Annotated in this window: 44 protein-coding genes (2 of these 44 only partly in view); 28 read left to right on the forward strand and 16 right to left on the reverse strand. The window is 65.9% G+C overall.

What is annotated here, in order from left to right:
• From J2X67_RS17460 to J2X67_RS17480, 5 genes are all read left to right on the forward strand, one after another.
• Nucleotides 1-34, forward strand: the final stretch of a protein-coding gene (locus J2X67_RS17460) for an alkaline phosphatase D family protein (RefSeq protein ID WP_309954728.1). 1766 nt of this gene lie to the left of the window's left edge; 34 of the gene's 1800 nt are visible here — the last part of the coding sequence; its start codon lies off the left edge, out of view; its stop codon occupies nucleotides 32-34.
• 70 nt (nucleotides 35-104) lie between these two features.
• A complete protein-coding gene (locus J2X67_RS17465) occupies nucleotides 105-779 on the forward strand; it encodes a response regulator transcription factor (protein ID WP_309954730.1) in 675 nt (224 codons plus the stop codon).
• Complete coding sequence (locus J2X67_RS17470; RefSeq protein WP_309954732.1) at nucleotides 766-2163, forward strand: sensor histidine kinase N-terminal domain-containing protein; 1398 nt, start codon at nucleotides 766-768, stop codon at nucleotides 2161-2163. The genes J2X67_RS17465 and J2X67_RS17470 overlap by 14 nt, the downstream gene beginning before the upstream one ends.
• A gap of 136 nt (nucleotides 2164-2299) precedes the next feature.
• Nucleotides 2300-2986 carry a TerC family protein gene (locus J2X67_RS17475; RefSeq protein WP_309954734.1) on the forward strand — a complete coding sequence of 229 codons (687 nt, stop codon included), beginning with the start codon at nucleotides 2300-2302 and terminating at the stop codon, nucleotides 2984-2986.
• 10 nt (nucleotides 2987-2996) lie between these two features.
• A complete protein-coding gene (locus J2X67_RS17480) occupies nucleotides 2997-3434 on the forward strand; it encodes a universal stress protein (RefSeq protein WP_281150996.1) in 438 nt (145 codons plus the stop codon).
• A gap of 76 nt (nucleotides 3435-3510) precedes the next feature.
• Here J2X67_RS17480 and sctR read toward each other — a convergent pair whose 3' ends face one another.
• Nucleotides 3511-4170, reverse strand: a complete 660-nt coding sequence (sctR, locus tag J2X67_RS17485) for a type III secretion system export apparatus subunit SctR (RefSeq protein WP_281150995.1) — start codon at nucleotides 4168-4170, stop codon at nucleotides 3511-3513.
• 15 nt (nucleotides 4171-4185) lie between these two features.
• Nucleotides 4186-5136: a type III secretion system cytoplasmic ring protein SctQ gene (sctQ, locus tag J2X67_RS17490; protein ID WP_309954738.1), complete on the reverse strand. Its 951-nt coding sequence runs from the start codon at nucleotides 5134-5136 to the stop codon at nucleotides 4186-4188.
• A gap of 404 nt (nucleotides 5137-5540) precedes the next feature.
• On the opposite strand from sctQ, the gene sctV reads away from it, so the two are divergent.
• The 15 genes from sctV to J2X67_RS17565 all read left to right on the forward strand — a co-directional run bounded on the left by sctV (nucleotide 5541) and on the right by J2X67_RS17565 (nucleotide 32459).
• Nucleotides 5541-7613 (forward strand): type III secretion system export apparatus subunit SctV, encoded by a 2073-nt coding sequence (gene sctV, locus J2X67_RS17495; RefSeq protein WP_309954740.1) that lies wholly within the window; start codon nucleotides 5541-5543, stop codon nucleotides 7611-7613.
• Nucleotides 7614-7658: 45 nt separating this feature from the next.
• Nucleotides 7659-7925, forward strand: coding sequence for a type III secretion system export apparatus subunit SctS (gene sctS / locus J2X67_RS17500; protein ID WP_007834706.1), 267 nt, complete (start codon nucleotides 7659-7661; stop codon nucleotides 7923-7925).
• Nucleotides 7922-9700: a type III secretion system outer membrane ring subunit SctC gene (gene sctC / locus J2X67_RS17505; protein ID WP_309954744.1), complete on the forward strand. Its 1779-nt coding sequence runs from the start codon at nucleotides 7922-7924 to the stop codon at nucleotides 9698-9700. Before sctS ends, sctC begins: the two co-directional genes overlap by 4 nt.
• Nucleotides 9701-9702: 2 nt before the next feature.
• Complete coding sequence (locus tag J2X67_RS17510; protein WP_309954746.1) at nucleotides 9703-10884, forward strand: FHA domain-containing protein; 1182 nt, start codon at nucleotides 9703-9705, stop codon at nucleotides 10882-10884.
• 155 nt (nucleotides 10885-11039) lie between these two features.
• Nucleotides 11040-11243 carry a hypothetical protein gene (locus J2X67_RS17515; RefSeq protein WP_007834711.1) on the forward strand — a complete coding sequence of 68 codons (204 nt, stop codon included), beginning with the start codon at nucleotides 11040-11042 and terminating at the stop codon, nucleotides 11241-11243.
• A 65-nt stretch (nucleotides 11244-11308) separates the two neighbouring features.
• The gene (locus J2X67_RS17520) at nucleotides 11309-11728 is read left to right on the forward strand and encodes a hypothetical protein (protein WP_309954748.1); all 420 of its coding nucleotides are present in this window, start codon (nucleotides 11309-11311) and stop codon (nucleotides 11726-11728) included.
• Entirely contained in the window at nucleotides 11725-12501 is a 777-nt protein-coding gene (gene sctJ, locus J2X67_RS17525; RefSeq protein WP_309954750.1) for a type III secretion system inner membrane ring lipoprotein SctJ, read from the forward strand. Before J2X67_RS17520 ends, sctJ begins: the two co-directional genes overlap by 4 nt.
• 14 nt (nucleotides 12502-12515) lie before the next feature.
• Nucleotides 12516-13238 carry a type III secretion system protein gene (locus J2X67_RS17530; RefSeq protein ID WP_309954752.1) on the forward strand — a complete coding sequence of 241 codons (723 nt, stop codon included), beginning with the start codon at nucleotides 12516-12518 and terminating at the stop codon, nucleotides 13236-13238.
• Nucleotides 13220-13858, forward strand: a complete 639-nt coding sequence (gene sctL / locus J2X67_RS17535; protein ID WP_309954753.1) for a type III secretion system stator protein SctL — start codon at nucleotides 13220-13222, stop codon at nucleotides 13856-13858. The genes J2X67_RS17530 and sctL overlap by 19 nt, the downstream gene beginning before the upstream one ends.
• Complete coding sequence (locus J2X67_RS17540; protein WP_409050512.1) at nucleotides 13855-15243, forward strand: FliI/YscN family ATPase; 1389 nt, start codon at nucleotides 13855-13857, stop codon at nucleotides 15241-15243. Before sctL ends, J2X67_RS17540 begins: the two co-directional genes overlap by 4 nt.
• Entirely contained in the window at nucleotides 15240-15725 is a 486-nt protein-coding gene (locus J2X67_RS17545) for a serine kinase (protein ID WP_309954755.1), read from the forward strand. Before J2X67_RS17540 ends, J2X67_RS17545 begins: the two co-directional genes overlap by 4 nt.
• 19 nt (nucleotides 15726-15744) lie before the next feature.
• Nucleotides 15745-16524 carry a type III secretion system export apparatus subunit SctT gene (sctT, locus tag J2X67_RS17550; RefSeq protein ID WP_281150985.1) on the forward strand — a complete coding sequence of 260 codons (780 nt, stop codon included), beginning with the start codon at nucleotides 15745-15747 and terminating at the stop codon, nucleotides 16522-16524.
• Between the two features lie 10 nt (nucleotides 16525-16534).
• Nucleotides 16535-17566, forward strand: a complete 1032-nt coding sequence (locus J2X67_RS17555; protein WP_309954758.1) for an EscU/YscU/HrcU family type III secretion system export apparatus switch protein — start codon at nucleotides 16535-16537, stop codon at nucleotides 17564-17566.
• Between the two features lie 37 nt (nucleotides 17567-17603).
• Complete coding sequence (locus J2X67_RS17560) at nucleotides 17604-31298, forward strand: glutamate cyclase domain-containing protein (protein WP_309954760.1); 13695 nt, start codon at nucleotides 17604-17606, stop codon at nucleotides 31296-31298.
• A 171-nt stretch (nucleotides 31299-31469) separates the two neighbouring features.
• Nucleotides 31470-32459 carry a LuxR C-terminal-related transcriptional regulator gene (locus J2X67_RS17565; RefSeq protein WP_309954762.1) on the forward strand — a complete coding sequence of 330 codons (990 nt, stop codon included), beginning with the start codon at nucleotides 31470-31472 and terminating at the stop codon, nucleotides 32457-32459.
• A 19-nt stretch (nucleotides 32460-32478) separates the two neighbouring features.
• On the opposite strand, the gene J2X67_RS17570 is transcribed toward J2X67_RS17565, so the two are convergent.
• On the reverse strand, nucleotides 32479-33354 hold the full coding sequence (locus J2X67_RS17570; protein ID WP_309954764.1) for an AraC family transcriptional regulator: 876 nt from the start codon (nucleotides 33352-33354) through the stop codon (nucleotides 32479-32481).
• A 252-nt stretch (nucleotides 33355-33606) separates the two neighbouring features.
• Here J2X67_RS17570 and J2X67_RS17575 point away from each other — a divergent pair, with 252 nt between their 5' ends.
• Nucleotides 33607-34602, forward strand: coding sequence for a LuxR C-terminal-related transcriptional regulator (locus tag J2X67_RS17575; protein ID WP_309954765.1), 996 nt, complete (start codon nucleotides 33607-33609; stop codon nucleotides 34600-34602).
• Between the two features lie 141 nt (nucleotides 34603-34743).
• On the opposite strand, the gene J2X67_RS17580 is transcribed toward J2X67_RS17575, so the two are convergent.
• Entirely contained in the window at nucleotides 34744-35460 is a 717-nt protein-coding gene (locus J2X67_RS17580; RefSeq protein WP_309954767.1) for a S24 family peptidase, read from the reverse strand.
• A gap of 188 nt (nucleotides 35461-35648) precedes the next feature.
• Here J2X67_RS17580 and J2X67_RS17585 point away from each other — a divergent pair, with 188 nt between their 5' ends.
• Nucleotides 35649-35882 carry a hypothetical protein gene (locus J2X67_RS17585; RefSeq protein WP_309954769.1) on the forward strand — a complete coding sequence of 78 codons (234 nt, stop codon included), beginning with the start codon at nucleotides 35649-35651 and terminating at the stop codon, nucleotides 35880-35882.
• On the opposite strand, the gene J2X67_RS17590 is transcribed toward J2X67_RS17585, so the two are convergent.
• The 7 genes from J2X67_RS17590 to dapC form a co-directional block, all read right to left on the reverse strand.
• The gene (locus J2X67_RS17590) at nucleotides 35833-36336 is read right to left on the reverse strand and encodes a hypothetical protein (protein ID WP_309954772.1); all 504 of its coding nucleotides are present in this window, start codon (nucleotides 36334-36336) and stop codon (nucleotides 35833-35835) included. The two genes, J2X67_RS17585 and J2X67_RS17590, sit on opposite strands and share 50 nt — an antisense overlap.
• 27 nt (nucleotides 36337-36363) lie before the next feature.
• A complete protein-coding gene (locus tag J2X67_RS17595) occupies nucleotides 36364-38391 on the reverse strand; it encodes an ATP-binding cassette domain-containing protein (protein ID WP_309954774.1) in 2028 nt (675 codons plus the stop codon).
• A 136-nt stretch (nucleotides 38392-38527) separates the two neighbouring features.
• On the reverse strand, nucleotides 38528-39409 hold the full coding sequence (gene prmB / locus J2X67_RS17600) for a 50S ribosomal protein L3 N(5)-glutamine methyltransferase (RefSeq protein WP_309954776.1): 882 nt from the start codon (nucleotides 39407-39409) through the stop codon (nucleotides 38528-38530).
• Nucleotides 39410-39530: 121 nt separating this feature from the next.
• Complete coding sequence (gene dapE, locus J2X67_RS17605; RefSeq protein ID WP_309954778.1) at nucleotides 39531-40709, reverse strand: succinyl-diaminopimelate desuccinylase; 1179 nt, start codon at nucleotides 40707-40709, stop codon at nucleotides 39531-39533.
• A 31-nt stretch (nucleotides 40710-40740) separates the two neighbouring features.
• Nucleotides 40741-41889, reverse strand: coding sequence for a PilT/PilU family type 4a pilus ATPase (locus J2X67_RS17610; RefSeq protein ID WP_309954780.1), 1149 nt, complete (start codon nucleotides 41887-41889; stop codon nucleotides 40741-40743).
• Between the two features lie 56 nt (nucleotides 41890-41945).
• On the reverse strand, nucleotides 41946-42779 hold the full coding sequence (gene dapD, locus J2X67_RS17615) for a 2,3,4,5-tetrahydropyridine-2,6-dicarboxylate N-succinyltransferase (RefSeq protein ID WP_281150973.1): 834 nt from the start codon (nucleotides 42777-42779) through the stop codon (nucleotides 41946-41948).
• Nucleotides 42780-42822: 43 nt separating this feature from the next.
• Nucleotides 42823-44043, reverse strand: a complete 1221-nt coding sequence (gene dapC, locus J2X67_RS17620) for a succinyldiaminopimelate transaminase (RefSeq protein ID WP_309954782.1) — start codon at nucleotides 44041-44043, stop codon at nucleotides 42823-42825.
• 276 nt (nucleotides 44044-44319) lie between these two features.
• Here dapC and J2X67_RS17625 point away from each other — a divergent pair, with 276 nt between their 5' ends.
• The 5 genes from J2X67_RS17625 to J2X67_RS17640 all read left to right on the forward strand — a co-directional run bounded on the left by J2X67_RS17625 (nucleotide 44320) and on the right by J2X67_RS17640 (nucleotide 48584).
• Nucleotides 44320-44676, forward strand: coding sequence for an RDD family protein (locus J2X67_RS17625; RefSeq protein WP_309954784.1), 357 nt, complete (start codon nucleotides 44320-44322; stop codon nucleotides 44674-44676).
• A gap of 58 nt (nucleotides 44677-44734) precedes the next feature.
• Nucleotides 44735-45799: a type IV secretion system protein gene (locus tag J2X67_RS17630; protein ID WP_309954786.1), complete on the forward strand. Its 1065-nt coding sequence runs from the start codon at nucleotides 44735-44737 to the stop codon at nucleotides 45797-45799.
• Between the two features lie 95 nt (nucleotides 45800-45894).
• Entirely contained in the window at nucleotides 45895-46314 is a 420-nt protein-coding gene (locus J2X67_RS27755; RefSeq protein WP_409050515.1) for a DUF4189 domain-containing protein, read from the forward strand.
• 6 nt (nucleotides 46315-46320) lie between these two features.
• Nucleotides 46321-46959 carry a hypothetical protein gene (locus J2X67_RS17635; protein ID WP_309954788.1) on the forward strand — a complete coding sequence of 213 codons (639 nt, stop codon included), beginning with the start codon at nucleotides 46321-46323 and terminating at the stop codon, nucleotides 46957-46959.
• Complete coding sequence (locus J2X67_RS17640; protein WP_309954790.1) at nucleotides 46956-48584, forward strand: XVIPCD domain-containing protein; 1629 nt, start codon at nucleotides 46956-46958, stop codon at nucleotides 48582-48584. Before J2X67_RS17635 ends, J2X67_RS17640 begins: the two co-directional genes overlap by 4 nt.
• A gap of 27 nt (nucleotides 48585-48611) precedes the next feature.
• On the opposite strand, the gene J2X67_RS17645 is transcribed toward J2X67_RS17640, so the two are convergent.
• Genes J2X67_RS17645 through J2X67_RS17655 form a run of 3 tightly spaced genes read right to left on the reverse strand, consistent with a single transcriptional unit; the run spans nucleotide 48612 to nucleotide 52652 of the window.
• Nucleotides 48612-49259 carry a LysE family translocator gene (locus J2X67_RS17645; RefSeq protein ID WP_309954792.1) on the reverse strand — a complete coding sequence of 216 codons (648 nt, stop codon included), beginning with the start codon at nucleotides 49257-49259 and terminating at the stop codon, nucleotides 48612-48614.
• Between the two features lie 23 nt (nucleotides 49260-49282).
• Nucleotides 49283-50629, reverse strand: coding sequence for an amino-acid N-acetyltransferase (gene argA, locus J2X67_RS17650; RefSeq protein WP_281150970.1), 1347 nt, complete (start codon nucleotides 50627-50629; stop codon nucleotides 49283-49285).
• A 40-nt stretch (nucleotides 50630-50669) separates the two neighbouring features.
• The gene (locus J2X67_RS17655; RefSeq protein WP_309954794.1) at nucleotides 50670-52652 is read right to left on the reverse strand and encodes an AAA family ATPase; all 1983 of its coding nucleotides are present in this window, start codon (nucleotides 52650-52652) and stop codon (nucleotides 50670-50672) included.
• 305 nt (nucleotides 52653-52957) lie between these two features.
• On the opposite strand from J2X67_RS17655, the gene hrpA reads away from it, so the two are divergent.
• A complete protein-coding gene (hrpA, locus tag J2X67_RS17660; RefSeq protein ID WP_409050513.1) occupies nucleotides 52958-56920 on the forward strand; it encodes an ATP-dependent RNA helicase HrpA in 3963 nt (1320 codons plus the stop codon).
• 69 nt (nucleotides 56921-56989) lie between these two features.
• On the opposite strand, the gene J2X67_RS17665 is transcribed toward hrpA, so the two are convergent.
• Together J2X67_RS17665 and J2X67_RS17670 are read right to left on the reverse strand one after the other, a co-directional pair.
• Nucleotides 56990-57148 carry a DUF3309 family protein gene (locus J2X67_RS17665; protein ID WP_157614004.1) on the reverse strand — a complete coding sequence of 53 codons (159 nt, stop codon included), beginning with the start codon at nucleotides 57146-57148 and terminating at the stop codon, nucleotides 56990-56992.
• A 135-nt stretch (nucleotides 57149-57283) separates the two neighbouring features.
• Nucleotides 57284-57671: the end of a pyridoxal phosphate-dependent aminotransferase gene (locus J2X67_RS17670; RefSeq protein WP_309954798.1), read on the reverse strand. The gene runs 788 nt beyond the window's last position; only the last 388 of its 1176 coding nucleotides appear in the window; the start codon falls outside the window, past its right edge; the stop codon is at nucleotides 57284-57286.

Genomic DNA, 57671 nt, shown 5'->3' on the forward strand with positions numbered 1-57671 from the left:
GGGCGCCACCAACCTGCAGGTGCTTGTAGCCTGAGCCTCCGCATCACCGCCCGGGCGGCGTTGCGGTTAGCATATTCGGCTGCGTACGCAAGGCGGATGGATCAATGCGGATATTGCTTGTAGAGGACGACAAGGTACTGGCCGACGCTCTCTCGCGCGCGCTGGTGCAGTCCGCTCACGCGGTGGACATCGTCTCTACAGGCGAAGAAGCCGACCATTCGCTCGCGCTCGGCATCTACGACCTGGCCATCCTGGACATCGGCCTGCCAAAGCTGAGCGGGCTCGACGTGCTGCAGCGGCTGCGCGCGCGCAGGTCGACGATGCCCGTGCTGATGCTTACTGCCTTCGACACGCTGCAAGACCGCGTTCGGGGCCTCGATCTGGGCGCCGACGACTACCTGGCCAAGCCGTTCGACCTGCCGGAACTCGAGGCCCGCGTGCGCGCGCTGCTGCGCCGCAGCACCAATTCCACGCCGTATCTCGAACACGGCCTGCTGCGCTTCGACACGGTGGGCCGTCGCGTGTTCTACGACAAGAAGCCGCTGGATCTTTCGCCGCGCGAGCTTGCCGTGCTCGAGCTGCTGATGATGCGCGAGGGCCGCGTGGTCGGCAAAGAGCAGATGGTGAACCACCTGTACGGGTGGGGCGACGAGGTCGGCGAAAACGCGATTGAAGTCAACGTGTACCGGCTGCGCAAGAAACTCGAGCCGCTGGGATGCGAGATACGCACCGTGCGCGGCATGGGCTACCTCATGGACCGCAGCGATGCGGAAACCTGAACCGAGGCTGCAGCGCAAGCTGCTCGCCTGGCTGCTCGGTCCGCTGGCCGTGCTGCTGGTGCTCGACACCGGCGCCGCCTACTGGAACTCGCTGCGCTTTTCCAACCTGGCTTACGACCGTGCGCTGTACGAGATCGGGCGCGAGATCGTGCTGCACGTCAAGCTCGACGGGGCCCGTCCGCGGCTCGACCTTTCAGAGGCCGCGGGCAACGTCCTGCTGCTCGACCAGGAAGATCTGCTGTTCTACCGCGTCGTGAGCGAAGACGGCGTTGCATTGGGTGGCGATGCCGAAATGCCCCCGCCGCAGCAGGAGGACCCTGCCAGGCCGCGCTTCTATCGTGACTCGGTGCGCGGGCAGCCGGTGCGCATGCTGGTGGCCCGAATGCCCATCGGCGGCAACCCCGGCGCGCCGATGGTGAAGGTGCAGGTTGCCGAAACGCTGCACAAGCGCACGCGGCTCGCATGGGAAATGCTGGCCAACGTGGTGGTGCCGCAGCTGCTGCTGATCGTGATGGCCACGGCCGTGGTCTGGTTCGGCATTTCGCGCGGGCTCGAGCCGCTGCAGCGGCTGCGCCGTGCGGTGTCCAACCGGTCGCACCTGGATTTGAGCCCGATCGACATCCACGACGTTCCGGGCGAGGTGCGTCCGCTGGTGGACGAAGTGAACGAACTGATGGCGCGGCTCGGGCGAACATTCGATTTCCAGAACCGCTTCGTGGCCGACGCCGCCCACCAGCTGAAGACACCCGTCAGCGGCCTGAAGGCCCAGATCGAACTCGCCCTCCGGGAAAACGATGCCGAACGCGTGCGCCATTCGCTTGCGCAGCTGTACATCAGCGCCGACCGGCTCTCCAGGCTGGTGCAGCAGCTGCTCTCGCTTGCCCGCAATGAGCCCGGCGCGCTCGACGCCATGCAGCTGGAGCCGCTCGACCTGAATGCCTACGCACTGGAAGTCAGCATGGACTGGGTTCCGCAGGCAATCAAGCGCGACATCGACCTGGGCTTTGAAGGCGTGGAGCATTCACTGGTGATCAACGCCGACCGCGACCGCCTGCGCGAACTGATCAACAACCTGATCGACAACGCCGTTCGCTACAGCCAGCCGGGCGGCCGCGTGACCGTGCGCGTAAGCCAGAGCGGCACCGACCAGTGCCGCCTGGCCATCAGCGACGACGGGCCCAGCGTACCGGTGCAAGAGCGCGCCCGCATCTTCGAGCGCTTTCACCGCCTGCTTGGCACGCAGGAAGACGGCAGCGGCCTGGGCCTTGCCATCGTCAGCGAGATTGCCACGCTCCACGGCGCGCGCATCACGCTGGAAGAAGACATAGACGGCGTGGGCAACACCTTCAGCGTCTTCTTTCCGCTGCGCGCAGCCTCGGCCTGACCCGGCGGCTGTAAGCTGGCTGACAGCTGGCAGACAAGTTGCTGACAGCCTACCGGCAGAAAGGTGACAGCGCAGACCCGTAGCCTCGAACACGACGGAACCGCAGTGGTTCCGGCGTCCACTTCGAGGAGACAACATGTCGTTTCTATCCAGTCCGGATTTCTGGATTGCCCTTTCGCAGATCATCCTGATCAACATCGTCCTGAGCGGCGACAACGCCGTCGTCATTGCCATGGCGTCGCGTTCGCTGCCGCCGGCGCAGCAGAAAAAAGCAATCCTGTTCGGCAGCATGGGCGCCATCGTGTTGCGCGTGGTGCTCACGTTCTTTGCCGTGTACCTGCTTACGCTTCCGTACCTCAAGCTGGTGGGCGCTGCACTGCTGTTCTGGATCGGCATCGGCCTCCTGAAGGGCGACGACGGCGAAGAAAACCTCGACGGCCACTCCAGCCTTGCTGCGGCCATCAAGACCATCGTGGTTGCCGACCTGGTCATGAGCCTGGACAACGTCGTCGGCGTTGCAGCCGCAGCCAAGGGCAATGTTCCGCTTCTCGTGTTCGGCCTGGTGATCAGCATTCCGCTCATCATCTTCGGCAGCACCCTCATCCTGAAGCTGATGGACCGTTTTCCCATCATCATCACGCTGGGCGCCGCACTGCTCGGCTGGGTGGCCGGTGAAATGGCAATGTCCGACCCGTCCATCGCAGGCTGGGCCGCCGAGCAGCACGTGCTGCACAAGGTGGTTCCCGCTATTGGAGCGATCTCGGTCGTGGTCGTCGGCAAGTGGCTGACCAGCCGTCAGCAGCCGGAACCCGCCAACGCCTGAGGGTGTTGCTGTGAGACGGCGCATTCTGGTTCCCATCGACCCGACCGACCCGGCCCGCACACGGTCGGCCGTCGATCAGGTGGTGCGCATCTGCCAGCGCGAGCCGGTAGCAGTCCGGCTGCTGCGGGTGCAGCCCGTGGTCTCCGGCCACGTGGCAATGTTCTTCGACGCGCAAGAACTGCGCGAGCTTCAAGAAGACGCGGGCGCCGAAGAACTGCAGTTCGCGCAGAACCTGCTGGCCATGGCCGGCATCTCTTGCTCCACCACGGTGGTGATCGGCCGCAGCGCCGAGGCCATCGTTGCAGCGGCTCGCGACTTTGGCTGCGACCGCATCGTGTTCGGCCGGGAAGAGCCCAGCCTGGCAGGGCGCATCTTCGGTTCGCTGGCGCAGCAAGTGCGCCAGTTGTCGGGCGCGAGCGGCGGCAACTTCCAGGTCATCGGCTCCTGAAGCAATGCCGGGGCCAGCCCTTGCGAGGGCCGGCTTCCTGTTTTTCCTGCGACCGGCCCGTAGCTGCCGGCCATGGTCAGCGGTACGAGAGCACCAGCCCGTGCACCAGCCGCGTCCATCCATCGAGCATCACGAACAGCAGCAGCTTGAACGGCAGCGAGATGGTGGTGGGCGCAATCATCGACATGCCGAGCGCCAGCAGCACCGTCGCCACGATCAAATCGACCACCACGAACACCAGGTAGATGATGAAGCCGATCTGAAAGGCGCGCGTCAGCTCGGTGAGCGTGAAGCTGGGTACCAGCACCATGAAGTCGTCGTCCTTCAGCTGCTCGGCCCGCGCCTTGGGCCAGATGTTGGACGCCGACTTCAGAAAGAACTGCCGTTCGCGCTCGTGCGTGTGCTTTTGCAGGAACTCCTTCACAGGCACCTTGGCCGCGTCGATCACGGCCATGATGTCGCCCATGCTCTCGCCCTTGATGCCGAAGTTGCGGTTGCGCAGCGTGTCGCCAATGTCCATGCCGACGGGCGCCATGATGTAGACCGTCAGGATGACCGCGATGCCGTTCAGCACCATGTTCGGCGGCGTCTGCTGCAGGCCCAGCGCCGTGCGCAGCAGGCCGAACACGATGACCAGCTTGGTGTAGCTGGTCACCATCAGCGCCGCGAAGGTCGCGAAGCCGAACGCGACCATGACCGCGACGAGTGTGAGAGGCTCCGGAATTCCGCCTTGCATGAATGAGAAGCCCGCTCAGACTTCGCCGGGAGCGAACTCCGACACGCGCACGCCCAGGCGGTCGCCCACGGCCACCAGGTAGCCCTTGCCCAGCACGTTGCCGTGCGCAAGGATGCGAACCGGGCTCCGGTTGAGCGGCTGCGCCAGGTCGAACACATGGCCCGCGCGAATGCTCTTCAGTTCGCCGAGCGACATCGACAGGTCGCCCACCTCGAAGCGCAGCGTCACCTCCAGCGCGTCGAGCCGGTCGAGCGGCAGGTTGACGTTGTCCGCAGCGGGCGCGGGATCGGCGGGCGTGTCTGGCTTCATGGCACTGTCTCTCGATTGCTGAACGGTGATGCGCGAGCCTTCGGCAACCGCCCAGAGGTGCAGGCCCCCGGGGCCTCCAAGCTCGGCGGTAACGACGATGGCGGAGCCCGAAGAACTCCATTGCTCGATGCCGACGATGTCGCCGGGGCGGATGCTGCTTATTTCGCGAAGCCGGATCGGCGTGCTGCCAAGCCTGAAGCTCACCGGCAGGCGCAAGGCATGAAAGGCTTCGCTCGTTCGCGCGGCATGGCGGGGCCCGGTGGTGTCGGGCACCAATGCATCGAGCGTGGCCGCATCGTCGAACTGCACAAAGCCGCGCAGCATTGCGCCGCCATCTGACGGCGTAGCCACGAAGAACGCTGCACGCCCGGGGTCGCAATGCAGCAAGGGGCGCGTCTCGGCTTCTGACGGCTGCCATTCGAAGTGCAGGCGCAGCGATTTTTCCAGCGCATCGATCACCGGATGAAGCGCATCGGCAAGCAGGATGTAGCGCAGGTCGCGCGGCAGCAGGTCGATGCGGCGCTCGCCGAGGAGGGCCTGCATGCTCGGCGCATCCATTGCGAGATGGCCGATGTGCGCACCAAGCCTGAAGCCGTAGCTCTCGCGCGATGTGTGTGCAAAAGCTTCGTCGTGATGCCACGCGAGTCGATAGCTCACACCCTTGGCTTGTATGCCATGCGATGGCACCGCCGAATACAGGCGATTGAGTGCTCGCGCATTTGCCGTATCGGTCCGAGGCAACGTGCGAGCCTCTCCGAGCTCGGTCACTGCTTCAGCAGCGTGGGCCGGCATGCATGCTTTCGTTCGAAAAAATGCTACGTCTTGTCACTATCTACACACCTTCATGCAAACGCGAAACACCTTCGTGTCGAAGTCGGCGGAGCTTAGCGAAACGGGCCCGGCGCAGGTAGTACGCAAATGCGTAGTGCCGCGCGCACCACAAGTCGGCGGGACTTACGAGAACTCGTGGTTGCCGTAGACGAAGGGCGCCGCTTAGAGTCCAACGCCACGTGAGGTTCTCTTCACGTCAACAACTCCAAGATCCAAAGGGCAAGGACGCAATGGCGAGTCCCTCGCGAACTCTTCAACAGTACCGCGGCAGCTTTCGCGATCTGCTGGGCAACGCCGGCCGCTACAACGACCTGCTGCTTGCAGGCTTGCTTGTGGTGGTGGTGGCGCTGTTCGTGTTGCCGCTGCCCACGCCGCTGCTCGACTTGCTCATTGCAAGCAACCTCGCCATCAGCCTGGTGCTGCTCATCGTTGCGATGTACGTGCCGTCGGCACTTTCGCTTTCCACCTTTCCATCGCTGCTTCTCTTCACCACGCTGTTTCGCCTGGCGCTGAACATTGCATCGACCAAGCTGATCCTGCTGCAGGCCAATGCGGGCCACATCATCGACACCTTCGGCAAGCTGATCGTCGGCAACAACGTGGTGGTGGGCGGCGTGGTGTTTCTCATCATTGCCATCGTGCAGTTCATCGTCATTGCCAAGGGCTCCGAGCGCGTGGCCGAGGTGGCGGCGCGGTTTGCGCTCGACGCCATGCCAGGCAAGCAGATGAGCATCGACGCCGACGTGCGCGCCGGCGCGCTTTCTTCGGCCAAGGCGCAGAAGAAGCGCCAGTTGCTGGAGCAGGAGTGCCAGCTGCACGGCGCCATGGACGGCGCCATGAAGTTCGTGAAGGGCGATGCCATTGCCAGCATCGTCATTGCGCTCATCAATATCCTTGCGGGCATTGCCATCGGCACGCTGATGCACGACATGACGCTGGGCGCTGCGCTGCAGCGCTATGCCATCCTGACGGTGGGCGACGGCATGGTGTCGCAGATTCCGTCGCTGCTGGTGTCGATTGCGGCGGGCATCGTCATTACGCGCGTGAGCTCCGGCGACCGCCGCGAATCGCAGCTCGCGCAGCAGATCGGCGAACAGATGATGGCCCACCCGCGTGCGCTCATCATTGCCGGCCTTGCGGTCGCCAGTTTTCTCGTGGTGCCGGGTTTTCCGAAGTGGGTGTTCGGCTTGCTCGCCGCACTCTTGCTGGGCCTCGGGCTCGCCATGCGCATGCTGCGCCAGCAGCGCAACACCCCGGACTGGATATCTCACGGTGACGGCGTGGCCGCGGAGGAAACCGACACCGACCACGCCATTGCCGCACCGCTGGCGGTGCGCCTGTCTTCGGGCCTGCGCAATGCGGTCGATCGCTTCGTTCTCGACCAGCACCTGTCGCGGGTCAAGACCTCGGTCGAGTCGGACCTCGGCCCGATCTTTCCGCGGCTGCAGCTGAACTATGCGGAGGGCATGGCCGACAACGAGTACCAGGTGCTGGTGCACGACGTGGCGGTGGCGCGCGGAATGCTCAAGCCCGGGTGGCTGCTGCTCGATCCGGCGCAGGCCGTTGCAACGCCGCCGGGTGCAGAAGTTGCAGAGCCGTTCGGTCCTTTCGCGCGTGTCGTATGGACGCCCGCCCCGGAGCCCGGCAAGACCACTTGGACCTGCGCCGAAGTTGTGGGCCTGCATGTCGACCATACCGTGCGCCGCCACGTGAAAGACCTGATCGGCCTGCAGGAAGTGCAACGCCTGCTGCATTCGGTGCAGCGCGACGCGCCCGAACTCGCTGCCGAAGTGCTGCGCGTTGCCTCTGCCCAGCGCATTGCCGAGGTGCTGCGCCGGCTGCTCCAGGAGGGCATTCCGATTCGCAACCTGCATGCAATTTTCGAGAGCCTGACCATGTGGGCCGCCAAGGAGCAGGACGGCATTGCACTGACCGAGCTGGTGCGCATTCACCTCGGGCGCTACATCACCAGCCGCTATGTGGGCGCGAACCGGCAGCTGGAGGCAATTCTTTTCGAGTCGAGCCTGCTCGACCGCGTGCAGAACGCCATCGAGCGATCGCCGCGCGGCAACCTGCTGCTGCTGAGCCCCGCCGTCACGCAGGACATCCGCGAGCAGCTGCGCCGCATTCTGGGCTCCACCGCCAACCGCGTCGTGGCCATCGCGTCGTCCGACGTGCGCCGCTACATCAAGAACCTGATCGAACCTGTGGCACCGCACATGGCCGTGCTGTCTTACCAGGAGATCGACGACGACGTCGCCCTGCAACCCGTGGGCTGGATCACCAACCCCACCGCGCATTGATGAACGACAACAACCACCTGTTTTTCGAGGGAACCGAAAAAAGCCATGACGCCGCAGAACATCCTGGACATCACGCGCGAGGGCCTGATGCTCGTGCTGTGGATCTCGCTGCCGGTGGTGGTGGTGGCAACGCTCTCGTCGCTTGTGGTGGCGGTGCTGCAGGCGGTCACGCAGGTGCAGGACCAGAGCATCGGCCAGTCGGTGCGGCTCATCGCGGTGATGGTGGCAATCATCGTCACGGCGGGCTGGCTGGGCCGCGACGTGATGCGCTTCGCGGAGCGCGCCTTCCTTTCGCTCACTTCGCTTTCATGAATGCCGCAATGACGATTGCCGTGCGCCTTCTTCTTGCCCGGCGGCAAGCCTTCATGCTGCTGTGCGGCGCCGTGCTCATGCTGCTGCTTGTCCAGCATGGCGTGGCCGCGGAGTTCCGCTGGCAGAACAAGCCTTTTCAAATAGTGGCCAACGAGAAGCCGCTCAGCGACTTCATCCGCGAGCTGGCCGCGTCGCAGGGCATTACCGCGGTGATCGACCCCAAGGTCAATGGCGTCATCAGCGGCAAGTTCGATGGCCCCGCCAAGAACATCCTGAACAGCGTGTGCTCGGTGAACGGCCTCACGTGGTACTACGACGGCGCTTTTCTTTTCGTCGACCTGGCCGCCGATGCAAAGAGCGAGGTGTTGCCGATTGCAGCGGAGAACGCCGGACGCATTGCCGAGACGCTGGTGCGGCTGCACATTTCCGACGAGCGCTATCCGCTCAGCATCAGCGAGCGCGATGCCAGCGTCTACGTGACTGGCCCGCGGCGCTATGTGGAGATGGTGCGCCAGGCGGTGAAGCTCGCAGACCAGAAAACCGCCATGGCCGAGGGCGCCGAGATCCGGCTCTTTCCGCTCAAGTACGCATGGGCTTCGGACTTCCGCATCAACCGCTCCGGCAAGGAGACGGTGATTCCGGGCGTGGCCAACGTGCTTCGCAGCCTGTATGGCCGCGCGGGCAACCAGTCTTCCGGCGGCGGGGCGGGCGGGCGCGGAACCGGCGGGCCGCTTTCGGTAGGCCCCAACCGGCAGATCAAGCTGCGCAGCGGCGAGACCATCAACGCACCGAAGATCGACATCGCAGGTGCGGGCCAGGGCGCCGATGGCACCACGCTCGGTGGCATGTCCAGCCTTACCGGCAACGAACTGCCGCAGTTCCAGGCCGATACGCGCATGAACGCCGTGCTGGTGCGCGACATGCCCGACAAGATGGCGCAGTACGCCCGGCTGATCGAATCGATGGACACGCGCCCCCGGCTGGTGGAAATCGAAGTGACCATCATGGACATCAGCTCCGACACGCTCAGCAGCCTGGGCATCGACTGGCGCCTGCACGGCCGGCATGCGGACTTTCAAACCGGCCGCGGCGACCGCGCGCCGCTCACCTGGGGCGGGACCGGCAGCGAGGCCGGGCAGATCGGCAGTCTCGACGGCTCCGGCAATCCGCTCACGCCGCTCGGCAGCATGTTCACCGCGGCCATCGGCAACAGCGCGCGCAACTACCTGCTGGCCCGCGTCACCGCGCTGGCCACCAACGGCAACGCCAACTTCGTGGCCCGGCCCAAGGTAATGACGCTGGACAACACCGAGGCCGTGCTTGAAAACCTGAGCGAGTTCTACGTGCGTGTGGATGGCTTCCAGGATGCGGGCCTTTTCAGCATTACCGCCGGTACCGCCGTGCGCGTCACGCCGCTCATCATCGACGAGAAGGCCGGGCGCGGCGTGATGATGTCGATCGACATCGTCGATGGCGACCTGAGCCCGCAGTCGGTCGACAGGATTCCGATCGTGCGACGCCGCACCGTCAATACGCAGGCGCTGGTCGACGAGGGCGCAAGCCTGCTGATTGCCGGCTACTCGTCCGAAGAAAAGAGCAACGCGGTCACCGGCGTTCCGCTGCTGAAAGATCTTCCCGGCGTGGGTGGCCTCTTCAGGTACACCGACAAGAAGCAGGCCAACATGGAGCGCTTCTACCTGCTCACGCCGCGCCTCGTCACGCCCGGCTCCACGGCCTCGGTGCCGATGCTGCCCCTGCCAGAGCCCGGAGGCTGAGCATGGACCGCGAAGAAGTTGCGTTCGACGACGACGGCACCACTGCCGAGCCCATGGCGGCGGAGGGCGTGCATGCGCAGGCCCCCGGCTGGTGCCTGCGCTTTCTGAGCGGCGCGGTGAAGGGCCGCACCATCGTGCTCAAGCCTGGCATCAATGTGCTGGGCTCGGGCGGCGAGTGCGAGGTGATGCTGCCGGGCGGCGACGTGCTGCCGCGCCACCTGGCGTTTACCGTCGGCGAGCTCGTGGTGTCGATGCAGCGGCTGGGCACCGCCTCGGCGCGGCTCAACGGCGAAGAGATGCAGCAGCCGCGCAAGAGCGTGGTGGCCGGCGACATCGTGAGCGTGGGCCAGATCGACTTTCAGCTCGACCGCACCTATCCCGCCAGCGCGCAGGAAGACCGCATGTTCGCGCCCGTGCATGGTCCGCTGAATGAAGGCGAGGCGATGGCGCAGCAACCGGCTTCGGGTGCGCAGCGCCTGGGCCTGTGGGTGGGCGGCGTGGTGGCCCTGTTGGCCGTGCTCGGCCTTGCGGTCATGGCGCTTGGCAGCGGGCAGGGCGGCGGGGTGAACGGCAACAGCGTGAACCTGGCGGAAGTCGAAAAAGCGCTGGTGCCCTTCCCGGAAGTCGAGGTCATCGCCGCACCGGGCGGGCAGTTCGGCGTCAAGGGCTACGTGGAGTCGAAGCAGCGCCGCAAGACGCTGGAAGACGCCATGGCGCGCTTCGGCAGCAAGGTCAGCGTGAACGTGCATTCGGCCGAAGACATGGTCGAGCAGGCGCGCCGCTATGTCGACGAACCCGGCGTGGCCGTGACCTACACGGGCCAGGGGCGCCTGGCGCTCACCGGCACGGTCGAAGACGCGGCCGTGCGGCAGAAGATCCGCCGCCTCAGCGAAGACCTGCATCCCTCGGTGCTGGTGTCGGACAAGGTGCAGTACCGCGAGAAGCCCAAGACCGAGAACAAGGACGACGACATGCGCGCCCAGTGGGAGAGCTGGCAGAGCGTGCTGCCGGCCCGCATGGTGAGCATTACCGAAGACGGCAACGGCCTGCGGCACATCCAGCTTTCCAACGGCAACCGCTACTACGAAGGCTCTGTGCTGCGCTCGGGTGCCGAGCTGAAGCGCATCGACGCGGACGGGCTGGTCCTGAGCGGCGGCGTGCCAAACAAGAAACCCGCGAGGTGAGACAGACGTGTGCAGACATGCCGCTTTCACCCCGCAATCCCCGATTTCGTGTATCGGCGCCCAAGGGCCGATGCATGGAATGGCTTCGGTCCCGCAGGGGCACGGAGCACTTTGATCCTCAAGTGAAAAACCCAACCCTTTGACAGGAGTTTCTTATGAGCGCAGTCGACACCTCGATCCAGCAAATGCAACAAGCCGCGGCCGACCAGGCTCGCCTGATGAGCGTCAGCATGGCTGCGGGCGCCACCATCTCCGGGGCGGCAGCCACGGCGCAGACGGTGAACGGCGCCAATGCGGCCGGCACCGAAGTGGCCAAGTCCACCGGCAACGACATCCGCCAGTCCGCCAAGCAGAACTGACGGGGAGGCCTGCGCGGAGCCGAAAGGCTTCGCGCGGCCCTTTTTCTTTTCCGAGGAGAGTAGACATGACCGATCCCATTGCCTCGGCAGCCGTTGGCGCACCGCCACCCGAAGCCGCTGCCTCCGCCACTTCGCAGGTTGCGCAGCAGGGCTCGAACCCCTCGCGCTTCGAGCCGGGCGAAACGCGCATGTTCGCCAACATGATGCAGGGAGCGCAGCCGCCCAGCGGAACGGCCGCGCCCAGCGCCATCGGCGATGCAGCCAAGTCGCTGGCTGCGCAGTTGTCGGGCAACGTGCGCTCCATCGAGGACATGCGCAAGAGCATGCTCGAATCCATCGATTTCGCAGACCCCATCAAGACCATGTTCGTGATGACCGATCACGCCATGGAAGCCAACATGATGTTTGCGCGAATGCATATTTCCACCGGGCTGGCCAGCGCCGCGACCAGCCTGTTCGGCAGCCTGCTGAAGAACCAGCAATGAACAAGCTCCCACGCCCGCGCTGGCTGGCTGCGCTCGTGCTGTTGCTGGCGCTGGCCGGCTGCAAGGTTGCGCTTTATTCCAACCTCAAGGAGCAGGAGGCCAACGAGATCGTCGCCGCACTGTCGAACGAAGGCATCGGCGCGGCCAAGACCCGGCTCGAAGGCAGCAACTGGCAGGTGGAGGTGGACGAAGACCGCCTGAGCCAGGCGCTCGAAGTGCTGCGCGCCCAGGGCCTGCCGGCCGAACGCTACGTGAGCATGGGCGAGGTGTTCCAGAAGCAGGGGCTGGTGTCCACGCCTTCGGAAGAACGCATGCGCTACATCTACGCCATTTCGCAGGAGCTTTCGCAAACCCTGCGCAATGTCGACGGCGTGGTGTCGGCCCGCGTGCACGTGGTCATTCCGGCCAACGATCCGCTCAGCGAGAAGATCCGGCCCTCGTCCGCGGCGGTGTTCATCAAGCACCGGCCCGACGTGGACCTGCGCCTGCTGGCCCCGGCCGTGAAGGACATGGTGGCGCACAGCATCGAAGGGCTTGCGCACGACCAGGTGTCGCTGTCGCTCTTCGAGGCGCGCCGCGCCGGCAGTGCGCAACCCACGGCAAACGCAGCCGGCGCGCCGATGGTGCTCGGCATGTTCTCCACGCAGACGGCCATGGTGCTGCTGGGCCTGCTGCTGCTGGCCGCCGTCTGCCTCATGGTGCTGCCCGGCCTGCTGCGCCGCCAGGGCCAGGACTGGCGCACCTGGATGCGCCGCCAGGTGCTCAAGCGCTGACCCGCCGATCAACCATGCAGGCACCGGCCACCGCTCCACCCACCCATGCCGCCATGCCCGGCCCGATGGACCTGGTGCGCCTGGTGATGCGCTTCAACCTGCATCCCGAAGCCGACCTGCACCTCAGCTGGCTGCCCGCGAACTGGCCGGTGCGGTATCGCTCGGTGGCGCGCATGGGGCCGGCCGGCCGTGCCGTGCTGGCCGACCTGCTGCGGCGCGGGCAGGGCGCAGGCCATGCACAGCCTGGAGCACAGCTGCACGCGGCGGGCGACTACAACTTCGATTCGCGGCTGAAGCGGCTCGCGCTGCTCGACGCCGCGTCGCTGCGCCGCCTGGCGGCCTACATCGGCTTTTGCGCGCACCTGCCGCTTTTCAAGGTGCGCGGCGGGGCGGGCCTGCAGATTCGGCGGCAGGCTCGCCGCTTCGACCGTGACGCCGTCGACTTTGTGCTCGACCGCGTGCCCCAGCTCACCGAACTGCGCATGGACAGCACCGTCATGCGGCAACGCCCCATGGCCACCGGCCGCGTGGTGGTCGACCGCGGCTACCGGCTGCTCCTGGGTGCCGCCGCATCCGAAGGGCCGCTGGTGCAAGGCCGCCTGCAGCGCAAGCTGCCGCGCCGTATCTCCGCCTTGAGCGTGCCGGCCTTCGAGCCGCGCCAGGTCTCGCAACTCAACGAACTGATGCTGTCTTGCATCGTTCCCGAAAGACTGCCGCAATGGGACTGGCTTTTCTGATCACCACCGACAACCTTCAGCTCCTGAGCGAACGCAAGGTGCTGAAGGAAAACGAATACGCGGCACTGCTCGATGCCGCGGCCGTGGTCGACACCGCGCGCAAGGAAGCAGCGCGCATCGCACGGCATTCGGAAGACGAAGCCGAAGCGAGCCGCCGCAAGGGCTATGAGGAAGGCCTCGCGCAGGCACGCGCCCAATACGCCACGCAGCTCGTTTCCGAAACCATGGCCGTCGAGCGCCAGCTGCACGCGCTGCGCGCATCGATGGCGCAGATCGTCGTCAAGACGCTGGGGCAATTTCTGGAAGAGGCCGACCCCGCGGCGTTGTTCCGCTCGGCCCTGCTGCGGGTCGAGGCGCTGCTGCGCGTGGAGTCGTTCATTACCGTGCGCGTGGCGCCCGAGCAGGAGGCCCACATGCGCGAAACCCTGCACCGGCTGCGCAGCGATGCCAACTGGAACATGGCCATGACCATCACGCCCGACCCCGACCTGCCGGCCGGCGCGTGCATGGTGCAAACCTCGACCGGCGTGCTCGAGATCGGCGTCGATGCGCAGCTGGAGGCATTTCGCCGCGCAGTCGAGCAGGGCGGAATGATGCCGGCGCAAGTGAGGGTGCAATGAACTCGCAAGCGACCAAGGCCACGCCCGCCGCGCCACCTGGCGCAAGCATGTCCGGTGCGGCCCTCGACATCGTCGCCGAGCTGGAGGCAGCGTTTGCGCATGTCACGCCGGTGGCCATGCGCGGCCGCGTCAGCAAGGCGGTCGGCATGCTGATCGATGCCACGGGCATCCAGGCCCATGTGGGCGAGCTGTGCGAACTGGTCACGCCTGGCGAGCCGCCGCTGCTTGCCGAAGTGGTGGGGTTTCGCGGGAACACCGCCATCCTCACCCCGATGGGGTCGATCACCGGCATCTCGGCGCTCACCGAGGTGGTGCCCACGGGGCGGGGCCATGTCTGCCCGGTAGGCACCGGCCTGCTGGGCCGGGTGCTCGACGCGCTGGGCCAGCCCATCGACGAGCTCGGTCCGCTCGCGGTGCATGCGCGCCTGCCGGTGCATCGCGAGCCGGTGAGCCCGCTTGCGCGGCGCATGATCGACGCGCCGCTGGCAACCGGCATTCGCGCGGTCGACATGCTGTTGACGCTGGGCGAAGGGCAGCGCGTGGGCGTGTTCGCGCCGCCCGGCGTGGGCAAGAGCACCTTGCTCGGCATGCTGGCGCGCGGATCAACGGCCGATGTGAACGTGATTGCGCTGATTGGCGAGCGCGGGCGCGAGGTGAAGGAGTTCATCGAGCACAACCTGGGCCCCGAAGGCCTGGCCAGGACGGTCATGGTGGTGTCCACCTCCGACCGTCCGCCCATGGAGCGCATCAAGTCCGCCTATGTGGCGACGACCATCGCCGAGCACTTTCGCGACCAGGGCAAGAAGGTGCTGCTGCTGGTCGATTCGCTCACGCGTTTTGCGCGCGCGCAGCGCGAAATCGGCCTGGCAAGCGGCGAGCCGCCAACGCGGCGCAGCTACCCGCCGTCGATCTTCTCGATGCTGCCGCAGCTGCTGGAGCGCGCGGGGCAGGGCAAGACCGGCTCCATCACCGCGGTGTATTCGGTGCTGACCGAGGGCGACGAAGAAAACGACCCCATTGCCGAAGAGGTGCGCTCCATTCTGGACGGCCACATCGTGCTGTCGCGCAAGATCGCATCGGCCAACCGTTATCCGGCCATCGACGTGCTGGCCAGCATCAGCCGCGTCATGCCGCTCGTCACTTCGCGCGAGCATGGGGCTGCGGCTGCGCACTTTCGCAGCCTGCTGGCCAAATACCAGGAGATGGAGCTGCTGGTGCAGATAGGCGAGTACCGGCCGGGCAGCGACGCGCTGGCCGACGAGGCCATTCGGGCGCGGCCCGCCATGCTCGAATTTCTGTCGCAGCCGCCAGGAACCAGCCTTGCTTTCGAGCAGTCGCTGGCCGCATTGCTGCGGGGTGCGGCCAAGGTGGAGCACGCCGGATGAGCATCGACTGGAAGCTCCTGGCCGACGTGCGCGAGCGGCAGAAAACCGTGGCAATGGGCGTGGTCGCGCGAGACCGCGCGGCCGCCGAGCAGAGCCAGGCCCAGCTGATGCAGGCCGAGGCCTTGCGCGAACAGCAGCAAGCCAACAAGCTGCGCCACTGGGAGGCCACCCGCGGCGCGCTCTCCGGCGGCCATTGCAGCGTGGCGGAGTTCCGGAGCGCGGGCGCATGGAGCGGCGCACTCGATGCGCGCATTGCACAGGCCGGGGAGGCCGCGGCCCAGGCGGCGCGCGCGCACTCCGAGCGGGAGCAGGTGCTGGAGCAAAGCCGCCTGCAACTGCGCGCCGCTCATGGCGAGCTTGAAAAGGCCCAGCAAATGCAGCAGCGCGCGCGCACGGAGCGCATGCACCTGCGGGAGCTCCGGCTCGAAGACATCAACGAAGAGACCACCGCACAGGCCTGGGCCATGCGGCGGCCCGCCTAGGCACGGAGCAGGCATTCGAATGGAAAGCTTCGAACTCGGCCACATGGAGCAGTTTTTCTCGGCAGTGGTGCTGACGCTGCCCAGGCTGTTCGCCATCTTCTCGGTGGTGCCTTTTCTCTCGGGCGGCATGATCACCGGCACCGTGCGCAACGGCATCCTGCTGATGCTCGCAATCTTCATGTCGCCGGTGGCAGGGGATGTGCCGGCCGCGTCGATGGCCACCTGGGTGTTCATTGCGGGTAAAGAGGCGCTCATCGGCGTGATGCTGGGCCTGGGCTTCGGTATCTTCATCTGGGCCATCCAGAGCGTTGGCGACCTGATCGACTTCCAGACCGGGTCCAGCAACGCTTCTTTCTTCGACCCCGTGGCAGGCCATGAGAACGGCGTCACCAGCGAGTTCCTGGGCTGGATGGTCATCACGCTTTTCGTTTCGGCAGGCGGGTTGCTTGCCATGCTGGGCGTGATCGTCGACTCCTACCGCATCTGGCCCGTGGGCTCGTTCTTTCCCAACCTGGGGTTGGTGCTAGAACAGTTTGCCGTTCGCCAGGGCGACACGCTGTTTCTCTGGATCGTGAAGCTGGCCTCGCCCGTCATCGTGGTGCTGCTGCTGGTAGAGCTGGGCGTGGGCCTGGTGGGCCGGGTGGCGCCGCAACTCAATGTGTTCGTCTTTGCGCAGCCTCTGAAGAGCCTGCTCGCGCATCTGATGATGCTGCTCTTCCTGTTCTTCGTGTATGAGTCGCTGCAGGATTTTCTTCGGCCCGAGAACGGGGTGCTCGACTTCTTGCGGTCCACGCTGTAGCCGGTGAAGCATGGCAGAGAAAGACCAGGACCCAACCCCCAAGCGCCTGCGCGACGCGCGCAAGCGCGGCGAGGTGGTGTTCAGCACCGACGTCGCCTCGACGGTGGTGTTTGTCGTGGTCGTCGTGTCGCTGTGGCTGGGCGGGCAGCTCATCTACAACCTGCTGCGTGAGCTGTGGCTGCATGCGACCAGCACCACCCTGCTTACGGCACCCGAAGAACGTTTTGTCGAACTGCTGCTGCATACCGGCGAAACCCTGGTGTGGGGAACGCTGCCGGTCATGGCGCTTGCCGCCACGGCCGGCATTGTGGGCTCGCTCTTTCAGGTGGGCGGCGTGGCGGCCTGGGAGCGCCTTCGGCCGGACATGAACCGCATGAACCCGGCCGAGGGCCTTGCGCGCATCTTCTCGACGCGCAATGTGATCAACCTGCTGAAGATGTCCACCAAGACCGCGCTGCTGGCCGCGCTCTTGTTCGTGGTGGTGCGCGGCTTTCTGGATACGGCCCTCAAGCTGGGCTACGCGCGGCCCGAGGGAATCATGACGGCTTCCGCGCACATGGTGCTGGTCGCATTCGGGTGGGCGGTGCTGATCTACGCCGTGATGGCCGCGGTCGACTACGTGCACGAGCACCACGAGTTCATGAAGCAGCAGCGGATGTCCATCGAGGAGGTCCGACAGGAATACAAGGAGATGGAGGGCGACCCCATCAACCGCTCGCGCCGCCGCACGGCGCACTTCGAGGCGGTGTATGCAAGCCTCAACGACCGGGTGCGCGCCGCGTCGGCAGTGATCCACTCGCCGCGTGTTGCCGTCGCCCTGCAGTACCTCGGCGAAACCGACCTGCCGCGCGTGATTGCGCGCGGCGAGGGCGAGGTGGCCGCACAGATCAGGCGCTTTGCCGGCGAAGGGCTGATACCGACCGAGTTCGAGCCCGCGCTGGCTGAGCGCATCTACGACGAAGTGCCCGAAGACCAGCCGATTCCGCGCGCGCTGTATGCGCCCGTGGCCAAGTTGCTGCGTTGGGCGCAAGGCAGCGAATGACTCTTGTCGACAAACCGACGATCGAAAGGAACCAGCCATGTTGATTGCCGATGGTGGCGGCGGCGCACGCGTGCCGGTGAACGTACCCAACCCCGTGAGCAAGCCGCAACAGCCCGCGAGCTCGGCCGAATCGGACGCCGCGGCGCGCGCGCGGGAGCTGCAGCGACAGCTGGAGGCGCTGCTCGAAAAGCTGCGCGAGGCACAGCGCCAAGCCGAAGAAGCCCGCAAGCGCGCCATCGAGGCGCAGCGCAAGGCGGCCGAAGCCAGGAAGCGTGCGGAGGCGATGGAGGCCCAGGCAGAAAAAACCAGGCAGCTGGCCGACGCCAACAAGGCCAAGAAGGCGCAGCAGGAAGCCAGGCTGGAAGACGCGCGCGCCAAGGATGCGACTGCGCAGGCCAACCTGAAGGACAAGGACGTCACCCTGCTGAACGCCCAGGTCGACCAGAAGCGCGAGGAGAAGAAGAGCCCCGAGGCCAAGGCCTCCGCCGCCACCGACAAGAAGGTGCGCGACGCGCGGGCCGAGCGCAACGATGCGCAGGAGACCAGCGACTTTTCCAAACTCTATCTGGACGCGCAGAAAAAGGAGAGCAAGGCGCAGGACGCAGAGGCCAAGGTCGAGCGCCTGACACCCACGCCGGGCCGCCCCTCGTACACCATTACCGAGAAAGAAACCAAGGCGCTCGGCGACGCCGAGAAAGAGGCCAAGACGCTGCGCGGCGAGGCCGATGCCGCAACGAAGAAGTTCGCCAGCCAGATCGGCGAAGAAGCCAACACCGAGTTCTGGGGCCCGTCGGCGCCGGACGCCAAGGCAGGGCCGTCCGCAAAGCCCAACGACGATCCGTTGCAGACACCGCTCACGCAGTTGCTGCAGGTTTCGCCCAAGCCCGCTGCCAACCCGGCTGCGGGCAACAGCCTGCTGCTGACCCCGACGCTGACCTCCGGCACCACCGGCACCACCGGCACCACGGCGACCTCGCCCTTCACCAGCTATCTCAAGGCGCCCGAACCGGCCGTTACGCCGCAGGTGAAAAAAACGCTCACGGACATTGCCGACGGAAAGAGCGTCGAGCAGATTGCGAGCGATCGCAAGATGCGCGTCGACCAGGTGCTGTCGGAGGCCAACGCGGCAGGCGTCAAGATCACCACCGCCGCACCGAAAGACGGCGTGCAGGCAACCACCATCCAGCGCGGCGACGGCTCGCTGACGTACAGCCGGAACGACAAGCAGGACACCCTTTCGGTCAAGGGCAACATTGCCGACCCGAAGGCGCCCGGCGGCCAGAAGGCCATCGACGCGACGGAAGACGCCAAGGGGCGCTACAGCCAGGTCACCAAGGACGCCAAGACCGGCGCGACGACCACCACCACCATCGACAGCAGCGCCGGCACGCGCACGGTGAGCGTGGTGGACAAGCACGGCAAGCGCACCGACACCACCACTTCGCTGACCGGCGCGCAGGTCACGCGCCCCGTGGGCGACTACGAAGGCTACCTGGAGGTGGCCAAGGCCGCGAACGTTACGCCCGAGCAGCTGCTGGCGCTGAACCCCGATGTGGACTACGGCAAGGCGCTCAAGCCCGGCCAGGAACTGGTTGTGGCCGGCGTGCCCACCACGGTGAAGACCTTCAACAAGGACGGCTCCACGCTGGAGAAGACCACTGCGAGCGACGGCACCCTGCAAGTGGTGGCCACGAGCGCAAGCGGACGGCGCACGGTGCTGATGGGCGAGCCCGACGCGAAGAGCGGCCCGGGCGAGGAAGCGCGAAAGTCGATCTTCGACGACAAGAAGTCCGTGGCCGATACCGCCAAGGCCATGGGCATGACGGAAGACGAAGTGCTTGCGGCGCTGCCCGAAGGCACGGTCGATGTAATCAAGCCCAGCGCGGACAACGGCCACGTCGAGACGCGCACGATCTACGATCCGGCCACCAACCGCCTGGTGGTTGAGAGAAACGACTGGAACCACGGCGGCGGCAGCCGCGAGGACATCGACGACAAGACCAGGTACACGGTCACCGAGACGGACCAGAAGACCGGCAAGTCCGAGCGCGTAGAGGTCAGCGGCGGCCTCGGCTACCTGCGGCACCAGGCCGAGGACAAGGCCAGGTATGCCGACAGCTACGGCCAGCAGATCGGCGATCTGGACAAGACGATTCGCCTCTACAAGCGCATGGGCGAACCGGTGACCGAGCTGGTCGAGCAGCGCAAGCTCCTGGTGTCGCAGCAGACCGATGCACGCGGCGAGGCCACGATTGCCAACACCAAGGCCACCGCGGCACTCACCAAGCAGCAGCAAGTAACGGTCGACGAGCAGGCGCGCGTGGCCTACCAGAATCTTGCATATGCGCGGCCCGGCAGCAAGGACCAGGCCACGGCCGCCAAGGCGCTCGACGACCGGCTCGAACTGCTCGACCATGTCGACCGGCTTGTCGACGTGGCCGACAAGGACGTGGACCTGGCCAAGGCCGGCGTCGACCAGGTGAAGAAGCAGGACGCCAAGGAGCAGGCCGATGCAGACCTGCAGACCGAGTTCCAGGCCTGGAAGCGCACGTGGCTGTGGAACGGGCTCGACGAAAAGGAAATCCAGAAGCGCGAAGCCCAGGGCGCCACTCCCCCGGGGCCGATGTACCGCAACTCCGAGGAAGAAGACAAGGCCGCATGGAAGGCCTTCGTCCAGCAGCAGGAGATGATGGACGAGCATGGCGACAAATACCTTACCGATGCGGGGCGGCCCGCGCGCAATGCCTGGCTCAATCGCAACCAGGCCAGCGACGCGGCGCTGGATTCCGCCATTCGCTACGACCAGGCCTCCCTTGCGAGCGGTACGGCCAATACCCACCTGACCAAGGGCGAGTTCGACCGGCTCCAGCAGAAGAAAGACGCGTGGACCGACGCCAATCCGACGGTCATGCCGGAGAAGTTCAAGGACCAGGAGAAGCTCGACACGCTGGCAAAGAACGTGGCCGACGGCGAAATCGGCAACCTGGAGGTCGGCGAGCACAAGAAGCACTCCGAGTACCTGAAGACGGTGTCCGCGCCCGACCGCGCCGATCCCGAGGCACTCAAGAAGGCCGAGGACAAATACACCGAGGACAACCAGGAAGCCACTACCAAGCTCAACGGCCAGATCAAGGACATTTCGGAACGCCCCCTGCGCGAGAAGACGCGCTCGGTGGACGACTACATCACCCAGTGGGGCAAGACCAATCCCAAGATCCAGAAAGAGCTGGACGCGCTGGGCAAGGACCAGGACCAGCGCAGCCTGCGCGCGGCCGAATATCGCAGCGGGCAAATCCACAAGCTCCTGTCCGCGTCCGACGAGGGCAAGGAGCTCCAGGCGGCAATCAACCTGCGCTATTCGCTCACGGACCAGTGGCTGAAGATCGGCGACAAGGACGACGACCGCCTCAAGAAAGACCTCGAGGGCATCGAGAAGGGCATCGAAGGGCACACCTGGGTGCGCGACGTCTGGGGCAACATGGCCGGCGACTCCGCCGAAGACGCCAAGAACTACACGGAGAAGCAGCGCGACGGCCTGCGCGACTTGCGCGACGACCTTCGTGCGGGACGAATCTCGGCTTCGGAGTACGCGCGCCGCGAGAACGAGTTCATGGACGCCTACGACGTCGAGTCCGACAAGATGGCCGACCGGGTGCGCGACAGCGACGGCACCTGGAGCGTGGTCGACGACGCAGTGCGCATGACGGTCACTGCGGCTGCCGGTATTGCCGCCACCATTGCCTCGGGCGGCAACGTGGCCGTGGGCTTCGGCACGGCGATGGCCGTCAGCGCACTGTGGGACACCACGGGCGACGTGGTCGCCGCCGCGCAGGGGCGCGACATCTACGCCGACGGCCACACCTCGCTGTGGACGCTCGAGGCCAAGGCACTGACCGGGAACGCAAGCTGGGACGACGTCAAGTTCACGCTGAAGGACGAGCTCGTCGATGCCGCCACCAACGCCGTTACCGCCACCGGCGTGGGCGCGGGCATCAAGACGAGCGCCGCCGTAAGCGCCAAGCTGCTGGCCAACGGAACGATGGTCGGCAGCAAGGGCGCGCTCAACCTTGGCGGGCGCGCACTGGTGGGCGCGCGCGCGGGCATCACCTCGCAGGCCGTCGACGGTACAGGCCGTGTGGCGGTCGAAATAGGCCGTGTCGGGCTCGACGGCAAGCTCGGCACCGAAGAGGGCAACAAGCGCATCGGCGCAACCTTCGTCAGTTCGGCCGCGGGCCTGGTCACCGCGCCGGTCACGGGCGGCGTGTCGGGCGCAATCCCGTTGTGGAAGGCGGTGTCGCCCGCCGCGCAGGCGCAGGCGCAGGCCAGCGGCGTGGCGGCCAAGCAGCAGCTGACCTACGCCGGGCTCGGTGCGCAGTTCCTGAACGACGGCGCGGCCGGCCTGGGCACAGGCGACCTCATTTCGCTGGCCAACGAGGGCCGGCACATGAACCGAGGCGAGTTCATCGCGGCCTCGCTGCAGGTGATTCCGGGCACGCTCAACAACGTGGCGCTGCACCCGGCCATGGCTGCGCGCGCGCGCAGCCAGGCAGAGGCCGCGAAGAATGCAGCGCCCCCCGGCGCCCTGCACGACGAGCTTGTGGTGACCGGCGTCACGATGCCGCACCTGGCGAACGAAGACAGCCTTTTGCCCGCGCAGGTGTCCGAAGCAATGGCGCCGGGTGGGCGCATCGAGCTGCATGTTGCCGCCGATCGCCCGGAGGGCCCGATGCCGCGCAACGGCGAAGCTGCGGACATCGATCCCGACCAGGCAGCGGCGATCCACGAGCGGCTGCGCAGCGCGGGGTTCGACCAGATCCGCATCGAGCACAACCCCGATGCCGAGCCCGGCGCGCCCGGCTTCATCGTGCATGCCATCAAGGAAGGCGGCGAGATCTCGACCGACGGCGTGGTGCCGCTGCTCTCGCGCACGGTGCCGGCCGAACCCGAGGGGCAGGACGCGTCCAACACGGCCGATGCCCCGGATGCCCCTGACGCCCCCGACGCCGCAAACAACGGCGTCGACGGACCGAACAACAACAACGCCAACAACAACGACAGTTCCAACTACGCGCTGCCTCCGCCCGGCAGCAGCCTGCACACGGTGAACTGGGCCGGCACGCTCAAGTCCATCCTGCAATCGGGCGGCACGCTGCGCAACACCGCGTTCTACCTGCACGCCACGCCCTACGACGAGAACACCGGCCTGGCGCTCAATGCCGGCGAGCGGGGCCTCCCGCGCGCGGTGGACGGCGAGACGCCTGCAGAGCGCAACGCCGCATACGCCGACGCCGATGGCCCCGAGGCGCTCGCCGCGCTGCCGCCCGCGCGCTACACCACGCTCAAGGACGCATTGGACGCCGCGCAGGCCGGTGCCGGCGACCGGGGGCACGACAACATCGCCATCGTCTACGAGCCCAAGCTCGGCGCGGACGGCCAGGTGCCGCCGGAGGCGGTGCTGGCCACGGTTCACATCGACAAGTCCGGCAACACCCCGGCAACGCTGCGCGACGTGAGCCCCAATCCGCACAGCAACATCGCCGAGACTGTGGCGCTGCGGGTGAGCTATCCGGTGGTGCAAGCCGCCACGCGGGCGGCCTCGGGCCTCATTCTTCCGGGCAGCGCCGCGCGGGACAACTTCTTGCATGTGCCGGACGACGCCACCGTCTACTACATGGACAAGTCGAAGCGCGTCACGCAGATTTCGGCCAATGACCCGCGTGTGGCGCAGGCGCTCGAACGTGCGCAGCAGGCACGCTCCAGGCTGCTCGCGTTGCCTAGCCAAGAGCAGGGCCTCGATCTCGACAGCCTGCAGGCGTGGCGCGAGCAGTCCGGCATGAAGCCGGTAGACCTTCGCGTGGTCGGCCCCGAGCAAGTGCGAAAGGGCCAGGGCATCTACCACCGCCGGGACGGCGTGGCGCTGGTCGTACGCGATCCCGCCAGCGAGAGCCGGCATGGCACCGCGCCCGTACTGCGCACCGCCGCGCACGAACTCGCACACGGCAACGAGAACCAGCGCAACGTGTTCGTCCTTAGAGACCACCAGGACCCCGACACGCTGCAGCCCACCTATGTGATCGAGCCGATGACGGGCTTCCTGCGCTTCGATCCCGCGCAGAAGCGCACCACCGGGCTGGCGCTCGAAGAGGCCTATGCCGAGCGCAAGGCGCAGCAGTTCGACGAAGCGCGCTTCGGCCCGAAAACCGGCGATGCCAGCTTCGATGGCCAGCTGGGCCGCTACAGGCTCGCGGACGGCGAAAGCTTCGACCACGGCGCCTACACCGCCGTCACGCTCGACGCGATACTGCGGATGAATCCCGAGATCGGCGCGCTGATGGAGCGGGCACGCTTTTCGGATTCGGCGCGCGAGCAGCTCATCTCGGTGCTCGGCGAAAAGCTCGATGCCTTCTACGCCCATGGCGCCGAAGACCTTTCGACCGGCTCGCACCAGGAGTGGGCCGCGCAGCTCTACAACGCCGTGCAGCACGGCCAGCCGGTGCCCAGGGGCGAGGGCCCGGCACCCGGCGGCCCCGTGGTGCTGAACAGCCGCCCCGTGCAGCGCGCCGCCGGCGCCGACTACGACGGCCTTCCGCTCAAGCCTTCGGCCTTTGGCACCGACGGCGACTGGATGGCTGCCGCGCTGCATCTGGAGGAAACCATTGCGCAGCAGCACGAGGCCGGCCAGCCCGGCAAGCTGCCGGACGGCATGATTCTCTCCGACGCCGACAAGGCGGTGACGCAGGCACTCATGAAGAACCCGGCCCCCGGCTCGCAAGAGTGCTTCGTGGTGTCGAACCGCCCGCCCAGCAAGGGCATCTTCGGCGGAGACGACGTGCGCGCCAAGCGCAAGGAGGTCTTCGACACCATCGAGAAGGTGCAGCAGGCGGTCTCCAGGCGCAACGGCGGCGCGTGGGTTTACCGCGTTGCGCCCGAGGGCGGCGTCGGCGAGATGACCCGTGCGGGCAAGGCGCGCTCGCACAACATCGTCGGCGCTTTCTACGTGGGCAAGGACAAGAGCGTTTTCCCCGTCGGCATTGCCAACCCGCAGTTCGACCGGTGGGATCTCACGGCCGCGGCGCCGGCCGGGCACCCGCACGTCTACAACGCCGCGCTCACGATGCCGGTAGGCCGCCCGGCCGAAGGCATCTTCCGGCAGGGCGGCATCGAGGAGGGCGCCGATGCAGCGACGGCGGCCATCGACCGCGCGGTGGCCGAGGGCCGTACGCCGCGCGTGATGATTGCCGCTGGCTACACCATCGAGAACGGCCGTGCCGAGACCAGCGGCCCCGGCGGTGCGGCAGTGGCCGGCAAGGCGGCGCGCCTGTACTCGGGCCAGATGCACGGCGTGGACGCGCAGGTTACCTACGTGGCCGCGGGCCGCCGGCAGCGCAAGGTGCTGGAGGCCGCGCTCGCGGCGCTTGGCGAGCGCAAGGGCGAGCACTACGAGATCGTGAGCTTCAACGCGCGCGGCAAGCTTGCCGAGTGGCGTTCCAGCGGCCTGCTCAGGCGCCACCAGCCCGACCTGCTGATGGGCTTCGACGTGCCCGGCCGCACCGAGAAGGGTGAATACCACAACAGCCACGGCCAGGCCATCGGCTACCACACCGCGGCGCGCGACCAGCTCTTCATCGACGCCACGCGCAACGACCGCACTACCACCGTGGCCGGCTTCGACCTTGGCAACGAGGTGGGCGGCGGCCACCCCGACGTGCACACGCGCGTGCAGCCCGCGCCCAACGGCACCCCCATTGCCTCGATCGTCACCGCCGACGTCGCGATGACGGGCGGGCGCACCAACTGGGTCGGCTATGCCTTCGGCACCGAGGTGCTGCGGCGCGCCGGCGCCCTGAGCGCCGTGCCGGACGAGCGTGCCGTCCGCAGCATGGTCATGGACATGATGAAAGCCGGCGGCGTGGACAGCGAAACCCGCAGCCGCGTGCCGTTTTCGACCGACTCGCGCGGGCGGACCTCGGGTGTGGGCGGCATGTCGCCCGACGTGGAAGCCGCCGTGGCCGCAATGCTGCGCATTCGCGGCGAGAAGATCCAGATGGCACCCGTCATCGACCTGCGCGGCGTGCGGCTGCGGCTGGGCGTGTTCGATTCGGGCTCGGGCGGCATCATTGCCGCGGCCGAGATCAAGCGCGTGGTGGAAGAAACCACGGGCGCGCACGTCGACCTGGTGATGGTGGGCGACCACGGGGCGGGCACCTACGGCGGCAAGCCGAAAGACTCGATTGCCGACCACACGCTGCTCGGGCTGCAGACGCTCGACAAGCTCGGTGTCGACCTGATCGTGATGGCCTGCAACACGGCTTGCACGTCGGGCAAGGGCGCCTACGCGCACGACATCAAGGCGCCGGTGATCGACCTGATCGACAGCACGCGCGCGTTCCACGAGGGGCTGGTGAAAAAGGGCGAACGCGTCGTTGCCTTTTCCACCCAGAAGACGGCCGAGCTTCCGCTGCTGTCGGACCCGAGCGTAGAAGGCGTCTACACCGACAAGAACGTGCTGCCGGTGGGCGGCACCGACGACAACGGCAACCTCGACGTGGCCTCGCTGGTGAACCGGTTCATGGCCGACCCGATGAACAGGGAGATGCAAGGGCTGATGCAGGAGGCTGCCAACCACTACGTGCGCAAGATCCTCAAGGCCGACCCCGAGGTGACCACCATTTCGTGGTGCTGCACGCACTATCCCGAAATGGAGCCGTTCTTCACCAAGGCGCTTGCCGACCCGGCGATCCGGCCCCAGGAGAACGCCAGGACCATCAAGATGGTCAATCCCATGAGCAACCAGGCGCTGGAGGCCATCAAGGTGGCGCAGAACCTGCCTCCGGGTACGGGCACCGGCCCCAGCCGCGCCATCGGCATAACCACCGCGGTGGAAGACAAGACGACATCGACCCGGCCGCCCGAGCAGAAGCAGGTCGACCAGAAGGACGTGCTCGATACGCTGCGCATCGCACTCCAGCGCGACGACGTCACGCTGGTGCCGCTGAAGAAACTGGGGGCAGATGTGGATGTCGAGCAGGCCCAGCGGCTGCTCGACCAGGACGAGGCCGGCGATCCCATCGATGCGCTGCAGGCCTTCGATCCCTCGGGCCGGGGCTTCCCCATCCACGTGCCGGGCGGCGCGTATGCGGCGGCAAAGATGCTCGGCGATGCCGGCAAGGTGGCGGTGGTGGCGGGCTTTCCGATTCGCACCGCGGCCGGCCGCGTGGCGCCCGAGTCGGACAGCACCAAGGGAGCCGCGGTGCTGGCTGCCGGGCTGGCCAAGCTCGGCAAGGACACGGTCTGCATCACCATTCCGGCCAACGTCAAGCCGCTGAAGGCCGCGCTTGCGGTGCTGGGGCGGGGCGACATCGACGTGCGGCCCTTCGGCCTGAAGATCGGCCCGCACGCCGAAGGCGAAGCCCTCCGGATGCTGAAGCGCCTCAACCCCGACGCGATCATCAGCGTGGAGGCGCCCGGGCGCGATGCCAAGGGCCAGTACTGGAGCTCCACCGGCGAGCGCGTGACCGGCCACGTGGCTGCGCTCGATGAATTCTTCTATGCGGCGCGAACGATCAACGAGGGCCGCACCGGCGCCGCAAAGATCAAGCAGCTTGCAATTCTCGACGTGGGCAACGAGGTTGGCGGCGGCAACGTCGACAAGCGCGTGCGCCGCGCACCTGACGGCCAGCGCATTGCTTCTGAAGTGACGGTAGACCAGCTCGTGACCGCGGGTGTCGGCAGCTGGGGCGCGGATGCCACCCTGGCCGCGCTCGAGGTGCACCACAACCGCAGCGACCTGCTGCCATCGGCCGACGAGGTGCGTCGCGTGATGCGCGCCATTGCGCGCGAAGGCGGCGTGGACAGCCAGTCGCGCACCGGCGTCGACCATGCCGCCGGTTACGACTCGACAGTGCACGTGGGGGTGGCCGAGCTGTACCGGCAGGCGGCGCTGGAGGTCAAGGCCGACGGCGGTCCGAACAACGGTCCGAACAACGACGGCCCGGGCGCCGGCGGGGTGGCGCCGCCCAAGGGCGGCGCGCCGAAGCCCGGCGGCCCGCGGCCGACCGAGCCGATGAGCGCCGCCTTCCGCGGCGACGAATGGCCCACCGTGCACGCGAAGCTCACCAGCGGTGGCTTCGGCAACGAGAACATCTACGTCTACCGCGTGAAGGGCCAGCCCGACCTGTACGCCGATGCGGCCCAGGCGGTCGACCTTACGGCGCAGCAGATCAGCGGCGCCGGCCGCGTGGCGCAGGGCACGAGCACGGTGCGCTGGTACGGCAACAGCACGCCGGGCCGCGGCGTGGGCGGCCTGATGCCGCGGCGCGAGATGGGCGCCAAGTTCGGCCTGGAGCCCAAGGGCGACAAGGAGAGGGTCTACCGCATCAAGAACCGCGAGACGGCCGACATCACCTTCCAGACCGAGAAGCCCACGGCCGAGCAGCGCGCCGATCCCAACCTGCTGATCCGCTCGCGCAAGGTGCGCCCGCCGCGCGAGGCCACGCCGCAGCCGGTGGATGACTGGTTCATCGTTTCGAACCAGTCGCCCACGCGCGCCAGTGCGGCCAACGGTTTGCGCAACGTGACCCGCGGCAACGACGATTTCAAGCTCGGCGTGGTGGAGAAGACGCCCGGCCCGGCCACGGGCTGGAGCACCGGCAAGGTCATCAAGCGGCAGATCACGCTCGGGCTGGTGGCTGCAGTGGGTATCAGCGGGCTGAACATGGTGAGCCCGATCGACACCGGCCACGACGTGCCCAGCGGCGTGGTCGGGTTGCCGCGCAACCCCATTGCGTCGGCCACGCAGCATACGAACGACGCGCCCGGCTTCCGTGCCGCGCCGGCGGCCTTCTCCGTGCCCGCCGAAGTCACGCTTGGCATGGCGTGGCACCAGCAGGGACAAGCCGACCAGCTGGCGCGGCAACCCGGCGCCGACCCGGCCTCTGTAAAAGCACTGCAGGCTACGGCCGACGACCGCTGGGGTGCGTTCTCCGCGGAAATGCTCAAGACCATCCGCAACGACGTGCAGCAGGGCGCCAATCCGGTGGCCGCGGCCAACCGGCAACGCGCGCAGCTGCTTTCGATGGGCCGGCTCGACCTGCACAGCGACGTTGCAGTGCGCAACGCGCTGCGCGACTCGGGGCTGCTCAAGGGCACCACTGCCGACGTCCAGGAGCAGATGGACTACGCCAGGCTGGTGGCCGATCACCCCGCGTTCGTCAACGACAAGAGCCGCGAGCTCGCGCGCACCGATCCGGCCGCTTTTGCCACGGCATCGCTCATTGCCATCGGCCCTGATGGTGCGCCATTCAGCACGGCGGTAAAGAACAACGCCGCCATGCTGGGCCGCCTGCATTCCGAGGCCGTGGTGAAGGTGCGGCTGGCTGAAGGCGACGTGGCCGGCGCTGCGAAGGAGGCGCGCCTGCGGCTGGACGTGAGCACCACGCCGGCCGAGCGCGACAAGGCCGCGGCCGCGTTGCTGCCGCTCTTTGCGCCGGAGCGCACGCGGGCGCTCGACACGCTGGCCGGCATGCAGATGCATGACGTGGGCGACTACCTGGCGCAGTACCGCGACGCGCCACCCGAGATTGCGCAGCCCATGGCGCAGGGCGCCCTAGAACTGCTGCAGAAGAACCTGCCGCGGCCGAGCGATGACCTGTCGAGCATGTCGCAGTTCGACCACCTGGTCGAAGGCCTGTCGATCCTGGCCGAGGCGGCCGACGCGCGCACGCCCACGTCGGCGTTCTCTGAAAAATTTGCGGCCGAGCTGATGAAGGACCGTTTCGTCGACCGGCCGGAGTTCCTTCTCACACTGCAGCGCGGTGTAGAAGGCGCGGTGGTGCAGGGCAGTGCGAAGCTGCCGGTCGAGCTGGCGAATGCGCTGCAGAAGCAGGGCCGCGGCGACATGCGCGACAGCGTGCTCGCCGGCATCGACAAGGGCCTGCAGGCGCAGAACAAGCACTTGGACGAGGCCGTCGGCAACCTGCGCGGCACTGCCGGCTACAACGCGGTTGGCGCCTCGATGGCCTTCTACGTGGCGAACTTCTCGGACGGCACACCGCAGGGCGTTGCCAACGCCATTGCGCAGTACCGGCGCGTGAACCCGCAGGTGGCGGGCAAGATCGACGATGCGACACGCGTGATCGGCGACTGGGGCAGCACGCTGCACCAGACCCAGGAAAGCCTGAACGGCCTGCGCGTGGGTGCCAAGGGCAGCAGCGAAGCCGAGCAGGGCCTGGAGGGCACGGTGGTGAAGGTGTACGACAGCGAGGACGTGAAGCTGGCCATCACCCAGAGCCCGCGGGTGCGCCAGGAGCTGCTGAGCCGCGCGACACAGGGTGTGCCCGACCCGCGCACCATGACCGAGTACCTGATCAACCCGGTGATGTTCGTGACCCGCCACGTCTCGGGCACCACCCGCATGGTGTGGTCGATGCTTGCCGACGCGCAGTTCAACGGCATGGTGAACGAGCCCGCACGCTTTACCACGCGCTGGAATGCCTTCAAGCTGAAGACGGAACGCATGGCCAACGTGCTGGGCCTGAACGCGGACGAGGTGCGCCAGGGCACCGCGCTGGTGGACAAGTACATGGAGGCGGTCACGAAGGTGGACCCGGGCTTGAGCGATGCGGCGCGCATCAACGCATACGCACGCCTGGGCGGCGAGCTCGACGGCGAACTGCAGAAGCTGCTAGGCGTGGGTGCGAAGACCGTCAACAACGTCACCAATGCCAACACCGCCTTCGGGCAGGCGCTGCGCTGGGTGGCCAACGCGGGCTTTGTCACGCACAACGTGAGCACCGAGATCACCAACTTCCGCCCGATGGCCGACGGAGTGCAGGACTACGCGCACTGGTACCACCGCATCTACGCGCCGACGCAGGCCTTCTTCATGGCCAAGCCCTACACCACGCTGATGGCCGAGCGCTCGCTCGCGGGCAACCGCGTGATCGACGGCGCGGCGGCGGACATCGAGGGCAAGATGGCGTGGAAGTACGTCTTCGGCCTGGGCACGGCCGGCGTGGGTGCGGCCGACCTGTCGCTGGCCTTCGGCCAGAAGGACACGGTGCCCGCCTGGGTGACATACACCAACGTGGGCATGGGTGTCGGCGGCCTGGTGGACGGTGGTGTCGGGCTGGTGAACGTCACGGGTAATGCGCTGGCGCGTGCGGGCGCGGTCGAGCTGGGCGCGCTGCTGGCCATTCCGGCCGAGGCGGCGACCATCGGCGGACTGGCGGTGGCCGTGTTCACCGGCATCAAGCAGTTCTACAACATTGCCCACCATTACGACCAGGTCGACGCGCGCGAGATGCAGCGGGACACGGCGTTGCGCGACGTGCTGAAGGACCGGGGCTTCTCCGACGAACAGACCCGCGCCATGCTCGACTGCACGCACGAGGGCGTGTCTCCGATGGTGGCGTGGAACGCGCTGATGAAGTCGGAGGGCAAGACGGTGGACGAGGGCATGGAGCTGCTGCGCAACCGCCTGGCAAAGGACGGCCCACACGGCATACCCGCCGCCGAGTGGACCCGGGTCATGCACGGGCTTACCGACCGCAAGATGAACGACAACGACGGCAGCTTTCCGGCGAACGATCCCAACTCGGCCGAGGCCGGGCAGATCGTGGTCCGGCAGGTGCCCACGCGCGGCGGCATGGCAACTTCGAAATCGACAGTGATGCCGCAGAGCATCGAGGGCCTGGAGAACTACGCGCGCGAAACCTGGAACCTGCGGTTGTGATGCACCTTGGCCTTGTGAGCGGAAAGTATGCGAGCCGAAGGCATGTGAGCCGAAAGACGTAGCACTGCGCCATGCCCCTGCTCCATTGCGGGGCGCGGGCATGCATTTGCGTTATGGCGCATGCCGCAATTGCATTGGTGTCGCCGCGCGTGCACTCCTAGACTGGGGGCAATGAATGCATTCGCGACTCTGATCAGCCCTGTGCCGGCGGCAACGATCCGCCCTTCATTGTTCGCGCAGCGCCGCGCTGCCGCACCGCCGGCCAAGGCCTCCAGCGGACCTGCCTTGCCCATGTCGCGCGGCAGCCATGCGGCGGGCGCGGCTCCGCTTTTCTATTCGGACGACAAGCCCTTGCCGCCGCTCGCCAGCCAGGGCGATGCGACCGGACTGGTCGCCGGGCTGCGCAGTGCGCCCGACCATGCGGCGCGCAAGGCGCTCATGAAGGAGCAACTGCGAGCGATCGGTTTCGAATGGATGGGCTACGGAAGCTTCGAAGACCTGCAAGGTGCATTGCGGCCGCTGAGCGTTCTTGTGAGCTACGCCCACGAGGCCTGGATCCGTGGCTATTTCTTGCAGCGCCATCACGAGGTGGACACGCGTGCCAACGATGTGCCGGTGTCCGGCCTTCCATTGGTGTGGGACCTGGAATCGCTTGCGCAATCGCAATGCAGGCAACCGCTGCAGGCCGAGACCGAAGCCCGCGACACCGCGGCGCGGCGACGCATGCTGCTGGACGAAATGGAGGCGAGCGGCATTCGCAGCGGCATCTCTTTTCGGCTGGCCACGCCAGGGCACATGCATGAGCACACCTTCATCGACCTGATGTCTGGTACGCCCGGTCGCGGGTGGATTGCCGGTGCCACCGTGGGCCGTGCGCTCATGCTGGGGCTGAGCGTGCATGAGCACGTGTCGCGCCACGTGCGCAAGCCGGTGGCGGCAATGCAAGGGCACGACGAGCCGCTGCACGCCAGGTCGCCGATCTCGCCCACGCAGCAATCGATTCTGGAATCTTTGCTGCGAGGGCTCGGCGACAAGGAAATTGCCTACACGCTGGGGTTGTCGAGCCATGCGGTGGACTACCACATGCGCCAGCTGCGGCGCCGCTTCGGCGTGCGCAACAGGGTTCAGCTGGTGAGCGCGGCGGCAGACTGGCAGCCTTAGCGACCGCGGCCCCGCGCTCCTAGCCGGCAATGCCGTTGCGTGCGGATGCCGGCTGCAAGGCGTCGAGCGCCGAAAGCCTGCGGTAGTCGCCCGGCAACACGGCATAGGTGCCTAGAAAGGTCTTGTGCAAATGGCTTTGATCGGTAAAGCCGGCAGCGTGCGCTGCATAGGTAACTCGCGCACCGCCGGCGATGAGATCGCGTGCGTACTCGATGCGGTGGCCCACCAGCATTTCATGCGGGGTGAACCCCATGGCGCCCTTGAAGCGCCGCTGCACGTGCACCGGGTGCAGGCCCGCCGCATCGGCCAGGCTATCGAGCGTCATGCGCTGCTGAAAGCCCGAGGCGATCAATTCATACAGCCGGTTCATGCGCTCGTCTCCACTGTCGACCGCGCGCGTGGGCTGTGCCTGCAGCGGAATCCAGCGGGCGAGGCGCTGGCGCAGCAGGGCGCGGCCGGCTGCACTGTTCTCTTCATCGCCGCTGCGCGCGGGCTCGTGCAGCAGGCGGTGGCACTCAAGAAAGTCGGACGCCTCGGAGGGATCGAGAAAAACCGAAACGCCGGCATCGTCTTCCACGCGGGCAAGCGGAGCGCTTTCGTGTGCTGCACTGATGCAGCGGGCCACGGGGCCGCTGCAGTACATCGCCTCTTCGCGCCACGGCGCGGTGCGCGCCTGCACGGCGTGCCACACCTGCGGTGCCACGCGCAGCAGTGCGCCCGGCGGCACGACCGTTACACGGGTGCCGGTGCGCACGTGCAGTTCGGTGTTGGACACCGAGAGCGTGAACCCCACGTGCCTGTGCGGCCGGATCTCGCGATGCAGCAGCGTGTTGGCGGTCAGTTGAAGACCGGTGAGATCAGCATCTCGCCAGTAGCGGGAGGCCAGGAGATCCATCGAAAAGCAGCGCTCCCCGGAAGTCTTGGTTTTATGGACCTACAGCAATCGGCATGCCCGTGCGCGCCTTGCCTGCGTGGGTATTCATGCAAAGGTATTCAGTCGCATGCCGGCGCGAGATGCCACGGCCCGCCTTCAGCCCCTGAATGTGCCCGAAGCTAAGAATTTACAAGGCGGCACAACCGCCGTTTGGTAGTTTGGCTCAACTCCGCAGTGTCTGTCGATGCATGCGGCACTTCCATCAGGCCTCTCATGATTCTTGCCAGTTTGTTGCAACAAGCCGGGGCGGTAACGCTGCCGGAAGCTCGCGATTTCGATTCGACCGCGCCTGCTGCGAGCGCAGCATCGACTGCACAGGCCGATGGCGCCGAGCCGCCGCTCGATGGACCGTTTCCGCAGCTGTATTCGGAGGAGCAACTCTACTTGCCGGAATCGGCGCACCGGCATGCCGAAGGCGTACCCGGCATTGTGGGCGACCTGCTGGATGCTTCAGGCAACAAGGAGCGCCGCGACCTCATCCAGGCCCTGCTGAATGCGCTTGGCTTCGACTGGCTTGGCTACGGCACCATTACCTTCCTGCGCGGCCGTTGGTGGCCGCTGAGCTTTTTTACCGCGCATGCAAACACCGAGTGGACGCAGCGCTACTTTTCGCATCGCCTCTACGAGGTCGACCTGCGGCAGCCGGGCGTGCCGGCTTCGAGCCTTCCGCTGGTGTGGGACATCGAGCAGATCGAGGCCTTGCCGTTTTCCGCTGCAACGTCCGCAGCCGCGTCTGCGGCCGAGAACCCCGAAGGGCGCAGGCAGCGCTTTCTGGACGACCTGCGTGCGAGCGGCATCAGAAGCGGGCTGATGTTTCGCCTGGCGTCGCCCACGCAGGTGAACCAGTACACGGTCATCAGCCTGCAGTCGGGCGAGCCGGGCCGCCGCTGGATAACGGACGACATCGTCGGCCAGGCACTGACGCTGGGACTGAGCCTGCATGAGTACGTGCTGCGCCATTCGCGCATGCCGAGCGAAGCGGGTGCCGCCGCGCGCATCGAGATTTCGCCAACGCAGCAGTACATCCTCCAGCACCTGCTGCAGGGGCGCAGCGACAAGGAGATTGCCAACCGCCTCGATCTTTCGGCCCACACGGTCGACTACCACATGCGCCAGTTGCGCCGCCGTTTTGCGGCGCGTAACCGCGTGCAGCTGGTCAACGCGGTGCAGCAGGGCGACAGCGACTTCGGCGTGCTCAGCGACATATAGGGCCCAAAAAAACAGCCCGCACAAGGGCGGGCTGGAAGGTGACCTGCTGGAGGAGGGAGGATCAGAGAGGGTGCAGGCCACAGGGAGAAAGAGCCTCCACTATGTTCGCCAAACCTGCACGCAACCTGACCTGCGCGGGCGTCAGTCTTCGTCTTCCCACTTGCCGATGACGGTGCCCAGCACGGTGAATGCCGCGCGGATGGGCTCATGCCCCGGATTCAGCGGCAGCAGCCAGCGGCGGCCGTCTTCTTCCTTGAAGACCTTGAAGGTGATTTCGTCGCTCGACTCGAGCCTGGCGATGATGCGTTCGCCGTCTTCGGGCGTTGTCCGGAGCGTGTCGACAAAGATGATCGACTCGGCGGGGTAGCTTTTCATGCTGCCCGTGGGGGCGGTCATGCTGTCGCCGCGCACGCGCAGCGCATAGGTGTTGCCGGGGCTGTGATGTGCAACGCAGGGAATCCACCGCTCGGCCTCCATCGGTGCCCGGCCGCCCTTGCTCCAGGAGGTGGCGTCCGCCCAGGCGATGAGCGGCACGGTGCCGGGTGTGCCCGGGCTGAACGAAGGAATGGGAGGCGGGGTGCGCGTAACCCTGTAGGGGCCGGGGGGCTCGTTGGCGTTGTCTCGGGCCGGGCGCTGCTGCACCGTGTCCCATGGAGCGGGGCCGTCCCCGGTGTCGAGCCAGTTGGGGTCGACGCGATAAGCCCGTGCCAGGGCGAGCAGGCCCATCGAGCGGCCGGTGTCGCCCCGCTCGATCTTCGAGATGTTCGACTGCTTGACGCCCGAAGCGGCTTCGGCCTGCTTCTGGGTCATCTTCGCGTATTTGCGTGCTGCCAGTGCACGCGCGGCAATAGTCTCCATGGGCGCAGATTTAAGCGCAGGCGAATATTCGACTTGGACTCTAGAATAGTTGAAAGGGAGTATTTGCCATGAAACCACGCAAGTTGGTGCTGGCGCCGAAGGCTGCAAGGCCCACGCAAAAGCATTTCGAAAAATGGGCGGACGGCGAAGAGCCGCGCCGCGACAAGGTTCGCCCTCCGGGCTGAGCCATGCAAAAGCCATCGACACCGGGCCTGTGGCTCGACCGCGCGATTTGCGCGCTACTGGGGTTGCTGTCCGCCGTGGGGCTTTTCTACGGAATTCGCCTGAGCGACTATGGGCTGGGCGGGTTGGCCGTAGCGGGCCTGGCTGCCGCGGGCGGCATTGGCACGGTGCTTTTCGACGACCGCGGGCTCAGCCGGGCACATGCGGTTCGGGAGGCGATAAAGCGAGCGTCGCGCTGACGCGCACGCAATCCTTGATGTGCTGCTCGCCCAACGCGCGCAGGGCCGCATAGCCGAGGGCGGCCGAAACGATCTGCCCGGCAATCGGCACATATTTGGCCGCCTGCTTGGCCGTGAGCTTGACGCCGGCGTGCCGGGCAAGCTTGATCAGCAGCTCGCGCGTGACCAGCCTGCCGACCAGCAGGGCGCCAACCGTGGTGGCCGCCTTCTGGATGCGCTCGCGCTGGTGCGGCGCGAGCTTTTCGACCTGGGTGACCGACAGGCCGAACTCGGCGCTGATTTGCGGCACGAGCCGCGAGAGCAGGGCGGCGTCGGCCGCCCAGTCGACGCCGGGCAGCGGAATGGCGCTGGCGGCGGCAGCCATCAGCGCCTTGCGGCCGATGAGGCGGCGGCTGCGGTGGACCGCGGCAATGAGCTTTTCGTCACCCCGGGCCAGTTCGATGGCGGACGGCATGGCGCATGTCTCCTTTGCGGATCCGGGTCAGGCCGCCAGCGTCTCGAGCTGGTCCGACAGGGCCAGCCAGCGCTCTTCGAGGCGGCCGATTTCTTCGTTGAGGGCTTTCAGCCGCTTGCCTGCCTCGGCAATTTCGCTTGGCGGCAGGGGCTGCGCCAGGCGTGCCTCCAGCGCGGTGCGCTCGGTGCCGGCCGCGGCCAGGCGTTCGTCGATCTGCGCAATTTCGCGCTTGATGGGCTTGGCCTGGTCGCTGCGCTGCTGGCGGCCCTGCGCGTCTTGCTTGCGCTGCTGCGGGTTCTTGCCGGCGGCCGCGGGTTCGCTGGCGGCGGCAGCCGGTGCGGGTGCGGCTACTGCGGGTGCGGCGGGCGCAGCGGCACTTGCGGCCTCGCGCACCGCCACCTTGGCCTCTTCGCGCAGCCGCTTGGCTTCGTCGAGCAGGTAGCGCTGGTAGTCGTCCAGGTCGCCGTCGAAATCGGTCACCACGCCGCGGCCCACCAGCCAGAATTCGTCGCACACCGAACGCAGCAGCGCACGGTCGTGGCTCACCAACATCAGCGTGCCTTCGAACTCGTTCAGGGCCACGGCCAGGGCCTCGCGGGTGGCAAGGTCCAGGTGGTTGGTGGGTTCGTCCAGCAGCAGCAGGTTGGGGCGCTGCCACACCATCATTGCGAGCACCAGGCGCGCTTTTTCGCCGCCGCTCATGGTGCCCACGGGCTGCTTCACCATGTCGCCGCTGAAGTTGAAGCTGCCCAGGAAACCGCGCAGGGCCTGTTCGCCGGTGGCTTCCTTCACGCTGCTGCCGAGCTCGCGCGCCATGCGCACCATGTGCTCCAGCGGCGTGTCCTGCGGGCGCAGCACGTCGAGCTCCTGCTGCGCAAAGTAGCCGATGTTCAGGCCCTTGCCTTCGGTCACCTGGCCGGCCAGCGCACCCATTTCGCGTGCAATGGTCTTCACCAGGGTCGACTTGCCCTGGCCGTTGGCGCCAAGGATGCCGATGCGCTGGCCCGCCAGCACCGAGCGGCTGACGCCGCGCAGGATGGTCTTGGGCTCTTCGCCTTCGATCTCATAGCCGAAGCTCGCATTGCTGATGGAGAGCATCGGGTTCGGAATATTGCCGGGCTCCTTGAACTCGAAGGTGAAGTCGGCTTCGGCCAGCAGCGGCGCAACTTTTTCCATGCGCTCCAGTGCCTTGACGCGGCTTTGCGCCTGCTTGGCCTTGCTGGCCTTGGCCTTGAAGCGGTCGATGAACTTCTGCAGGTGGGCAATCTTGTCCTGCTGCTTGCTGAAGGCGACTTGCTGCTGCTCCATCTGCAGCGCGCGCATGTCTTCGAACTTGCTGTAGTTGCCGCCGTAGCGCGTGAGCTGGGCATTGGCAATGTGCAGGGTCACGTCGGTCACGGCATCGAGAAACTCGCGGTCGTGGCTGATGACGATCATGGTGCCGGCGTACTTCTGCAGCCAGGCTTCGAGCCAGACGAGTGCGTCCAGGTCCAGGTGGTTGGTGGGTTCGTCGAGCAGCAGCAGGTCGCTCGGACACATGAGCGCGCGGGCCAGTTGCAGGCGCATGCGCCAGCCGCCCGAAAAGCTGTTGACGGGCTCGTCGAGCTCGTGCGACTTGAAGCCCAGGCCAAGAATGAGCGCCTGCGCGCGCGGCACTGCGTCGTGCTCGCCGGCGTCGGCCAGGTCGGTGTAGGCGTGGGCCAGCTCCATGCCGATGTCGCCGTCGTCGGGGTTGGCCTCGTAGGCGGCCTCGATGGCGGCCAGCTTCTGGCGCAGCTCGGTCAGGCGGGTGTCGCCGCCCACCACGAATTCGGTGGCCGATTCGTCGGTTTCGGGCATGTTCTGCGCCACCTGGGCCATGCGCCAGTGCCTGGGCACCGAAAAGTCGCCGCCGTCTTCGTGCAGCGTGCCGTTGAGCAGCGCGAACAGCGTCGACTTGCCCGCGCCGTTGCGGCCCACCAGGCCGACCTTTTCACCGGGGTTGAGGGTGACGGTGGCGCCGTCGAGCAGAACCTTGGCGCTGCGGCGAAGAATGACGTTTTTGAGAGTAATCATGAAATAGGAACCGTAGGGGCGATTATCCCGCCCAGCCCCGGGCGGCCTGGCGCAAAGGGGCATAGGGGCGAACAGCGCCCGGTAAAGGGGCCGCAGCGCAGGCTGCGGAAAGCGGTGGGGGCTTGGCCGGGCGCAGCTAACGCGCGCCGGCACCGGCCAGCAGGGCAGCGCGGGTGACCAGCAAGACCTGGTCCTCGCCGGCCGAGGTTTCGAGCCACACCACTTCGAGCTGCGGAAACGCCGCCTCGAAATAATCGCGCTCGTTGCCGATTTCAAGCACCAGCACCGCCTGCTCGCTCATGCGCGAAGGCGCATCGGCAAGCAGCTGGCGCACAAAGTCCATGCCGTCGGTGCCGCCGGCCAGCGCAAGCTCGGGCTCGGCGCGGTATTCGGCGGGCAGGGCGGCCATGCTGGCGCTGTTGACGTAGGGCGGGTTGCACAGCACCAGGTCGTAGGGGCCGGCCACGTTCTTGAGGCCGTCCGATTCGATCAGCGTAATGCGGGTGTCGAGCTGGTGCCGGGTCACGTTGATGGCGGCCACCTCGAGCGCCGCAACGGACAGGTCGGCGGCGTCCACCGTGACGTCCGGATAGGTCAGCGCCGCGAGCACGGCCAGGCTGCCGTTGCCGGTGCACAGGTCGAGCACGCGCTGCGTGTGCTCGCCCAGCCAGTAGTCGATGCTGCCGTCGGCAATCAGTTCGGCGATGAAGCTGCGCGGCACGATGGCGCGCTCGTCCACGTAAAAGGACACGCCCTGCAGCCAGGCTTCCTTCGTGAGGTAGGCGGCGGGCTTGCGCGTGGCAATGCGCTCTTCAATGAGTGCGTGCACCTTGCCGGCATCGGCCGGCGATACGGGGCTGCCGGCCACCGCGTCCAGGTCGTCCAGCGGCAGCTTCAGGCGCCACAGCACGAGCCATGCGGCTTCGTCGAAGGCGTTGGCGGTGCCGTGGCCAAAGGCGACGCCCGCTTCGTCGAGCCGCTTGGCGCCGGCCTCGATCAACTCGATGACGGTGCTCATGGATTTGCTCCTTCCCCTTTTGGGGGAAGGTTGGGATGGGGGCGGGCAGAGCGTCCAATAGATGCGCCGCTTGCCCCCACCCCGGCCCTCCCCCGGGAGGGGAGGGAGAAAGACAAGCGCTTCATGATGGGTCGAGCAGCACTTCGAGCCGCTCCAGCGTGCGCTTGTAGATGTTCTTCAGCGTCTCGATCTCGGCCACGTCGATGTGCTCGTCGATCTTGTGGATGCTGGCATTGACCGGGCCAAGCTCGACCACCTGCTTGCAGATCTTGGCGATGAAACGCGCATCGCTGGTGCCGCCGCTGGTCGACAGCTCTGTCTGGATGCCGGTTTCGTCGGCAATGGCTGCCTGCACCGACGCCACCAGTTCGCCGGGGGTGGTGAGAAACGGCAGGCCGCCGACGGTCCAGGCAAGGGTGTAGTCGAGCCCATGGGCATCGAGCACCGCCTGCACGCGCTTCTGCAGCGATTCGGGTGTCGATTCGGTCGAAAAGCGAAAGTTGAAGTCGATGACCGCGCTGCCCGGAATCACGTTGCTGGCGCCGGTGCCCGAATGAAAATTGCTGATCTGCCAGCTGGTGGGCTGGAACCAGGCGTTGCCCGCATCCCAGCCGCCGGCCGCGTTGATGGCCACCAGTTCGGCCAGCGCGGGTGCAAAGGCGTGGACCGGGTTCTTTGCCAGGTGCGGATAGGCGATGTGCCCTTGCACGCCGTTTACCGTGAGCTTGCCGCTCATGGTGCCGCGGCGGCCGTTCTTGATCATGTCGCCGCAGCGCTGCACCGCGGTGGGCTCGCCGACGATGCAGTAGTCGATGGTTTCGCCGCGCGCGGCAAGGGCGTTGCACACGACGACGGTGCCGTCGATGCCGGGGCCTTCTTCATCGCTGGTGAGCAGCAGCGCGAGCGTGAGCTTGGGGTCGGGCGTGGCCTTGAGAAACTCTTCGATCGACACCACGAAGGCGGCAACCGAGGTTTTCATGTCGCAGGCGCCCCGGCCGTAGAGCTTGCCGCCGCGGTGGGTTGGGGTGAAGGGGTGGCTGGTCCACTGCTCGACCGGGCCGGTGGGCACCACGTCGGTGTGGCCGGCAAACACCAGCGTTTTTGTTGCCGCGGCGCCAGCGGGGCGGCGCACCGCCCACAGGTTGGTTACGCGAAAGTCGGCCGGGCCGCTTTCGATGGTTTCGAGCGTGAAGCCCAGTGGCGCGAGCCGCTCGCCGATGATCTGTTGGCAGCCCGCATCCTCTGGGGTGACGGAGGGACGCGAGATGAGTTGTTCGGCGAGCTGGAGCGTACGGGACATCAGATAAAAAGCCGGGGGAGGGCCGGGTCGGTCAGAACTTCACGTCCAGCGTGATGTCGGTAAAGGTGGGTTCGTCGACCTGGTCCGTCAGGTGGCGGTCTTCGATCTTGGGCTTGGGCGCGGCGCGGTTCTGCAGGCGCCACATCAGGTTGGTGGGCGAGTCGGACTGGGCCAGGCCTTCTTCGCGGGTCACGCGCTCTTCGGTAATGAGGCGGGCAATGTCTTCTTCGAAGGTCTGCGAGCCTTCGGCCATCGATTGCTCCATGGCCTCCTTGACGGCGGAGAAGTCGCCTTTTTCGATCAGCTCGGCCACCAGGGCCGTGTTGAGCATGACCTCCAGCGCCGGCACGCGTCCGCCGGTGGGCGTGCGCAGCAGGCGCTGCGACACGATGGCGCGCAGGGCCGAGCCCAAATCGCCCAGTAGCGTGGGGCGCACCTCGACCGGGAAGAAGCTCAGGATGCGGTTGAGCGCACGGTAGCTGTTGTTGGCGTGCAGCGTGGCCACGCACAGGTGGCCCGATTGCGCGTACGCAATGGCGGCCGTCATGGTTTCGCGATCGCGGATTTCGCCGATCTGGATCACGTCGGGCGCCTGGCGGAGCGCATTCTTGAGCGCCACCTGCAGCGACTCGGTGTCGCTGCCCACGTCGCGCTGGTTGACCAGCGACTTCTTGTTGGTGTAGGTGAACTCGATGGGTTCTTCCACCGTGAGGATGTGGCCGGTGGCGTGCTCGTTGCGGTAGTCGAGCATGGAGGCCAGCGTGGTCGTCTTGCCGGCACCCGTGGCGCCGACCATGAGGATGAGCCCGCGCTTTTCCATGATCAGCGTCTTGAGGATGTCGGGCAGGTTCAGGTCGGCAAAGCTGGGAATGGTCGAGGCAATGTGCCGCACCACCACCGCATAGCTGCCGCGCTGGCGCATGGCGCTGATGCGGTAGTTGCCGGCGCCCTCGAGCATCACGGCCATGTTGAGTTCGCCCGTTCTTTCGAGCTCCTGGATGCGGTTTTCGGGCACCACCTCGGCCAGCAACGCGAGCGGCGCGGTAGCGGGCAGCACCTGCGCATTGATCGGCACGCAGGTGCCGTTCATGCGGATCAGCACCGGGGAGTGCGCCGAGAGATAGATGTCGGAGGCCTTGCGCTCGGCCATCAGACGAAGGATTCGCTCCATCATGTTCATCGATCTCTCTCCTCGGATGCTGTTGTTGTCTAACGGGAAAAAAGCAGGCAGGAAGCTCAGTCGCGCAGCAGGTCGTTCAGGCTGGTCTTGGAGCGCGTTTGCGCATCGACCGTCTTGACGATGATTGCCGCGTAGGTGCTGTAGTCCTGGCCCGACTTGGTCTTCTTGGGCAGGTTGCCGCTGATGACGACGCTGCCGGACGGCACGCGGCCGAAGAAGGTTTCCCCGGTGTCGCGGTTGAAGATAGGGGTGCTCTGGCCGATGTACACGCCCATGCCGAGCACGGAGTTTTCTTCGATCACAACGCCTTCGACCACTTCGGAGCGGGCGCCGATGAAGCAGTTGTCTTCGATGATGGTGGGGCCGGCCTGAAGCGGTTCGAGCACGCCGCCGATGCCCACGCCGCCCGACAGGTGCACGTTGGCGCCAATTTGCGCGCAAGAGCCCACGGTGGCCCAGGTGTCGACCATGGTGCCTTCGCCCACGTAGGCGCCAATGTTCACGTACGAGGGCATCAGGATGGCGCCCTTGGCGATGTAGCTGCCGCGGCGTGCAACGGCCGGGGGCACGATGCGAACGCCCGATTCCTTCAGCTCGCCGGCCGACAGGTGCGAGAACTTGGTCGGCACCTTGTCATAGAAACCGAGCGAGCCGGCCTGCATCTGCTCGTTGTCCTTCAGGCGGAACGACAGCAGCACGGCCTTCTTGATCCACTGGTGCACCGTCCACTTGCCCACGCCTTCGCGCGTGGCAACGCGCAGCTTTCCGTTGTTGAGTTCGGAGATCACATGCTCGACAGCTTCGCGCACTTCGGCGGAGGCGGCGGTGGGCGAGACGTTGGCGCGGTCTTCCCACGCGGCGTCGATGGTTTGTTGCAGTTGCTGGGTCATGAGAGAGTCTCAGGTAAAAAATGGGGGCCGGGAAAGCAGCGGTTCAGCGCTGGCCTTTTGCGCCGGATTGGACGAAGCGGACGATGCGCTCGGCGGCTTCCACGCATTCGGCGGTTTCGGCCACCAGCGCCATGCGGATTCGTCCGCGGCCGGGGTTGGGGCTGTGTGCCGTGTCGCGCGCCAGATAGCTCCCCGGCAAAACCGTAACATTGTATTGAGCGTAGAGCTCGCGGGCGAAGGATTCGTCGTCGCCAGCCCACACTTCGGGCACCCCTGCCCAGAGGTAGAAGCTGGCGTCTGGCAGGCGAACGTCGAGCACCGGTTCGAGCAGGGGCGTGACGGCGTCGAACTTGGCCCGGTACCTGGCGCGGTTTTCGACCACGTGGGCTTCGTCGCCCCAGGCCGCAATGCTGGCCGCGGCCACGGTGCCGCTCATGGCACTGCCGTGATAGGTGCGGTACAGCAAGAAGCTCTTGATGATGGCGGCATCGCCGGCCACAAAGCCGCTGCGAAGGCCCGGCACGTTGCTGCGCTTGGAGAGCGAGGTGAGCGCAATCAGGTTCCTGAAGTCGCTCCGGCCGAGCTTTGCGGCGGCTTCGAGGCCGCTGAGCGGGGGCTCGTCGCGAAAGTAGATTTCGCTATAGCACTCGTCGGCCGCAATCACAAAGCCGAAGCGGTCGGACAGCGCGAAAAGCTTCTTCCATTCGTCCAGCGGCATCACGGCCCCGGTCGGGTTGCCGGGCGAGCAGACGAACACCAGTTGGGTGCGCTTCCAGACCGAATCGGGAACGCTGTCCCAATCGACCGCGAAATTGCGCGAGGCGACGCTCGGAACGTAGTACGGCTCGGCACCGGCAAGAAGGGCCGCGCCTTCGTAGATTTGATAGAACGGATTGGGCGAAACCACGACCGGCGAGGGCGATTTGCTGGCGTCGACCACCGTTTGCGCCAGCGAGAACAGCGCCTCGCGCGAGCCGTTGACGGGCAGCACCTGGCTTGCCGGGTCCAGCTGAAGGGCGTAGCGTCGCTGCAGCCAGTCGGTGAAGGCGGTGCGCAGCTTCAGGTTGCCGGCGGTGGCGGGGTAGGCCGCCAGGGTAGACATGCTGGCCGCCAGCGCCTCCTTGATGAACTCGGGCGTGGCGTGCTTGGGCTCGCCGATGCCCAGGCTGACGGGCGCGTAGTCGGCATTGGGCTTGACGCCCTCGAACAGCAGCCGCAGACGCTCGAAGGGGTAGGGCTGGAGCTTGGAAAGCAGGGGATTCATGCGCCCGATTATGAAGAAAGTCCGGCTTCTATCGATTTGATGCTTGCTCGTGATCGCCAGTCCACCCACCTGTTCATATGATCAGGTACGGCCATGGGGCCTCAGGGAAGGAAGAACATGGGCAACAAGCCCCCGAGATCGCGCTACGCGCGACAAGAAGATCGCATTGATAGCTGGCAAGTGGGCCGGCCCGCCAGTCGCGGCAGGCGATTTGCTGGTGTCGTGATCGACTAGGCTTTGGTGTTTTTTGCGTTTGGGCTACTGACAAAGTCCACGTTGTGGGGTAACTGGGATCTGGACTCTGGAGCAAGCCCGTGGCAACCCCATTTTGATCACGTCTATCTGGGCTTCGTCATCTTCTGGGGCACGCAGGGATATCTGCTTTTCACCCGGAATCAGACCGTTGGCAAGTGGTTGCTCAACATGCGCATCGCTCGACCCGACGGTTCGCATGTGTCGGGCATTCGGATACTTGCACGCTACGGCCTCAGCCTGATGGCGTCGCTTGTTCCTCTGTGGTCTTTGCTGATCAATTGTCTCGTCGACCCTCTCTTCATCTTCGGCGCTTCACGCCGCTGTCTGCACGATGAAATCGCAGACACCGTCGTGCTCGAGATCCGACGTCCTGCCTGACCGAACACACATTTAGCGACCCAGCGCGGTTGCAACCGATTTACAGGGAATAAGAACTATGACCGTGGACATGAGCTTGGCCTTTTTTGTGTTGATCTACGCTTGGGTCACCAAGAAGATCGATGATTTCAGCAACCACTTCATGCACAGCGCCATGTCCGCGGTTGCCGCTGTTGTTCTGGTGCTGTTCACAGCCTGGATCATGGTGCAGGGCTTTCGCATCCTGACGGGCCAGTCACGCGAGCCGATGATGGGGCTGGTGGTCAATGCGAGCCGCACGACCCTCATCCTGATCGCCGCCTCCACGATGGCTTTGGGGGGCTCCAGCATCCAGACCTTCTTCACCGATACCCTGACCTCGGGCATCAATGGCCTGGTCACGGGGAACGATGACTCGCCGGCGAAGGTGATCGACAAGAACCTGGCCTATACGGCGGTGGCGATGGCCGCCATCGAGGGAGCACAGGGGCTCAACGCCAGCACTAGCGCCGACAACGTGGCGGCTGCGGGCCGCGCCTCCCTGATCGCCATGCTGGGCGTGGCCGGCCCACCGATTACGGCGGCGGCTTTGCTGCTGACCTATAAGGTGGCGCTGGCCTTGTTCATCGGGTTAGGGCCGATTTTCATCATCTGCCTGATCTTCAAGGTCACCGAGTCGATGTTCTGGCGCTGGCTGAACTACGGACTAGGCACCTTGTTCTCGTTGGCGGTGCTCAGTTTCATGGTTTCGCTCGTATTGGATCTGACACTGCGGGTGGCCGCGGCGCTATGGGTGGGCAATGCTTTGCTCGATCAGCAGGGCGGTGCTGGGCTGACCAATCAGGCGATGCAGCAAGGGGGTATCGGCCTCTTGATGACGGTGCTGCTGGTCACCGCGCCAGCGATGGCGGGTAGTTTCTTCGGGGGGACGTTGGGGCAGTTCCAGCCGTTCTCGCAAATGGGTGGTGCATCGCAACCGGGCACGCAAGGGCCTTCGGGGCAGGCGCCCGGGGCGTATCAGCAACAAACGACCCAGACGACGCAAACGGCCCCTCCTGATGAGACGGGCCGCGGCCCTCTTGGCGGTGCCCGCACTGCAGGCGTCCCCTCTCCCTCTCCGATCGACGCCGTGAAGAGGAGCTAACCATGTCAACACATCTCTTGCGTAGTTTGCTCGTGATTGCCTTGTGGCTGCTGGGAACTGGGATGGGCCATGCAGAAGGGAGTTGCCCTCCTGGGATGTATCCAAACAACCCCGGTAGCACCAGCGGGGTGAACGGTTGCAACCCCATTCCAGGGTATGGAAGTCAGCAGGCACCGCAACTGCCAGCCCAGCAGTGGGAGCGCCGATGGGGAGCAATTGCAACGGACGGGCCTCAAGGCGCCTTGGGCGTAGCCACCGACAAGCAAAGCAAGCGAGAAGCGTCACGGGTGGCCATGCAGGATTGCCAATCGAAGGGTGGAGTGAATTGCAAGATTGACATTGCATATGACAACCAGTGCGCTGTGGTTGTCGTCGGCGACGGTGGGTACAACGTACCGAACGCCCCCACAGCGGCCGAAGCCGTTGAGATGGGCATGAAGACATGTCGCAGTGCTGGACGTACCAACTGCCACGTTTACTACTCCGCCTGTAGCCTGCCCGCGCGAATTAGGTAAACGGCCATGAAACGCCTCGTAGCCACTACGCTCCTTGTTCTTTTCACCCTCACGCTCCCCGCTTGCGGACAGTCCATGAAAAAACCTGATATCAAACTAAACCCGCATCCCAAAATGCGTTACGAATTGACGCTGACCGTTCATGATGCCCCCGGGCCGTTTGAATCGGTCACAGGGTTCATGCAGTACGAGGTGCAGAACGAGCAGGAGTGCGTGCCAGCGGATGCCATCAGCGGGCACCATCAGCGCCTGTCCATCGATCCGGACATCGAGTTCAAGCGCGCGGGCGACAGTCAAATTTACAAGGGCACGGTTTATCTGGATTGGGTGCAGGACGGCGACTATTACGGATTGGGGGGGTGTCGCTGGAAGATGGTCGGCTTCTCGGGCGTGATGAAGGCAGGCGAAGTGACCTTCAATCCGTTTATTTCGGGCGACCAGATTGCGACACAGCAGTCAAAGACTGAATTCTTCGCCAAGAAGATCTACAGGGAAAAATTCGAAGCATCCCATGCTCCTCTATCGGGCGAGTTGCGCACGACGCCCGGGTTGTATGTTGGTGGAGTTGCGCATTCGGAATGGATTGCCCAACAACCTGAAAAATTCTTTTCGACCACCCTGAGCGCCAAGGAGGACTTTCAATGAGCATTGACTCCAACGAATACGCGCGCTTGTCCAACGATTCGTACAACGATCGCTCCCAAGAGAAGAGTTCCAACAAGACGGTTCCCGTCGGAGGCATCGACTACAAGATTCTCGACATAACCAATGATCCGAAAACGGGTTATCAGGGCACGGCCTACCAGCGCATGGACACCGGCGAAGTAGTCATTGCCCATCGCGGCACGGAACCGGACTCCAAGGACATCAAGGCCGACGCAGGCATGGTCTTCAACGGACGCAACAGCCAACTCGACCGTGCTGTGGTGTTTACGGAAAGGGCCATGGCAAGAGCGCGTGAAACGCAGCCCAATTTTGCCAAGCCCATTGCTGTCTCCATCACCGGCCACTCCCTGGGTGGCACGCTGGCCGAGATCACGGCGGCCAAGTACAGCTTGCATGCCGAAACCTTCAATGCGTACGGCCCAAAGGATTTGGCCGACTTGAAGCGCTATGGCGTCGACGTGCATGCTCAGCATCCGAATATCTTCAACCATGTGCGTGCTACCGACGTGGTCGGCGCCGGGGCCCCGCACTTGGGACAGGTAAAGATTTATGCCGCGCAGCAGGACATCGAAAGCCTCCGCCATGGCCGCTATATCGGGGGCTCGCAGTTGCCGGGCAATCCGCTGTTGGCGGCGGACGTCGCAGCGCACTCGATCACGAATTTCCTGCCAGGCAACGAAGCATTGGGCGAGTCGGTTATGAACGCGGCCAACGAGGCGCGCGCGCGTGCCTATGCCGGCCCCATCGCGCAGTATCGCCATGATGTGATGAAAGGTCGGATCGACTTGCGTACGGTGGCGGACCATAGCCTGCCGCCGATTCCGACCGTGAGTGGCCTGCGGCTGGGTGTGCAGGCGGCGGATGCGGCCAGTACGGTGGCGGCGGAGAAGGCAACGCGAGCTATGTTGTCGGGTGCACAGGCGGTCGGATACGGCGCACAGGCTGTCGGCGATGCCACGGGACAGGCCTACGACGCCACGAGCACCGCGGTCGTCCACGCAGCCAAAGCGACTGGCAAGGCCGTCGCTTCAGGCGCACAGGCGGCCAGCAACGCGGCCGAGCGAGCCTACGATGCAACGCGCGACTCGGTGATCACGGGTACCCAGCGGGCAGGGCAAGCACTTCAGGAGAGCGGCCAAAAGATCCGCGATGACGCCTCCCGTGCCTTTGGCAAGCTCACCCGTCCGTGGCTCCATAGCCAAGCAGAGGCAGCCCCGCTCTTGAACCAGCCAGAGCATCCTGGCAACGGGGTCTATAAGCAGTCGCTTGCCGGCTTAGAAGAAATCAATACCAAGCGCGGCATTCCCTCTGATCACCGCACCTGCAATGCCGCTGGCACCTTGGCTGCAGGAGCTTGTCAATCCGGCTTCAGACAGATCGACCACGTGGTGCTGAATGAGGACGGCAGCAAGCTCATTGCGGTGCAAGGTAAGCTTGGCTCGGCGCATTCCAAGGTGTTCGATGTGGACACGATAGTGGCGCTGAACACGCCCTTGGTGCAGAGTTCGCAAGCCTTCGCCGATGCGCACAACCAGCAACAGAACCAGCGCTTGCAACAGGCGAATCAGCCTGTCCAGACGCAGGCTGCCCCGGTTCTGTCTTGAGGATGGTCGCCGGCCGCTCCGGCCCGCTCAGGTGCCGCTGCGCCGGTAGAACGCCAGCGAACCTGCCAGCGCCAGCAGCATCGCGCCGCAGGTTCGGTCGATCCAGCGCGCCGCGGCGGCCGTGAGCAGCCGCATTGCGCGCGCGCCGACAAAGGCATAGAACAGCATGACGGCTGCATCGAGCGAGGCGAACAGCACCGAGATGATGGCGTACTGCATGCCCTGTGCGGCCGAGGGATCGATGAACTGCGGCATCAGCGCCGAGCAGAACAGGTAGCCCTTGGGGTTGGTAACCGCCACCAGGAACGACTTGAGAAAGACCTTGCGGCCCTCATTCGGAATGCCGGGCGAAGGCTCGCCTGCATTGGCCCGAGGCGCATCGAAGCTGCCGCCTTTGGAGCGGAGCATGCGAATGCCCAGCCATGCAAGGTACACCGCGCCCACCCACTTGAGCATGGAGAACCAGAACTCCGAAGCCGCCAGCAGTGCGCCCAGGCCCAGCGCCACCGCGCCGACCAGGACGAAGTCGGACAGCACAGCGCCCAGGATGCCGGGCAGTGCGCCGCGCACCCCGCGCCTCGATCCGTTGCTCAGCGCCAGCAAAACCGTTGGGCCCGGCGTGGCAATGGCGGCCAGCGCCACGATGGAGAACAGCAAGGCGGTGGCGAGCGTCATGGCGGCGGGCTTCCTTAATGGGTTCAGATCTTCTTGACGAGCACCTGGCTCTTGCGGTCCCAGTTGTACTTGCGCTTGCGGGCTTCGGGCAGCCAGTCGGGGTTGACCTGCTGGAAGCCGCGCTTCAGGAACCAGTGCATGGTGCGCGTGGTGAGCACGAAGATGCTTTCCAGGCCCATGGCCTTGGCGCGATGCTCGATGCGCTTGAGGATGCGCTCGCCGTCGCCTTGCGACTGCGACTGGGGCGACACCGTCAGTGCCGCCATCTCGGCCGTGCGAGCCTCGGGGTAGGGGTAGAGCGCCGCGCAGCCGAAGATCACGCCGTCGTGCTCGATGACGGTGTAGTGGCCCACGTCGCGTTCGATTTCGGTGCGGTCGCGCTTCACCAGGGTGCCGTCGCGCTCGAAGGGCTCGATCAACTGCAGGATGCCGCCGATGTCGTCCACGGTGGCTTCGCGCAGGCTCTCGAGCTTTTCGTCGATGACCATGGTGCCGACGCCGTCGTGCACGTAGATTTCGAGCAGCAGTGAGCCGTCCAGCGCAAACGGCAGGATGTGGTTGCGCTCCACGCCGGCCTTGCAGGCCTTCACGCAGTGCTGCAGGTAGAAGGCGGTGTCGGTCGGCCGCTGTGGCGGCGGCAGCGAGGCCAGCAGCTTCTCGGCCGCGGCAAGCGGCAGCTCGGTGTCGATCGGGTTGTCTTCGCTCTCGGGCAGCTCGCTGTCGATGCGAATGCCCGGGATCTCGGTCAGGAAGATCAGCTTGTCGGCCTGGATCGAAATGGCCACGCTGGTGGCGACTTCTTCCATCGTCAGGTTGAACGCCTCGCCGGTGGGCGAAAAGCCGAAGGGCGACATCAGCACCATCGCGCCGAAATCGAGCGTGCGGCGAATGCCGACCGCGTCGACCTTGCGCACCAGGCCCGAATGCTTGAAGTCCACCCCGTCGACCACGCCGATGGGGCGCGCGGTAATGAAGTTGCCAGAGATCACGCGAACGGTCGACCCGGCCATGGGCGTGTTCGGCAGGCCCTGGCTGAATGCGGCCTCGATCTCGTAGCGCAGCTGGCCGGCGGCTTCCTGGGCCGAGTCGAGCGCCACCTCGTCGGTAATGCGGATGCCGTGCGAATAGCGCGCCTCGTGCCCCTTGGCGGCAAGCTGCTCGTTGACCTGCGGGCGGAAGCCGTGCACCAGCACGATCTTGACGCCCATGCTCTGGATCAGCGCCAGGTCTTGCGCAATGTTCTGCAGCTTGCCCGCCGCAATGGCCTCACCCGCCAGGGCGACCACGAAAGTCTTACCGCGGTGCGTGTGGATGTAGGGCGCGACCGAGCGGAACCAGGGCACGAAGGTGAAGTTGAAAACGGTGGACATGGAGCGTGATTGTGCATTCTTGAACAAAGGTTCGCGCGGCTCAGGCCAACGCGCGCAGCAGCCGGGCGGCACTGGCACCCGCAACGGGACCGTCCGGCGCCTGGGCAGGTTCCGAGCCGGGCAGCTTGCGGGCCTTGAAGGTGGCCAGCAGTGCGGCGTAGGCGTCGGTTGCATCGGCCGCATCGGTTGGTAGGTCGAGCATTTCGGCCAGTTTCGACGGCGCCACCGAGCCCTCGCACATCAGCGCGTCCACCACGGCCATGAAGGCGGGCGTGTGCGCCTCGAGCAGTGCCAGGGCGCGCGCATGCTCCTGGGCCAGCAGCGCCTCGATCTCGGGGTTGGTGGCCTTGACGTCGGTGTTGAGGTTGTCATCGGGGTCGTTGGCCACGTCGGTGCGGCTCAGGCGGGTGCCGAAGGCGTAGTGGCGCACGTACTGCGCGGCGTGGGCGGTGGCCTGGCGGAAGTCTTGCGACGCGCCGGAAGTGCAGGCTTGTTCGCCGAACACCAGCTGCTCTGCCGCGCGGCCCGCCAGGGCCACGCAAATGCGGTCGCGCAGGTTCTGCCGCGACCACGCCTTGCGGTCTTCGTAGCTGTTGTAGCCACCCTCGAACGATGCGACGTTGATCTTGATCTCCTGCGGCGCGCGGCCGAAGAGCAGGCCGTAGGCCACGCCGTGGCCCGCCTCGTGCACAGCGAGCAGGGCTCGAAAGTCTTCGTTCGAGCGCTGCTTGAGCCGGTTGAGTTCGAGCGTCACCGCGAAACTGCGGCGTGCCTTTCGGTAGCGGGCCACGATGCACGATTTGTCCGTGGCCGTTTCCAGCGACAGCCGCACCGGCTCTGCGCCACTCGCGCCTTGCTCCAGTGCCCACAGTGCGGCGTTGACCAGCGTCGCGCTCAGTATTGCGTGGATCGAAGAGAACAGCGGGCGCGTGCCCTGTGCCGGAAAAACGGCGTTGGCATAGATCTGCTCGTACACGCTCGATTCGAGCATGAAGCGCACGCCCGAGCTTTCGTGAATCTCCTCCACGTAGCGGTCGCAGATCGAAAGAATCAGCTGCACATAGGTGGCCCGGCTGAACGACGGATAGATGACGTGGTTGTTGCCCAGCCGTGCAACCTGCTCGGGCTTGAAGCGTTCGGCCAGCGCCTTCTTGACGTCGATCAGCGAGAGCTTCTTTGTCAGCGCGTGGAAGATATCGGCATCGGTGTCGCAGTCTTCCACGCGGCGCGCGGTTTCGGCATACATCTCGTCCAGGTTGCCCGAGACGAACACCAGCAGCTTGCTGTAGTCGGTTTCCCAGCCTTGCTGCGTGTCGCGAAAGGCGCGCAGCCGGGCATGCACTTCGGCGGGCTTCCACGCCATGATCTGCAGAAGGGTTTCGGGCAGCTTCAGGCAGCGCTTGATCTCTTGCGCTTCCCAGGGGGCGAGGTGAAGCTTTCGCTTCTTCGTTTTCTTCTTGTCGGCCGGGCCGTCGCGGTCTTGCTCGTACTCGGCCTGGGCGAGCGATGCCTCGATCTCGCCGAGCATCGAAAGCGCCGGTGGCAGCCGGCCGTCGGAGAGCAGCGCCCACACGTCCTGGTAGCGCTCGACCTTGGCATCGTTGCCATTGCCGTCGAGCGTGCGAAAGCGCTGGAACTCGTCGAGCACCAGGATGCCCGGCGTGCCTTCGTCGATGCCCGATTCGGCCAGCATGGCCGAAATCGAACCCCGGCTGCTGTAGCCCGAGCCGTGGCTGAAGCCGTCCATCTGCACTTCGATGAAGCGGTCGTAAAAACCAAGGTGCTGCGCGAGCCGGCGCACCAGTTGCGTCTTGCCGGTGCCGGTGAGGCCCCAGAGGCACACGATGACCGGGCGGCTGATGAGTTGCGGAAACACGTACCACGCGCGCAGCGAATCGATCAAGCGGTCGATGATGTCGTCGATGCCGAAGAGCTCGGTCTTGAGCGCCTGGGCAACTGCCTGCAGGTGACGCGTTCGCTCGGATAGCGCTGCATGCAGGTCTGGATGAATGTCGTTGGACATGAAAAATATTTGAAAGAGGCAGGAATGAAGAAGCCGCCGCTCCCTCGCGATGAGGAGGCGGCAATGCAGACGCTGTGAGAGGGTCGGTTGCTGCGCTTCGGCCTTGGAAGCGAGCAGGGCGCCCGGTTGAACGGACGCGCGGGCTTCTTCTTCAGGCCGGACGCGGCAACTCGACCCCGCCATGCACCGAGGCATGGCTTGCGCGGCGGCTGCGCAAATCGAGGGGTACGAGGAAGGAGGTCATGGGCGTAATCGTAGCCACGACCCGTGATGGAGTAAAGACTATTTACGCCGCGTGTTGCGCAATGGCCGCGCAATGTGGGAGGCGTGCAACAGCGGCGGCGCGCGCCGATAATCGACGGTTTGCCCGCCGCGCCTTGCGAACAGCTTTTCCCTTGACGACCACGACACCTTCCGCCCCCCTGCGCATCGACTTTCCCGAATCGCTACCCGTCTCAGGCCGGCGCGATGAAATCATGGCCGCCATCGAGGCGCACCAGGTGGTGATCGTCTGCGGCGAAACGGGTTCGGGCAAGACCACCCAGCTGCCGAAGATCGCGCTGGCGCTCGGCCGCGGCAAGCTCAACGCACCGCCAGGCAAGGGCCGGCTCATCGGCCACACGCAGCCACGACGTATTGCCGCAAGCTCTGTGGCCAAGCGCATTGCCGAAGAGCTGAAAACGCCGCTCGGCGATGTGGTCGGTTTCAAGGTGCGCTTTCAGGACCGGCTGAGCCGCGACGCCTCGGTCAAGCTCATGACCGACGGCATCCTGCTGGCCGAAACGCAGACCGATCCGCTACTGAAGGCCTACGACACGCTGATCATCGACGAGGCGCATGAGCGCTCGCTGAACATCGACTTTCTGCTGGGTTACCTGCGCGAGATTCTTCCGCGCCGGCCCGACCTGAAGGTGATCGTGACCTCGGCCACCATCGATGCGGATCGCTTTGCGCAGCACTTTGCGTCGGGCAAGGGACCTGCGCCGATCATCTACGTGTCGGGCCGTACTTTCCCGGTCGAGCAGCGCTATCGGCCGTTCGAGGAGTCGCGCGAGCATGACCTGAACGACGCGATTGCCGATGGCGTCGACGAGCTGTGGCGCGATCCGCACAACGCGGGCGACATCCTCGTGTTTCTGCCCGGCGAGCGCGAGATCCGGGAGGCGGCCGACCACCTGCGCCGCCACCTGAGTCATCAACCGCTGCTGCGCAACGCAGAGGTGCTGCCGCTCTTTGCGCGGCTCTCGGGCCCGGAACAGGACCGCATCTTCGACGGCCACACGGGGCGGCGCATTGTGCTGGCCACCAATGTGGCCGAAACCTCGCTCACCGTGCCGGGCATCCGCTACGTGATCGACACCGGCACGGCGCGCGTCAAGCGCTACAGCTTCCGCAGCAAGGTCGAGCAACTGCTGGTCGAGCCGATCAGCCAGGCCGCAGCCAACCAGCGCGCGGGCCGCTGCGGCCGCGTGGCAAACGGCATCTGCATCCGGCTTTACGACGAAAAGGATTTCGAAGGCCGGCCGCGCTTTACCGATCCCGAGATCCTGCGTTCTTCGCTCGCCGGCGTCATCTTGCGCATGAAGTCGCTGCGCCTGGGCGATGTGGCGCGCTTTCCGTTTCTCGAAGCCCCTTCGCCGCGCGCGATTGCCGACGGCTACCAGCTGCTCAACGAACTGGGCGCGGTCGACGACGCCAACGAACTCACCGCTACCGGCGCCGAGCTTGCCAAGCTGCCGCTCGACCCGCGCGTGGGCCGCATGATCCTGGAGGCGCGAACGCGCGGCGCGCTCGAAGAAGTGCTGGTCATTGCATCGGCCCTCAGCGTGCAGGACGTGCGCGACCGGCCGATGGATGCGCAGCAGCAAGCCGACCAGGCACATTCGAAATTCGACGACGAGAAGAGCGAGTTCAGCGGCTACCTGCGGCTGTGGAAGTGGATTGCCGATGCGCGCGGCGGGCACGGCGATACGCACAAGCTGAGCAACCGGCAGTATGAGCAGCTGCTGCGCCAGAACTTCATCAACATCCGCCGCGTGCGTGAGTGGCGCGACATTCACTCGCAGCTGCTTACGGTCGTCACGGAGCACAAGTGGCGCATCAACGCCGAGCCCGCAGGCTACGAACCGCTGCACCTGTCGATGCTCGCAGGCCTGCTCGGCAATGTGGGCTGGAAGCTCGAAGACGACGAAGCGTACCTGGGGGCGCGCGGCATCAAGTTCTATCGCCATCCGGGCGCGCACCTGAAGAAAAAGCCCGGGCGCTGGATCGTTGCGGCCGAACTGGTCGAGACGACGCGGCTCTTCGGCCGCGGCATTGCCAACATCGAACCGCAGTGGCTCGAACAGGTGGCTGGCCATCTGCTGAAGAAGCAGCTACTCGATCCGCACTGGGAGAAGAAGGGCGCGCAGGTTTCGGCGCTGGAGCGCGCAACGCTTTATGGGCTGGTGGTCTACAGCGGGCGCCGCGTCGATTTCACCAAGGTCGACCCCGTGGCGGCGCGTGAAATCTTCATTCGCGAGGCGCTGGTGGGCGGGCAATGGGAAAGCAAGTTTCCGTTCCTCGCGGCCAACCGCAAGCTGGTGCGCGAGGTCGAGGGGCTGGAACACAAGGCCCGCCGGCAAGACGTGCTGGTCGACGAAGAGCTGATCTTCGCCTTCTACGACGCGCAGCTGCCCGCCGACGTGGCGAGCGGCATCACCTTCGAGAACTGGTACCGCCATGCCTCGAAGGAGCAGCCGCGCCTGCTGTACCTGACGCGCGAGGAGCTGATGCGCCACCAGGCCGCGGGCATCACGACGCAGTCGTTTCCGCCCACGCTGCGGCTTGGCGGCGTCGATTGCGCGGCGAGCTACCTGCATGAGCCGGGCGACGCGAAGGACGGCCTCACGGTGAGCGTGCCGCTCTTCGTGCTGAACCAGGTGAGCGAAGAGCGCTGCGAGTGGCTGGTAACCGGCATGCTCAAGGACAAGATCCAGGCGCTGCTCAAGAGCCTGCCGCAGCGCCCGCGTTCGCGCCTGGTGCCGTTGCCCGATTCGGCGGCAAAGCTGGCGGAAGAACTCTCGGCGCCCGAGGTTTTCGGCCACGGTTCGCTGACCGACGTGCTGCTGAAGCGCGTGCGCGACGCCACGAGCATCGACGTGAAGCGTGCCGATTTCAAGCTCGACATGCTGCCGCCGCACCTTTTCATGAACCTGCGCATCGTGGACGAGCATGGGCGGCAGCTTGGCATGGGGCGCAACCTGGGCGCGCTGAAGGCTGAACTGGGCGCGCAGGCGCGCGGCGCATTCCAGGCACTGGCGGGCCTCAACGTCAAGGCGTCGGCGGAGCGAAAACCGGCTGAGGGCAGCGAAGGGCGCGCGCAGAACAAGGGCAATGCCACCGCCGCGCCTGCGCCCGCCGCGCCGAGCTTGCCGGCTGGGCAGCGCTATACGGCCTGGAGCTTCGGCGAGCTGCCCGAACTGATGGAAGTGCGCCGCGGATCGCAGTCGCTCATCGGGTTTCCGGCGCTGCGGGACGAGGGCGATGCCGTCACCATCGAAGTGTTCGACGAACCCGCCGTGGCCGCAGCAAAGCACCGCGCCGGCTTGCGCAGGCTGTTTGCGCTGCAGCTGAAAGATGCGCTCAAGTACCTCGAGAAAAATATTCCCGATCTGCAGAAGATGGCCGTGGCCTACATGCCGCTTGGCACATCCGAAGAGTTGCGCACGCAGATCATCGATGTGGCGATCGACCGGGCCTTTCTGCAGGAGCCGCTGCCCACCGACGAATTTGCCTTCAAGCGCCGGCTCGAAGAAGGGCGCGGACGTCTCACGCTGATTGCCAACGAGGTGGCGCGGCTGGCTTCGGCCATCCTGGTCGAGTACGCGGCTGCTGCGCGGAAGATCAAGGACACCAAGATCCAGCCCGAGGCGGTGCAAGACGCCGCGCAGCAACTGCAGCGCCTGGTCGGCAAGCGCTTCATTGCCGATGCGCCGTGGACGCAGTTGCAGCATTTCGCGCGGTACCTCAAGGCCATTGTGCTGCGGCTGGACAAGCTGCGTGCCGACCCCGCGCGCGACGCCGCCAAGCTGGCCGAGCTTCGGCCGCAGGAGCAGCGCTATTGGCGATTGGTGGCGGAGCGCAAAGGCGTGGTGGACGACCGGATGCTCGAGTTTCGCTGGCTGCTCGAAGAGCTTCGCGTGAGCTTCTTCGCGCAGGAACTGCGCACGCCGCAGCCGGTGAGCGTCAAACGGCTGGACAAGGCCTGGGCACAGCTGCAGGCCTGATTGGGGAGACGACAAAAAAGAAGCCCGCTTGCGCGGGCTTCTCTCAGGTGCGAGAAATTTCAGTGAGCGCTATATGCGTCCCATGAGCACCAGAATGATCACGATCACCAGGACGAGGCCCAGGCCACCGCTTGGCCCGTAGCCCCAGCTGCGGCTGTAGCCCCAGCTCGGCAGCGCGCCGATCAGCAGCAAGATCAGAATGATCAGCAGAATGAACGAGAGGGACATGCTTTTCTCCTGGACGTTGTTGTTACGAGAATGGATGCTCGTTGTCCGGGGGCGCAAGACACGCCGGAAAGCCGCTCCTTCGGCGGTCAGGACTGTCCTACCGTTGGCGTCGGCCTTGGAGCCGCCTCAGGCCGTTCAGAGCCGGGCGAGACGGTCCAGTGCGGAAATCAGCGTCTCGTCCTTCTTGGCAAAGCAGAAGCGGACCACGCGCTGGTCGAAACCGTTGCCATAGAACGCCGACAGCGGAATAGCCGCCACGCCGATCTCGCTGGTGAGCCAAAGGCAGAAGTCAGCTTCGGAGAGTTCGCTCACCGCGGAAATGTCGACGCACTGGAAATAGCTGCCTTCGCTGCGCAGCAGCTTGAAGCGGGTCTTCTCGGCGAGCCCTGCGGCAAAAAGGTCGCGCTTGCGCTGGTAGAAGGCCGGAAGCTCGAGATAGGGCTTCGGGTCGGCCATGTACTGTGCGAGTGCATGCTGCATGGGCGTGTTCACGGTGAACACGTTGAACTGGTGCACCTTGCGG

Origin of the sequence: Variovorax sp. 3319, assembly GCF_031456585.1 — a bacterium.
GTDB lineage: Bacteria > Pseudomonadota > Gammaproteobacteria > Burkholderiales > Burkholderiaceae_C > Variovorax > Variovorax paradoxus_P.

Excerpts from the sequence above, each read along its gene's own strand:
- J2X67_RS17565 (WP_309954762.1), top strand. The coding sequence starts at position 31,470 with ATGAATGCATTCGCGACTCTGATCAGCCCTGTGCCGGCGGCAACGATC.
- J2X67_RS17520 (WP_309954748.1), top strand. The coding sequence starts at position 11,309 with ATGACCGATCCCATTGCCTCGGCAGCCGTTGGCGCACCGCCACCCGAA.
- J2X67_RS17645 (WP_309954792.1), bottom strand. The coding sequence starts at position 49,259 with ATGACGCTCGCCACCGCCTTGCTGTTCTCCATCGTGGCGCTGGCCGCC.
- J2X67_RS17665 (WP_157614004.1), bottom strand. The coding sequence starts at position 57,148 with ATGTCCCTCTCGTTCATTCTGCTGATCATTCTGATCTTGCTGCTGATC.
- J2X67_RS17540 (WP_409050512.1), top strand. The coding sequence starts at position 13,855 with ATGAACTCGCAAGCGACCAAGGCCACGCCCGCCGCGCCACCTGGCGCA.
- argA (WP_281150970.1), bottom strand. The coding sequence starts at position 50,629 with ATGTCCACCGTTTTCAACTTCACCTTCGTGCCCTGGTTCCGCTCGGTC.
- J2X67_RS17575 (WP_309954765.1), top strand. The coding sequence starts at position 33,607 with ATGATTCTTGCCAGTTTGTTGCAACAAGCCGGGGCGGTAACGCTGCCG.
- J2X67_RS17655 (WP_309954794.1), bottom strand. The coding sequence starts at position 52,652 with ATGTCCAACGACATTCATCCAGACCTGCATGCAGCGCTATCCGAGCGA.
- sctS (WP_007834706.1), top strand. The coding sequence starts at position 7,659 with ATGACGCCGCAGAACATCCTGGACATCACGCGCGAGGGCCTGATGCTC.
- hrpA (WP_409050513.1), top strand. The coding sequence starts at position 52,958 with ATGGCCGCGCAATGTGGGAGGCGTGCAACAGCGGCGGCGCGCGCCGAT.
- sctJ (WP_309954750.1), top strand. The coding sequence starts at position 11,725 with ATGAACAAGCTCCCACGCCCGCGCTGGCTGGCTGCGCTCGTGCTGTTG.
- J2X67_RS17475 (WP_309954734.1), top strand. The coding sequence starts at position 2,300 with ATGTCGTTTCTATCCAGTCCGGATTTCTGGATTGCCCTTTCGCAGATC.
- J2X67_RS17610 (WP_309954780.1), bottom strand. The coding sequence starts at position 41,889 with ATGAACATGATGGAGCGAATCCTTCGTCTGATGGCCGAGCGCAAGGCC.
- sctT (WP_281150985.1), top strand. The coding sequence starts at position 15,745 with ATGGAAAGCTTCGAACTCGGCCACATGGAGCAGTTTTTCTCGGCAGTG.
- dapE (WP_309954778.1), bottom strand. The coding sequence starts at position 40,709 with ATGTCCCGTACGCTCCAGCTCGCCGAACAACTCATCTCGCGTCCCTCC.
- J2X67_RS17630 (WP_309954786.1), top strand. The coding sequence starts at position 44,735 with ATGACCGTGGACATGAGCTTGGCCTTTTTTGTGTTGATCTACGCTTGG.
- J2X67_RS17580 (WP_309954767.1), bottom strand. The coding sequence starts at position 35,460 with ATGGAGACTATTGCCGCGCGTGCACTGGCAGCACGCAAATACGCGAAG.
- prmB (WP_309954776.1), bottom strand. The coding sequence starts at position 39,409 with ATGAGCACCGTCATCGAGTTGATCGAGGCCGGCGCCAAGCGGCTCGAC.
- J2X67_RS17555 (WP_309954758.1), top strand. The coding sequence starts at position 16,535 with ATGGCAGAGAAAGACCAGGACCCAACCCCCAAGCGCCTGCGCGACGCG.
- J2X67_RS17640 (WP_309954790.1), top strand. The coding sequence starts at position 46,956 with ATGAGCATTGACTCCAACGAATACGCGCGCTTGTCCAACGATTCGTAC.
- J2X67_RS27755 (WP_409050515.1), top strand. The coding sequence starts at position 45,895 with ATGTATCCAAACAACCCCGGTAGCACCAGCGGGGTGAACGGTTGCAAC.
- dapC (WP_309954782.1), bottom strand. The coding sequence starts at position 44,043 with ATGAATCCCCTGCTTTCCAAGCTCCAGCCCTACCCCTTCGAGCGTCTG.
- J2X67_RS17465 (WP_309954730.1), top strand. The coding sequence starts at position 105 with ATGCGGATATTGCTTGTAGAGGACGACAAGGTACTGGCCGACGCTCTC.
- J2X67_RS17530 (WP_309954752.1), top strand. The coding sequence starts at position 12,516 with ATGCAGGCACCGGCCACCGCTCCACCCACCCATGCCGCCATGCCCGGC.
- J2X67_RS17585 (WP_309954769.1), top strand. The coding sequence starts at position 35,649 with ATGCAAAAGCCATCGACACCGGGCCTGTGGCTCGACCGCGCGATTTGC.
- sctR (WP_281150995.1), bottom strand. The coding sequence starts at position 4,170 with ATGCAAGGCGGAATTCCGGAGCCTCTCACACTCGTCGCGGTCATGGTC.
- J2X67_RS17595 (WP_309954774.1), bottom strand. The coding sequence starts at position 38,391 with ATGATTACTCTCAAAAACGTCATTCTTCGCCGCAGCGCCAAGGTTCTG.
- J2X67_RS17545 (WP_309954755.1), top strand. The coding sequence starts at position 15,240 with ATGAGCATCGACTGGAAGCTCCTGGCCGACGTGCGCGAGCGGCAGAAA.
- dapD (WP_281150973.1), bottom strand. The coding sequence starts at position 42,779 with ATGACCCAGCAACTGCAACAAACCATCGACGCCGCGTGGGAAGACCGC.
- sctL (WP_309954753.1), top strand. The coding sequence starts at position 13,220 with ATGGGACTGGCTTTTCTGATCACCACCGACAACCTTCAGCTCCTGAGC.
- sctC (WP_309954744.1), top strand. The coding sequence starts at position 7,922 with ATGAATGCCGCAATGACGATTGCCGTGCGCCTTCTTCTTGCCCGGCGG.
- J2X67_RS17470 (WP_309954732.1), top strand. The coding sequence starts at position 766 with ATGCGGAAACCTGAACCGAGGCTGCAGCGCAAGCTGCTCGCCTGGCTG.
- J2X67_RS17635 (WP_309954788.1), top strand. The coding sequence starts at position 46,321 with ATGAAACGCCTCGTAGCCACTACGCTCCTTGTTCTTTTCACCCTCACG.
- J2X67_RS17560 (WP_309954760.1), top strand. The coding sequence starts at position 17,604 with ATGTTGATTGCCGATGGTGGCGGCGGCGCACGCGTGCCGGTGAACGTA.
- J2X67_RS17510 (WP_309954746.1), top strand. The coding sequence starts at position 9,703 with ATGGACCGCGAAGAAGTTGCGTTCGACGACGACGGCACCACTGCCGAG.
- J2X67_RS17570 (WP_309954764.1), bottom strand. The coding sequence starts at position 33,354 with ATGGATCTCCTGGCCTCCCGCTACTGGCGAGATGCTGATCTCACCGGT.
- J2X67_RS17515 (WP_007834711.1), top strand. The coding sequence starts at position 11,040 with ATGAGCGCAGTCGACACCTCGATCCAGCAAATGCAACAAGCCGCGGCC.
- J2X67_RS17590 (WP_309954772.1), bottom strand. The coding sequence starts at position 36,336 with ATGCCGTCCGCCATCGAACTGGCCCGGGGTGACGAAAAGCTCATTGCC.
- sctV (WP_309954740.1), top strand. The coding sequence starts at position 5,541 with ATGGCGAGTCCCTCGCGAACTCTTCAACAGTACCGCGGCAGCTTTCGC.